Raw genomic sequence first — 57671 nt, 5'->3', positions numbered from 1 at the left:
ATGCTGCTCGGCATCTCGATGATCGGCGTGTCCGAAGCCATGGCGCTGGGCGTGAGCCTGGGCATGGACCCCAAGGCGCTGGCCGAGGTCATCAACACCTCGAGCGGGCGCTGCTGGAGCAGCGATACCTACAATCCCTGGCCGGGTGTGATGGACAACGTGCCGGCGGCACGCGGCTACACCGGCGGCTTCGGCACCCCGTTGATGCTCAAGGATCTCGGGCTCGCCACCGAGGCCGCACGCCAGGCCGGGCAGCCGGTCCATCTCGGCGCCCTCGCCCAGCAGCTCTACCAATGGTTCGCCGCCAACGGCCACGCCGCCGAAGACTTCTCTGCTATCGTCAAGCTCTACGAGCAAGGCTGACGCGGCCCGGGCGCGCCCGGGGCCCGCCAACGCAATGATCGCGGCCCTGGCAGACGCAGGGCCGCCTGCATTTCACGGAGAGCATGCATGAGCGATTCCACCGTTTTCGACACCGATGGCCACCTGGGCATCGTCACCCTGAACCGGCCGCAAGTGCTCAACGCCTTGTCTCACGACATGATCGTCGCCATCGCCCGCCAGCTCGCCGCCTGGGAGCATGACGACAGCGTGCGCGCCGTGCTGCTGCGCGGCTCCGGCGAGCGCGCCTTCTGCGCCGGCGGCGACATCCGCTCCATGTACGATGGCTACCACGACGGCAGCCGCAGCTACACCCGCTTCTTCCTTGATGAATATCGGCTGGACCACCAGCTCTGGCGCTACGCCAAGCCGGTCATCGCCCTCATGGACGGCATCACCATGGGCGGCGGCATGGGGCTGGCCCAGGCCGCTACGCTGCGCATCGCCACGGACAAGACGCGCATGGCCATGCCCGAGACGGGCATCGGCCTGATCCCGGACGTGGGCGGCACCTTCTTCCTGTCGCGCATGGCGCCGCACCTCGCCTTCTATCTCGGCCTCACCGGCAACAGCATCCACGCCGGCGACGCCCTGTACTGCGGGCTAGCCGACGTCCACGTCGGTGTGGAGAGCCTCGAAGACCTGCTCGCCACGCTCAACGACATCGACTGGAGCGGCAATCTGCACACCCGGGAAATGCGCCTGCGCGCCGCTGTCGCCCCGCTCGCCAAGCCGCTGGCGGAAACTCCGCCGCTGGCCAGGCTGGCCGCGCCGCTGATGCGCCACTTCGGCCAGCCGAGCGTACGCGCCATCACGGAGTCGCTCGCCGGCGAGTCCGGCGAGCACGCGCAGTGGGCAAGCGAGACGCTGGCCACGCTGGGCCACCGCTCTCCCTTGTCCATGCATCTCGTGTATCGGCAACTCACCGAGGGCCGCAAGCTCGACCTGGCCGACTGCTTTCGCCTCGAATACAACCTCGTCATCCGCGCCATCGAGGAAGGCGACCTCATCGAGGGCGTACGCGCCCTCATCGTGGACAAGGACAAGAACCCGCGCTGGGACCCGGCTCGGGTGGCCGACGTGGACGACGCACGCGTCGCCGCGTTCTTCGCCGAGGACGTGGCCAACCCGGCGCATCCGCTGGCGGACCTGGACGCCTGAGCGCTACGTCGAGCGGGGCGAGGGGCTACTACCCCCCCCCCCCGGGCCCTCCACTGCTGAGCGGTGTGGCTCGGTGCCAAACAGATACTGCAGCATCAGCAGGCGTCCCGCTACACGTTCACCCGCTTGATCACGCCCCCGGGCGCACCATAAAAAAAACGGACCGCTAGGGTCCGCCATCATCATCGACACCGCTCGATCGCATCGAGCCAACAGCCGGCAAAGGCCGCCAGCGCGGCAATTCAAAGGTCGAGTTCCAGATTCACCGCCACGTACTGGTACACCGTGCGGCGCTTGCGCGAGCGGGCCGGATCGACGTACACACGCCGCTCGATCAAGCGCCCATCGGCCTTCTGGGCCCGGATGTAGTCCCGCACAGCCTGCTGGTCAACCACGCCACTGGCGGGATTGTTCAGGTGCTCGGCGAGCGCAGAGCGGGCTAGGGGTTCCGAGAACATTGAGGCTATGACGGATAACGGCGACAAGGGCCGTGATCTTAACCCACCAAAGCGGCAAATACGAAATCCATCCCTTGCCTGGGCGCCCCGAAACCGCGAAAAAAGCCGGGTTCCGGGGTTTTTGCACAACGTTGGACGCAGGTTGACTGTATGTATATACAGCCAATCTAAAAGGTCAGGACAAATCAGGCGAAACGCGGATCGCGGCTGCGCGCGGGCGCACTCGCACCCTTGCCGCGAGGCGACGATTCGCTACGGCCGCCATCCTCGAAGCGACGCGGACGGCTGAACTCGCCGCGCGGCTTCCATTCGGTGGCGCGCTCGCCGCTACGCGGCGCGAGCGACGGCTTGCCTTCCGGCCGGCGCTGCCAGTTGCCTTCGCTGCGCTCGAAGCCACGGCTCTCGCCGTCGGCGCGACGCTCGCCGCCCGCGTAACCGCCTTCACGACGGCCAAAGCCGCCTTCGCTGCGCCCGCCCGCCGGCCTGCCGCCGAAGCCGCCGTCGCCCTGGCGCGGTGCGCCATGGCTCTTGTAGCCGCCCTGCCCACCCGGACGCGCGCCCGGCTTGCCGCGCCAGTTGGCGCCGCCCGGCCGACGTGCGCCCTCGGGACGCGGCGTGGAGCGCGGCTCCAGGCCTTCGACGACCTGGGGCGGAATGGGCTGGCCGGTGTACTTCTCGATGCGGCGAATCTTGTGCCGCTCGGCATGGGTGGCCAGCGTGAACGCCAGCCCGGAACGGCCCGCCCGGCCGGTACGGCCGATGCGGTGCACGTAGTCTTCCGCCTGCATGGGCAGGTCGAAGTTGACCACGTGGCTGATGCCCTGCACGTCGATGCCGCGGGCGGCCACGTCGGTGGCGACCAGCATGCGCACCTGCCCGCGCTGCACCTGCATGATCGTGCGGTTGCGCGCACGTTGCGTCATGTCGCCATGCAGCGCCGCGGCAGCGAACCCCTGCTCGTTCAGGCGGCCGGCCAGATCGTCGGCGGCACGCTTGGTCGACGTGAAGATGATGGCCTGCTCGAGATCGACGTCGCGCAGCACATGGTCGAGCAGGCGGGCCTTGTGGGCCGTGTCGTCCGCGTACATCAGGCTCTGCGTGATGTTCTTGTGGTTCTCGCGCGGCGAGGACAGCTCGATGCGCTGCGGGTCACGCATCATGCGCGAAGCCAGCCGAGCGACGTTGCCGTCCAGGGTGGCCGAGAACAGCAGCGTCTGGCGCTCGGCCGGCGTCTGCCCGACGATGGCCTCGATGTCGTCGATGAAGCCCATATCGAGCATGCGGTCGGCCTCGTCCAACACCAGCACCTGAAGCTGCGAGAGGTCCACGCGACGCGACTGGACGTGATCGAGCAGACGGCCCGGCGTGGCCACCAGCACATCCACCGGGCGCGACAGCGACTTCAGTTGGGCGCCGTAAGGCATGCCGCCGACGACCGTGGCAATGTGCAGGCGGCGCATGCCGGCGCCATAGGTACGCGCCGCGGCGCTCACTTGCTGAGCGAGTTCGCGCGTGGGCGTGAGCACCAGCACCTTGACGGCGCCGCGACGGGCCGCGCCTTGCAGCGGGCTCTCGCCCTCGGCCGCCAGACGATTCATCGACGGCAGCATGAAGGCTGCCGTCTTGCCGCTGCCGGTCTGCGACGAGACCATGAGGTCCATGCCCTTCAACGCGGCGGGAATGGCTGCGGCCTGGACGGGCGTCGGATCGGTATAGCCGGACTTGGTGACGGCCGAGATGAGGGCGGGGGCAAGCCCCAGGGATGCGAATGACATGGGATCCTTTCGTTACGAGCTGGCGCGCGCCGCCTGCCAAACAAGCGACGTGTCCGCGCAACGGCAGCAGACGCCGAATGCGCGAAGACCGCTGGGCGCACTATCGAATGGCGCTGCGGTGCCTGGTGAGTGACTCATCGGTGCCGACCGATGAACCAGACGCCGTGGCGAAAGGAGAAGGTCAGATACGATGCATGAAGGGCCGGATTCCGCCAGTCCTGCTGCGAGCGGGGCCTATGTTGCGGTGCAATATCAAGCGCAACGCAATTAGTGATTCTACCATGAATTGCGCGCGCGTGACCACCCACCCACGCAAGCCCGCCAACACCTCCCAGACTTGCCCGCCTCCCCACTTCGCTCGGGGTCTAGCGCGGCACCGCCCGGCCGCTCCGAAGGAGCCGCGCCGCCTCCCCCACGGGGGGAGGTGCCCGCGCAGCGGGCGGAGAGGGCCCACCCTACTTTCCAGTCGTCACCCGATTCACCCGGCGCGACTTGACCGCCGCCGCCAGGCGCTCGAGCACCTGCACCGACTCGTCCCAATCGATGCAGCCGTCCGTGATGCTCTGGCCATACTGCAGCGACACCCCGGGCAACAAGTCCTGGCGGCCCGCGACCAGATGGCTCTCGACCATCACGCCGACGAGGCGGTCCTCGCCCTTTTCGATCTGCCCGGCGATATCGTCCACCACGCGCGGCTGGTTCTCGAATTTCTTGGCGCTGTTGGCGTGGCTGACGTCGACCATCAGGCGCTGGGCCATGCCGGACTTGGCGATTTCCTGGCATGCCGCCTCGACGCTGACGGCATCGTAGTTCGGCGTCTTGCCGCCGCGCAGGATGACGTGACAGTCTTCATTGCCATTGGTCGACACGATGGCCGAGTGCCCGCCCTTGGTGACGGACAGGAAGTGATGCGGCTGCGAGGCGGCCTTGATGGCGTCGACGGCGATGCGCACGTTGCCGTCGGTGCCATTCTTGAAACCCACCGGGCAGGACAGCCCGGAGGCCAGCTCGCGGTGCACCTGGCTCTCGGTGGTGCGCGCGCCGATCGCGCCCCAGGACACCAGGTCGGCGATGTACTGCGGGGTGATCATGTCCAGGAATTCGCAGCCCGCCGGCATGCCCATGGCGTTGATGTCGAGCAGCAGCTCGCGCGCGATGCGCAGCCCCTTGTTGATGTTGAAGCTGCCGTCCAGGTCGGGGTCGTTGATGAGCCCCTTCCAGCCCACCGTGGTGCGCGGCTTCTCGAAGTACACGCGCATGATGATTTCCAGCTCGCCGGCGTGGCGCTCGCGCTGCTGTATGAGCCGACGGGCATATTCCAGTGCCGCCTCGGTGTCGTGTATGGAGCATGGCCCGATCACGACGGCCAGGCGGTCGTCCATGCCGTGCAGAATGCGGTGCAGCGCTTCGCGTGCGCCATACACCGTGCCGGAGATCTTCTCGTCGCAGCGAAACTCGCGCATCAGGTGCGCGGGCGGAGCAAGCTCCTTGATTTCTCGGATACGCAGATCGTCGGTATTGTGCGACACGATGGACTCCAGGCTTCAGTTGTGTGTTTTAACGCGGCATAAAAAAAAGCCGCCAGGTTCACTGGCGGCTTTCTCGGGATTCGGTTTGATTCATCAGGATCAGACTGAGCGCTTCCCTTCCTCCGCCAGTGGCTTAGGAAAACCGTAAAAATAAAAAAAGTACGGACGGGCAAAAGCGTTCATAGCGATAAATCCTATCATGCCACTTCGGAACTTTGCAACGAAAATCCAGTCATCGTGCGCCACGAACTGGAACATCCTTCCCGGCACCGCGACCGATGCGATTCAACAGCGCCGGGCCTGCGCTGCGCAGAACGCGCGACAGCACTCAATCCTCTTTGCCCTTGCGGACCCAGGCGGCGAGCTGGTGCGGCCGCAGGCTGTCGTAGTCCTCGAACGGCTGGTGGATCCAGGGATTCGTCGGCAGCTTGGCCATGTAGTAGTCGGGCGCGGCCTTGGCATGCCCCTTCCACCACAGCACCGCCGAGCGGATCTCGGTCACCGCGGGGAACTGGTGCTTGAGATGCTCGAGCACGCGGTTGAAGGTGAGGCCGGTATCGACCATGTCGTCGACCAGCAGCACGCGGCCGGACAGCGTGCCGCGCGTGATCGTGATGTACTGCGCGATGTCCAGATCGCCCTGCACCGTGCCGGCGGCCTCGCGATAGCTGCTGGTGGCGAGGATGCCCAGCGGCACATCGAAGATGCGCGAGAGCACGTCGCCCACGCGCACACCGCCGCGGGCGAGCGACAGGATCTGGTCGAACTTCCAGTCGGAGTCGTACACCTGCAGAGCGAGACGTTCGATCAGGCGGTGGTACTCGTCCCAAGACACCCAGAGATGCTTGTCGGAGTCGGGGGGTTGCGACATGGCGGCTCCTTTGCCATTCGGGACTGGCCCGGGATGAAACGCAAGACGGGCGGCTCGCGCCGCCCGTCCTTCCTGCCCGCTGGTGGACCGGAATCAGTTCTTGAAGGGGTGACGCAGGACGATGGTCTCGAGACGGTCGGGGCCGGTCGACACCAGGTCCACCGGCACGCCGGAGATCTCGGCCATGCGCTCCAGGTAGCGGCGCGCGTTCAGCGGCAGCTTATCGTACTCCGTAATGCCAACCGTGGATTCGCTCCAGCCCGGCAGTTCCTCGAGCACGGCTTCGGCCTTGCCGACAGCATGCGCGCCATACGGCAACACGTCGCGCCACTCGCCGTCCACACGGTAACCCACGCCCAGCTTGATCGTCTCCAGGCCGTCGAGCACGTCGAGCTTGGTGATGCACAGCCCCGAAATACCGTTCAGGCGCACCGAGCGCCTGAGCGCTGCGCCGTCGAACCAGCCACAGCGGCGCGCCCGGCCGGTCACCGAACCGAACTCGTTGCCCACGCGTGCGAGATGCTCGCCGGTGCTGTCGGTAAGCTCGGTCGGGAACGGCCCGGAGCCCACGCGCGTGGCGTAAGCCTTGGTGATGCCCAGCACGTACTCGAGGCTCTGCGGGCCCACGCCCGCGCCGGCCGCCGCCGCGCCTGCCACGCAGTTGCTGCTCGTGACATAGGGATAGGTGCCGTGATCCACATCGAGCAGCGCACCCTGCGCGCCTTCGAACAGCAGCTTGCCGCCGTTGGCTTGCACCTCGTAGAGCGAGGTGGAAACGTCGGCGACCATCGGCGCGATGCGCGGTGCGAGTTCCATGGCTTCGTCGAACACGGCGTCCAACGAGACGGCTTCGGCACCCAGGTACTGGGTCAGTACGAAATTGTGGTATTCCAGCGTCTCGGCCAGCTTCGCGCGGAAGGACTCGGGCTCGAACAGATCCTGCACGCGCAGCGCGCGGCGCGCCACCTTGTCTTCGTAGGCCGGACCGATGCCGCGCCCGGTGGTGCCGATCTTGGCATCGCCCTTGCGCGCTTCGCGCGCCTTGTCGACCGCGATGTGGTAGGAGAGGATCAGCGGGCAGGCTTCCGAGATGCGCAGACGTTCGCGCACGTTCAGGCCGGCCTGCTCGAGCTCGGCGATTTCCGAGAGCAGCGCCTGCGGCGAGAGCACCACGCCATTGCCGATGCAGCACATGACGCCGGGATGCATGATGCCCGAGGGAATCAGGCGCAGCACGGTTTTCTTGCCGCCGATCCACAGCGTGTGGCCGGCATTGTGGCCGCCCTGGAACCGGACCACGCCATCGACCGATTCGGCCAGCCAGTCGACGATCTTGCCTTTGCCTTCGTCGCCCCACTGGGTGCCGATGACGACTACGTTCTTAGCCATGTTGAACTTCCCAAAGCCGTAATGCGTGAAAAATGGACAGGGGGATGCCCCCCGGCGTCGTTCTGCGTGGATCGGGGGGCGCGCCTAGCGGCGCACCACCACCTGCCAACCGCGTTCGCCATGGATCAGTTCCCGGTCGAACGCATATTCCTGCTGGTCCGCCTCGCTGCCCGGCAGGCTTTGCACCACGATATGGCCGGCCGCCCGCAGCTCGGCCACGGCATGCATGAGATCGGACTGGTCGCCCCAGGGCGCGCGGATCGCGGGCACGCTGGTGGCAGGCGGCAGCAGCCCGGCTAGCACGCGCAGGTCCAGGCTGAAGCCGGTCGCCGGACGCGCCCGGCCGAACTCGCGGCCGACGTTGTCGTAGCGGCCGCCGCGCACCACGATGTCGGGCCAGCCGTCGACATACACCGCGAACACCGCACCGGTGTGATAGCTGTAGTCGCGGGCATCGCCCAGGTCCACCGAAACGGCACCCACGGGCAGCGATCGCGCCAGCGCTTCGAGGGTGTCCAGCGCCGCCGTCACGCCCGGCAGCCCGGGCAGCACCTTGCGCGCCTCGGCGAGCACCTCGATGCCGCCGTACAGACGCAGGAGCTCGCGCAAGGCGCGCGCGGTGTCGTCGCCGAACGCCGGCAGCACCGCCTCGAGCCCGGCCTCGTCCTTGGCCGCCAGCAGGTCGCACACCAGGTCGATCTGGCTCTGCGCGGCCGGGTCGTGAGCCAGGATCGCGCGCGCCAGCCCGGCGTGGCCGAGATCCAGGCGGGCATGATGGATGCCCGCGCGCTGCACGCTGGCCAGCGCCAGGCGCAGCATCTCGACATCGGCCTCGAGCCCGGCATGGCCGTAGAGCTCGGCACCGATCTGCAGCGGCTCGCGCGTGGCGGTGAAGCCGGCGGCGCGCGTGTGCAGCACACTGCCGCAATAGCACAGCCGGGTGACGCCGGACCGATTGAGCAGGTGCGCGTCGATGCGCGTGACCTGCGGCGTCATGTCGGCACGCACGCCCAGCGTGCGACCGGACATCTGGTCGACCAGCTTGAAGGTGCGTAGATTGAGATCGCTTCCGGTACCGGAGAGCAGCGAATCCAGGTATTCGACCAACGGCGGCATGACCAACTCATAGCCGTAGGTACGGTACAGGTCGAGCAGCGATCGGCGAAGTTCTTCGATGCGCCGAGCCTCGGCCGGCAGAATGTCGGCCAAGTCCTCAGGCAGCAACCACTTGCCCATGGGGTTCAATCCTGAAGCGAAATTACGCAGACAATGAATGAAAAACGCGGACGAAAAAAAACGGCCGGAGGGGTAAGCCCTACCAACCGCGTTTTGTGCCCAGCTTACACGCTATTGTACTACACACTTGCCGAAGCACCAACGGCCGGCGCCCCTCTTTCAGGCACCGGCCGCGGGCATCGTCAGGGCGTGGCGGGCAGCGGCGCGGGCGCCGCGGGTGCCCCGCCGTTGCCCGAGACATTGCCGAAATAACGGAAGAAATCGGAATCCGGGCTGACGACCAGCACGTCGCTGCGACTGCGGAACGACTCGCGATAGGCCTGCAGGCTGCGATAGAAGTTGAAGAACTCGGCGTCCTTGCCATAGGCCTGGGCAAAGATCCCGCCGGCTTCGGCGTCGCCCTCGCCCATCAAGGCCTGCGCGCGGGCATAGGCCTCGGCGACGATCTCGTCGCGTTGGCGCTCGGCGTTGGCACGAATGCGCTCGCTCTCGGCCGCACCGATCGATCGCTGCTCGTTGGCCGCGCGGGTACGCTCGGCTTCCATCCGGCGATACACGGACTCCGAGATCTCCGGCACGAAATCGATGCGCTTCAGGCGCACGTCGACCACTTCGACGCCCACGCTGGCCGCCGTCTTGGCGACGTTGTTGCGGATCTCGTCCATGATCATGTTGCGCTCGCGCGAGATCACGGCCGCCACGGTACGTCGGTTGACCGAGGCGTTGAGCGCGTCCCGGATGACCGCCTGCAGGCGGGCCTGCGCGCCGCGTTCGTCGCCGCCGAAGGTCACGTAGTACAGACGCGGATCGGCAATGCGCCACTTGGCATAGGCATCGATCAACAGGTTGATCTTCTCGGCGGTCTGGATGCGCTCGGGCTGGGAATCGTCGATGGTGAGCAGGCGCTTTTCCAGGTACACCACGTTCTGGAAAGGCGGCGGCAGCTTGAAGTAGAGACCGGGCTCGTCGATCACTTCGCGCACTTCACCCAGGGCGAAGACCAGCGCGTAGTCGCGCTCGCGCACGATGAAGGTGCACGAGAGGGCAATCACCACGAGGATGGCGACGAGGATGCCCAGCGGCATGAGGATGCGATTCATGGCGTGTCTCCTCAGCGGCTGTCGCGGTCAAGGGTACGCGAGGAGAACGCCCCGGCACGCGGCGCCGTCACGCGGCTGTCGGACTGCGCGGGAGAGTTGCCGCCCGCGAGCGAGGGGTTCGGCACGTTCACGTTGAACTGCGCGGACCCGGTGGCGCCCAGCGAACCGGTGCCCGTGCCTGCACCGGAGACCGGCCCGGGCGTGCTCGCCTGCTGCGCGATCTTGTCCAGCGGCAGGTACAGCATGTTGTTGCCGTTCGGCGTATCGACCAGCACCTTGGTGGCCTGCGAGAAGATCTGCTGCATGGTGTCGATGTACAAACGTTCGCGGGTGATCGCCGGCGCGTTGGCGTACGCCTGCTGGATCTGCGAGAAGCGTGCTGCATCACCCTTGGCGTCGTTCACGACGCGCACGCGATAACCCTCGGCCTGCTCGATCAGGCGCGAGGCGGTACCGCTGGCGAGCGGGATGACCTGGTTGGCATAGGCCTCGCCCTCGTTGATCTGGCGCTCGCGATCCTGGCCGGCGCGCACGGCGTCATCGAACGCGGCCTGCACCTGTTCGGGCGGCTGGGCGTTCAGGATGGCCACCGTGCTGATGAGGATGCCCGTCTGGTAGCGGTCCATGATGCCCTGCATCAGGGCGCTGGCGTCGGAGGCGATCTGCGTGCGGCCCTCGTAGAGCACAAAGTCCATGGGCGTGCGGCCGATCACCTCGCGCATGGCAGTCTCGGCTGCCTGGCGCACGGCCTGGTCGGGCTCGCGGTCGTTGAACAGATAGGCCCGGGCGCCGTCGGGGCGGATGCGGTACTGCACGACGAACTGCAGATCGACGATGTTCTGGTCGTCGGTGAGCATCAGCGACTCTTCGGCCACCGTGCTGCGCGCGTTGCCGCGAAAGCCGATCTCGAAGGTGCGCAGTTGCGACACGTCGACCACCTGGACCTGCTCGATGGGCGCGGGCATGTGCCACTGGAAACCGGCGGGCACGGTGGTGTTGTACTGGCCGAAGCGCGTGATGACGCCGACCTGGCCTTCCTGGATGATGAAGAAGCCGCTCGCCAGCCACAGCAGCACGGCGCCGCCGACCACGGCAATCGCGCCCACGCGCGCGCCGCGCGAGGACGGACGAAAACCGCCGCCGTTGCCGCCGCCGTTGTTGCCGCCGCCGCTGTCGAACGGGTTGCGCCGTTTGGGCTTGCGGCCAAACAAGGCGCCCAGGCGATTGTTGAAATCGCGCCAGAGTTCGTCCAGATCGGGGGGGCCGTCGTTGTCTCCGCGCTGCGGTTTGCGTGGCGGCTCATTGCCGCCGGACCCGCCTTGGTTTCCGCGCCCCCAGCCGGGGTCATTCAGGTTGAACAGTTTGAAAGGCAGGTGCATCGTTTTCTGATTTGTTCCGGCAAAAGTCGGCTATGGCCTGGCGCAATCCGTCGAGCCCGGCGCGCTCCAGCGCGCTTACAAATACACGCGTGATCGTACCATGGGCATCTCGCTGCACCTGGGGCTCGAGACCGAGCCTGTCGGCCTTGTTGAACACCAGGAGACGCGGCACGTCGGCGGCGCCGATCTCGGCCAGCACTTTGTCGACTTCGGCGATCTGTTCGTCGCGTTGCGGGCTGGCCGCGTCGACGACGTGCAGCAGCAGGTCGGCATGGACGGTCTCCTCGAGCGTGGCGCGGAAAGCCGCCACCAGCGTGTGCGGCAGATCGCGGATGAACCCGACCGTGTCGGACACCGTCACCGAACCGGCACCCTCGATCCAGATGCGGCGGGTCGTGGTGTCCAGCGTGGCGAACAACTGGTCGGCGGCGTAGGCGTCGGCACGGGTCAGCGCATTGAACAGCGTCGACTTGCCCGCGTTCGTGTACCCCACCAGCGACACCGACATCACCCCGCCGCGCGCACGGGCGCGCCGCTGGGTCTGGCGCTGGCGTTCGAGCTTGGCCAGGCGCTCGCGCAGCAGCCGGACCTTGTCGCCGATCATGCGGCGATCCATCTCGAGCTGGGACTCGCCCGGGCCCCGCATGCCGATACCGCCGCGCTGACGCTCCAAGTGGGACCACATCCGCGTGAGGCGGGTGACCAGATGCTGGAGCTGGGCCAGCTCGACCTGCAGCTTGCCCTCGTGGCTGCGCGCGCGCAGCGCGAAGATGTCGAGGATCAGGCTGACACGGTCGACCACGCGCAGCTTGAGCGAGCGCTCGAGGTTGCGTTGTTGCGCGGGCGAGAGCGCGTGATCGACCAGGATCAGTTCGGCCTGGTGGGCGGCGGCGGCGAGCGCGATTTCCTCGACCTTGCCGGAGCCGACGAAATAGGCCGCGTCGGGCCGTGCTCGGCGCGCGATGATGGTGTCGACGATATCGGCGCCCGCGCCCTGCGCGAGCATCTCGAACTCCTCGCACCGTGCATCGAAATCGGGTTCTCCGAAATCGACGCCGACGACGAGCGCCCTGACGGCGTGTTGGTTGGCTTGATTATTCAGCGGAATCATCCACCTGGAAATTGACTGCGCGCGCGGGCACGACCGTGGAGATGGCGTGCTTGTAGACCATCTGCGTCACGGTGTTGCGCAACAGGACCACGTACTGATCGAACGATTCGATCTGGCCTTGCAGCTTGATCCCGTTGACGAGGTACACGGACACGGGAATGTGTTCCTTGCGCAGGGTATTGAGAAAGGGGTCTTGTAGCATCAGCCCTTTGTTGCTCATCGGAGTAACTCCTGATTCGTTGTCTTTGATGGGGGAAATAAAAATCACCCGCGCCTAAGGCGCGGGCGTCCGCGTAATTTACAGGGTTTTCCCTAGGGGAACCAGCCAATTCCCGCAGCCCGAGTCCGTTGGACGGGAAAACCCTAGCAAGGTTCAATCCACGTACGGATTGCGCGAAGAACGGTATTCGATGCGCAGCGGCGTGCCCTGCAGTTTGAAGGCGGTGCGGAACCGCCCTTCCAGGTAGCGGCTGTAGGAACTCGACACGCCGTCCAGCCCGCTGCCGTGGACGATGATGAGCGGCGGATTCTGCCCGCCCTGGTGCGCATAGCGCATCTTGGGGCGGAATATGCCCTTGCGCGGCGGCGGCTGCTGCTCGACGGCGGCCTGCAGTTCGCGCGTGAGCTTGGGCGTGGACAGCTTGGCGAAGGCTGCCGCATGGGCGGCGTCCACCGCCTTCATCAACGGGCCGATGCCGCGCCTGTGCAGAGCCGAGGTGGTCAGCATGGTGGCGAACGACAGGAAGCGCAGCTTGCGGTCGAATTCGCGCTTGATGCGATCGCGCTGGTCTTCGTCCAGTCCATCCCATTTGTTGAGGGCGACCACCAGGGCGCGGCCGGTCTCGAGCACGAAACCGGCGATGTGCGCATCCTGGTCCGAAATTTCGCTGTGCGCATCGAGCATGAGCACGACCACGTTGGCCGCCTCGATCGCCTGCAGGGTCTTGATCACCGAGAACTTCTCGATGGCCTCGAACACCTTGCCGCGGCGGCGCAGGCCCGCGGTGTCGATCAGCAGGTACTTGCGCTCGCCGCGCTCGAATTCGATCTCGATGGCGTCGCGCGTGGTGCCCGGCTGGTCGAAGGCGATGACGCGCTGCTCGCCGAGCAAGGCGTTGACCAGGGTGGACTTGCCCACGTTCGGCCGGCCGACGATGGCCAGCCGCAGGCGGTGCTCGCGTGCGTCCTGGGCGACGAATTCGGTCTCTTCCTGCGCCTCGTCTTCCTCGTCGGGCGGCGTTTCCACCAGGCCCAGGCCCGCCAGCGCCGTATCGATCAACTCGACCACGCCGTCGCCGTGGGCCGAGGAGATCGCATGCGGCTCGCCCAGCCCGAGTTCATGGAACTCAGCGATGGCGGAGTCGTACCTCATGCCCTCGACCTTGTTGACCGCGAGCAGGGCCTTGCGTCCGGAGCGCCGCAGCAGCGTCGCGATCTCGCGATCGTGCGCCGTCAGCCCGGTGCGCCCGTCGGTGATGAAGATGACCGCATCCGCCTCGTCGATGGCCAGCCGCGTCTGGCGCGCCATCTCGGCAAGAATGCCTTCCTTCGCCACGGGCTCGAAACCGCCCGTGTCCACCACGATGTAGGGGAACGCCCCTACCCGCCCCTCGCCGTAGTGGCGATCGCGGGTGAGCCCCGGCATGTCGGCAACCAGCGCCGCGCGCGAGCGCGTCAAGCGGTTGAATAGCGTCGACTTGCCGACGTTCGGACGCCCAACGAGGGCAACGACCGGTTTGAACCGGACTTCTGATTCGGACACCTTATCCGCCTGTAGTCAGCAGACGCACCGAGCCGCCGGTCCCCTGGACCACCACGCCATACGGCGTGGCGACCAGCGGGGCAAGGATGGGATCGCCGTCGGTGGCCGTACGGGCCAGCAGGCGGCCATCCTCGCGCGCCAGAAAATGAACATAACCTTGGTAGTCGCCGACTGCGACCGCGCGGCCGTACGACGCCGGCGCGGACAGGCGCCGATTGGCGAGCGCGTCCTGGCGCCAGACGTTGGTGCCGCTGGACAGGAGAAAACCATTCATGATGCCGTGGCTGTCGGCGGCAAATGCCGAACTCGCGTCGACCGTCATGCCGGACGCGCCGGAGAAGTCGCGCGCCCAGACCACATCACCGCCAGCGGACACGTCGAAGCATGCGATCCGGCCCTGGTAGGCGGCCGCGCACAACAGGCGCTCCGACACCACCGGGGCGCCGACCACGTCGGCCACGCGCTCGAGCTCGCTGGCGCCGCGCGGCACGGCCACCGTACCTTCCCACAGCACGGCACCGTTGTTGGTGTCCATCGCCACCAGCTTGCCACCGGGCAGGCCGGAGAACACGAAGCCGCCGGCGATCAGCATCTGGTTGACGGCGCGCAGGGCCAGGGAGGGCCCGGGCCGCTGCATGCTCCAGCGGCGCTCGCCGGTCTGCGCATCGAACGCCTGGATCCGGTAGTCGCCGCTGCGCACCACCACCAACCCCTCGCCCACCGCCGGCGGAATGAGCACCTCGCTGGTCGCCTTGGCGCGCCACTTCTCGGTGCCCGTGTCGTCGAAGGCGACCACTTCGCCATCGGGCCTGACCACGGCGGTGGTCTGGCCGTCGCTGCCCACGCCGGCTTGCAAACGACCGTCGACCGACGCGCGCCACTGCACGTTGCCGGACGCGAGGTCCATCTTGACCACAGAACCGTCGGCAGCCGCAGCATACACCGCCGTGTCCGTCACCGCCGGCGCGAAGCCCACGCCGCCGCCGCGCCCGACCGACACCGTCCAGGCTGTGCCCACTTCCATTTCCTGGGTGAAATCGGTCAGCTTGGCCGGCCGGTAGCGGTCATCGGAACGCGAGAACAACGAGCAGCCGGCGAGTGCCGCCAGGCTGAGCACCAGCGCGCCGCGTACGGCAGTCTTGCGCAATCCTTTCGAGATGGTCATGCCTACTCCTGTGATCCTTACCGCCATCCTGGGCGGCGCTCATCGCCATGCCATGCGCCGGACGGCGCCGCTGGGCACGGCGGACAGATAGACCGGCCGCCTGACGGCCGGACACCGGCGGTCGTCAGGCGGCCGCTGCGCCAAGCGCGTCGATCTTGAGTTGCACCACGGGACGCAGCGGGCTGGCCGCCTCGAACGCGTCCAGCGCCTCCTGCCACGCGGCGCGCGCCTGTGCGCGCTCGCCCTTGGCGAACAGAATGTCGCCACGGCGGTCTGCGTACAAGGCTTCGTAGCCGGCCGGCACATTGCCGGACACCTGGGCCAGCGCCGCATCGTAGTCCCCGAGATCCAGCAGCACGCCCGCCAGGCGCACACGCGCCACGGCGGCGAGCGCCGCATCCTTGCCGTTGGCGACTACCCATGCAAGCTCGGTGCGGGCGCGCTCGGCGTCGCCAGCGTTGAGCAGGCCCTGGGCCGCAAGCAGCGCGCCGCGCGGGGCGTACACCGTGCCCGCATAGTTGTCGCGCAGCGTGGCGCTGGCCGCAACCGCCTGGTCGGGATTGTTCTGGCGCAGTGCGGTCTGCAGGGCCTCGAAGTAGCCGCCCGCCGTGGCGGCCTGGTTGCGCTGATACCAGTTCCAGCCTTGCCACGACAGGATGCCGACCAGCACGAGCGTCACGACGCCGAGCACGAGATTGCCGTATTTGGCCCACCACGCCTTCAACGCGTCGAGTTGTTCCTGTTCTTCAAGATCGTAGGCCATGCAAAACCCTAGTAGTCAGCGAAAGACCGGGCGCGCAACGCGCGGCGCCGGTTCGAGGACGGCAATTTTATACGGCGCGCCGCCGCCGTGCCCTATTCGCCCGCGGCCAGTGCGTCGACCAGCACATCAGCCAACCGCTCGAACGCGATTTTCTGCTGCTCGCCGTCGGCCAGGTTCTTCACCGTCGCAGTGCGCTCCGCGACTTCGGTGTCGCCCAGGATCACCGCGTAGGCCGCGCGGCAGGCGTCGGCGCGCTTCATCTGCGACTTGAAGCTGCCGGCGGCGCCATGGACCACCACGTCCAGGCCGGCATCGCGCAGCGACTCGCCCAGCAGCAGCGCCTGGCGCGCCGCGGCGTCGCCCAGGTGCGCCACGTAGACGTCGCAGACCTCTGCGACCGCGTCGTCCCCGGTCTGTTCCCACAGATCGAGCAGCCGCTCCATGCCGATGGCGAAACCGACGGCGGGCGCGGGCTTGCCGCCGACCAGCTCGAGCAGGCCATCGTAGCGGCCGCCGCCGCAGACCGTTCCCTGCGCGCCCAGGCGGTCGGTGACCCACTCGAACACCGTGAGGTTGTAGTAGTCCAGGCCGCGCACCAGGCGCGGATTGATGCGATAGGCGACGCCGGCGTCGTCCAGGCGCGCGCGCAGGCCATCGAAATGGGCGCGCGAGGACTCGCCAAGGAAGTCCAGCAGGCGCGGCGCCCCGGCCGCCATCTCCTGCAGCGCCGGATTCTTGGTATCGAGCACGCGCAGCGGGTTGGTGTACAGGCGCCGCCTGCCATCCTCATCGAGGATGTCCGCGTGCTGCTCCAGGTAGGCGATCAGCGCCTGCCGGTGGGCCAGCCTTTCCTCGCCCGCACCCAGGGAGTTGATCTCCAGGCGGATGTCGGCGAGGCCGAGGATGCGCCAGAGGCGCGCGAGCATCAGGATCTGTTCGGCGTCCACGTCGGGGCCGGCAAAACCGAGCGCCTCCACGTCGATCTGGTGGAACTGGCGATAGCGGCCACGCTGCGGGCGCTCGTGCCGGAACACGGGCCCCATCGCATAGACACGGCGCGGGCGATCGTACAGCAGGTTGTGCTCGATCGTCGCGCGCACCATGCCGGCCGTGAACTCCGGCCGCAGGGTGAGCGACTCGCCATTGAGCGAGTCGGTGAAGGTGTACATCTCCTTCTCGACGATATCGGTGACCTCGCCGATGCCGCGCGTGAACAGCCGCGTGTGCTCCAGCACCGGGGTGCGCAGGTTGGCATAACCGTAGCTGCGCAGCCAGTCGCGCACGAGCTGCTCGAGCCGCTCCCAGCGCCCCGAAGCATCGGGCAATACATCGTTCATGCCGCGGATCGCGGCCACCTTCTTGAAAGTTTCCATCGTGTATGCGGCGCGCCGTTCGAGCGGCGCGCATTCCGTTCAGTCGGAGAGGGCGGCAGCACCGTAGCGGCGCTTGACGTAGTTCTGGACGATGTCGACGAATTCCTCGGCGATGCGCTCGCCCTTGAGCGTCACCACGCGCTCGCCGTCGACGTATACCGGCGCGGTGGGCAGCTCGCCGGTTCCCGGCAGGCTGATGCCGATGTCGGCGTGGCGACTCTCGCCAGGGCCGTTGACCACGCAGCCCATCACCGCCACGTTCATGCTCTCGACGCCCGGATACTGGCCGCGCCAGATGGGCATCTGCTCGCGCAGGTAGGTCTGGATGCTGTCGGCCAGCTCCTGGAAGAAGGTGCTGCTGGTCCGGCCGCAGCCGGGGCAGGCCACCACCATCGGCGTGAAGGCGCGCAAGCCCATGGTCTGCAGGATCTCCTGGCCGACCACGACTTCGCGCGTCCGCGCGCCGCCCGGCTCGGGGGTCAGCGAAATCCGGATGGTGTCGCCGATGCCCTCCTGCAGCAGCACCGACAGCGCGGCGGTGGAGGCCACGATGCCCTTGCTGCCCATACCGGCTTCGGTCAGGCCCAGGTGCAGCGGATAGTCGCAGCGCGCCGACAGGTTGCGATACACCGCGATCAAGTCCTGCACGTGGCTCACCTTGCACGACAGCACGATGGCGTCGCCGGGCAGGCCCAGCGCCTCGGCCCGGCGCGCGTTGGAGATCGCGGACACGACCAGGGCCTCGCGCATCACGGCCTGCGCCGGCCATGGCTGCGCGCGCTGGTTGTTCTCGTCCATCATGCGGGCCATCAGGTCCTGGTCCAGGCTGCCCCAGTTGACGCCGATGCGCACCGGCTTGCCATGCCGGCAAGCCACTTCGATCATCTGCGCGAAGTTGTCCTCGCGCTTCTTGCCGCCGCCCATGTTGCCCGGATTGATGCGGTACTTCGAGAGCGCCTGCGCGCATTCCGGAAACTGGGTGAGCAGCTTGTGCCCGTTGTAGTGGAAGTCGCCGATCAAGGGCACGGCGATGCCCATGCGGTCGAGCTGCTCGCGGATAGCCGGCACCTCGCGCGCGGCCTCCGGCGTGTTCACGGTGATGCGCACGGCCTCGGAGCCGGCCAGGGCGAGTTCCTTCACCTGGATCGCCGTCGCCACGGCATCGGCGGTGTCGGTGTTGGTCATGGATTGCACCATGACGGGGGCGTCGCCGCCCACGCGCACTGCGTTCTGCGCCCAGCGCAGCGTCACTTGCCGCGTCTGGCGGCGCGCGCCCGGACCGACCGGCGCGCAAGCCCCTGACACGGACTCGGAGGAAAAAGCCATCGCGCTACTCGAGGGTGAGGCGGGCCACATTGCCGCGTTGGTGTGGCGCGAGATCGATCGGAGCGCCACGCCAGCTCAGCGTGACACCGTTGGCATTGCCGATCACCAGCCGCACCGGCGGATTCGCGGTGACCTCCTGCTGGTTGCCCGGCTGCAGCGTGGCGGACAGCACCACGGCGCCGCTGGCATCGCGCACTTCGACCCAGCTCGCGCTCGTCACGTTCAAGCCGACCTGATTGCCGAGCGCCACCGCCGGCGGCGTGGCATCGGCCGGTGCAGCGGCCTGCTCGGCCTGCGTGCCTGCCTCGGGCTCGGCCGGTGCGGGCGCGTCCGGCGCGGCGGGCGTGCCGCCCTGGGCGATGGCGCTCGCTGCGGGCGCCAGCGGATTGGCAGGCGTGGCGGGCACCGGCGGTGCCATGGGTGCTACTGGCGCTGCGGGCGGCGGCTCGACCGGCGGAACCTGCGTGGCCGGCGGCAGCACGATCTGGCCAGTGGACGCAGCGCCGTTCGCACCGTTGCTCATGCTGAGCGGCAGGCCGAGCTCGTTGCCGGCCGGCTCCGGACGGGCATCGCCCATGCGCGGCAGCCACCAGACGACGACCAGGTAGGCGGCGAGCGCCAGAACGCACACGACGATCAGCCAGAACAGCATCGCAAGCCAGCGGCGCGGACCGCCGCCCCGCGTACGCGGCAGCGGTTCACCCACCGCCATGCCCGTGAAGCTGCCGGCCGAGCGCGGCGGCTGGTGCTGCAGATGCGCCGGGATCGCACGCATCATGGTGTCCGGGTCCTGCTCGAGCAGGCGCGCGTAGTTGCGCACGAGGCCGCGCAGCGAGGGGCCCTGCGGCAGATTCTCCCACTGGTCCGCCTCGAGGGCCTCGATCTGGCGCGGCGCGAACTTGAGCCGGGCCGACACGTCGGCCACCGTCCAGTGGCGGGCCTCGCGCAAGGCGCGCAGCGACGCCCCGAAACTGGCGCCTCCCGTGGCCGACGCCGCCGCGCGCGCGGGCGGCTCACTGCCTGACGCGCTACCCGCCGCCATGAAATGTTCGATGCCCGACTGCGACTGCTGCGTCATGCACGCGCCTCAACGACGATGGGGATGGCCCGCTGCGCCGCGCGTTCGGTCAAACGCGTGCGGTCGCGGATGTCGCCTGCCAGTTGGCCGCACGCCGCATCGATGTCATCGCCGCGCGTCTTGCGCACCGTGGTCACGATGCCGGCGTCCATCAGCCGCTGCGCGAAAAGCCTCACGCGCGCCGGCGACGAACGTCGCAAGCCCGATTCCTTGAACGGATTGAACGGAATCAGGTTGAGCTTGCACGGGACCTGGCGAGCTATCCCGATGAGTTGTTCCGCATGCTCGTCGGTGTCGTTGACACCATCGAGCATGACATATTCGAAAGTGATGAAATCCCGCGGCGCGTGCTCCAGGTAACGCAGGCAAGCGTCGAGCAGCTCACGCAGAGGATACTTCTTGTTCAGCGGCACGAGCCGATCACGCAAGGCGTCGTTCGGCGCGTGCAGCGACACCGCCAGCGCGACCGGGCAATCGCGGCCCAGCCGGTCCATCATGGGCACCACGCCGGAAGTCGACACCGTGACGCGCCGGCGCGACAGGCCATAGGCGTTGTCGTCCAGCATCAGGCGCAGCGCCGGCAGCAGCGCACTGTAGTTCAGCAAGGGCTCGCCCATGCCCATCATGACCACGTTGCTGATGACGCGGCCATCGACCGGCACGGCCTCGCCCAGCCGGCCGTTGTCGCCGTCGGCGAGAATGGCGTGCCGGGCCCACCAGAGCTGGCCGATGATCTCGTCGGTGCGCAGGTTCCGGTTGAAGCCCTGGTGCCCCGTGGAGCAGAACGGACAGGCGACGGTGCAGCCGGCCTGGGACGACACGCACAGGGTGCCGCGGTCGTCTTCCGGGATGAACACGGTCTCCACCGCGTTGCCGGCGCCGACGTCGAACAGCCATTTGCGCGTGCCGTCGCGCGAGCGATGGTGCAGCGTCACGCCCGGCGCATGCACCTCGCACTCGGCGGCGAGCCGGGTGCGAAAATCACGCGCGAGGTCGGTCATGGCGTCGAAATCGGCCACGCCGCGCTGGTGCACCCAGCGCTGCAACTGCTTGGCCCGGAATGCCTTGCCGCCCCATCCCGCCACCAGGTCGGCAAAGCCGGCGCCGTCCAACCCGATCAGGTTGGTACGCGCCGCGTGCGTGGAGGTATGGGCTAGAGCGGACATGGCAGTGCCGGATCAGCGGCTGTGGATGTTGATTTCGGGGAAGAAGAATGCGATTTCGACGGCAGCCGTCTCGGGCGCGTCGGAACCGTGCACGGCGTTCGCGTCGATGCTGTCGGCGAAATCGGCGCGGATGGTGCCGGCGGCAGCCTTCTTGGGATCGGTGGCGCCCATCAGGTCACGGTTCTTTTGGATGGCGCTCTCGCCTTCCAGCACCTGCACGAAGACCGGGCCGGAAACCATGAAATCGACCAGATCCTTGAAGAAGGGGCGCTCCTTGTGCACGGCATAGAAACGCTCGGCATCGGCGCGCGAGAGCTGCGTCAGGCGGGCAGCCACGACCTTCAACCCTGCGCCTTCAAAACGGGCCACGATCTGGCCAATAACGTTCTTGGCCACGGCGTCGGGCTTGATGATCGACAGGGTACGTTCGACAGACATCGAAAACTCCAATAAAAACAGAGACTTTGAGGTTGAAATAGCGACGTTCGATTGTATCATGCGAGGGTGGCGCCCGGCTTTGCGCTCGACGCAGCCCGCTGGCGACCACGGGCGCCGCCGTGCCTGGCGCCGCCCTCGCCCACCACCGCACACGGCAACCTCGCCGCACAGGCTCCCGACGGGAACCTTTGCCGGCGGCCGAGGTCACAAGCGCCAGGGGCCTCGCGCGCGTGCGTGAGCCTTGCCATTTGGCCGACTCTCAACGTTGCACCTACGGAGCCTGCACAACAATGAACGACTTTCGTACTTCCACCATTGCCCACCCGGGCGCCGGCAGCGCCGTCGGCCGCAACCAGGTGCTGCGCAATACCTACTGGCTGCTCGCGCTCTCGCTGATACCCACCGTCATCGGCGCCGCGGTCGGCCTGAACACGGGCATCGCGCAGGTCATGGGCGGCAGCCCGGGCCTGTCGGCCATCGTATTCCTGGCCGGCGCGTTCGGCCTGATGTTCGCCATCGAGAAGAACAAGAACAACGGTCTGGGCGTCGCCCTGCTGCTGGGCTTCACCTTCTTCATGGGCATCATGCTCTCGCGCCTGATCGGCTTCGTGCTCGGCATGAACAACGGCGCCACGCTGATCATGACCGCGTTCGGCGGCACCGCGGCCGTGTTCGCCACCATGGCCACGCTCGCCAGCACCATCAAGCGCGATCTGTCCAATCTGCAGAAGTGGCTGTTCACCGGCGCCGTGATCATCCTGGTGGCCGCGCTCGCCAACATCTTCTTCCAGATCCCGGCCCTGATGCTGACGATCTCGGTGCTGGCGATCGGCATCTTCTCGGCCTTCATGCTGGTCGACCTGCAGCGCGTCATCAACGGCGGCGAAACCAACTACGTCTCGGCTACGCTCGCCATCTATCTCGACGTGTACAACGTCTTCGCCAACCTGCTGATGCTGCTCGGCATCTTTGGCGGCGACCGCGACTGACGCCGGTCCGGGCCGCGCCCCGGGCGTGCGAATTGCTGAGCCCCGGGGCCTAGTCCCGGGGCTTTTTCATCGCCGGGCCGCTCCCAAGATGAAAAGCGCCCCCCTTGGGGGGCAGCAAGCCGAAGGCGCAGCATGGGGGCCCTTTTTCATCGCCGGGCCGCTCCCAAGATGAAAAGCGCCCCCCTTGGGGGCAGCAAGCCGAAGGCGCAGCGTGGGGGGCCCTTTTTCATCGCCGGGCCGCTCCCAAGATGAAAAGCGCCCCCTTGGGGGGCAGCAAGCCGAAGGCGCAGCGTGGGGGCCCTTTCCCATTCCCCATTCGCGCCCATCCACTGACAGACCATCGACACCATGCCAGACCAGCCGACTCTACAGCGCATCGTGATTGCCGGCGGCGGTGCGGGCGGGCTCGAACTGGCCGCCCGCCTGGGGCGCCGCTTCGGCCCTGCCCGCGTCTTCCTGATCGACCGCTCACCCTTCCATATCTGGAAGCCCTCGCTGCACGAAGTGGCGGCCGGCACCCTGGACATCCACCAGGAAGGGCTGTCGTACCGCATGCTGGGGCACATCAACGGCTTCAGCTTCGTGCCGGGCAGCATCGCGTCGATCGACCGGCAGGCCAAGCGCGTTCAACTGGCGCCGCTGCTCGACGAGCAGGGCGTCCTGGTGCTGCCCGAGCGCAGCATTCCCTACGATGGGCTGGTGCTCGCGCTGGGCAGCCTGGGCAATTTCTTCGGCACGCCCGGCGCCGAGGAACACGCGATCGCCCTGGACACCACGGCCTCGGCCGAACACTTTCGCGCCACGCTGCTGCGCGCGGTCGTGCGCGCGGACGACCGCCGCGCCACCGGCGAAGGGGCCCCGCTGGTGCATCTGGTGATCGTCGGCGGCGGCGCCACCGGCGTGGAACTCGCGGCTGAACTGCGCGATGCCGGCAATCTGGCGTCCGACTACACCCAGGGCGACTTCGACCCTATGCGCGACATCTCGATCACGGTGGTCGAGGTCGGGCCACGGCTGCTCGGCCCGTTGCCCGAGCGCGTCTCGACCTCCGCCCTTGCCGCCTTGCAGCGTCGCCGCATCCGGGTGGAGACCGACACCCGGATCGCCGAGGTACGTGCCGACAGCGTACTCACCGCCGACGGCCGCGTCCTGCCCGCCGATCTGTGCGTCTGGGCGGCGGGGATCAGTGCGCCGACGGTCCTGCGCGCGCTCGAGCTGCCCCTGAACCGTGTCGGCCAGATCGTCGTCGACGCGCACCTGGCCACGCCCGATCCCGCGGTGTTCGCGCTGGGCGACTGCGCCGCCGCCCCTCGCGTGGACGCAGAAGGCACGGTGCCGGCCCGCGCCCAGGCCGCGCACCAGCAGGCCGCGTATCTGGCCAAACGGCTGGGCATGCTGATGCGCGGCGGCACGCCGGACAACACGCCGTTTCGTTATACCGAGCACGGTTCGCTGGTATCGCTCGGCACGCAAAGCAGCGTGGGCAGCCTGATGGGCGGGCTCATGGACCGCGGCTTCTTCGTGAGCGGGCTGGTCGCCCGCCTGATGTACATGAGCCTGCACCTGATGCACCACTACACGGTGCTCGGGCTCGGGCGAACGATCAGCCTGGCCTTCGGCCGCCTGCTGCTGCGCCGGACCCATCCCCGCGTCAAGCTGCACTGAGCACCGTCCTGAACTCGAGCGCCGGGAGGCGGTTCATTCGAGAGGCGCTTCGTCCCCGTGCCTGCCGGCTCTGGCCATGGGTTCGGCGGGGCTCGCCGGATCTCTCGCGGCCTCGAATATGGCAATCGATTCGACGTGTCCCGTGTGTGGAAACATGTTGACCACGCCGGCCCCGCGCAGCACATAGCCGCCCTCGTGGACCAGGATGGCGGCGTCGCGCGCCAGCGACGCCGGGTTACAGGACACATAGACGATGCGCCGGGGCCGTTCGCGCGGCTCCAGCGCGGCCAGCGCCTGCGACACCGCATGCGCGCCCTCGCGCGGCGGGTCGATCAGCATGCGGTCGAAACGCCCCTGTGCGCGCAGCCAGTCGGCATCGACTTCGAACAGGTTGACGGTGGCAAAGCGGGTGTGCGCGTCCAGCCCATGCGCGCGCGCCGCCTGCAGCGCGCGGTCGGTCAGCGCGGCGCTGCCCTCCACGCCCAGCACTTCGCGGCAGCGCGTGGCGAGCGGCAGACTGAAATTGCCCAGCCCGCAGAACAAGTCGGCCACGCGCTCGTGCGCCTGCGGCGCGAGCAGCGCCAACGCGCGCGAGACGAGCACGCGGTTGATCGCATGATTCACCTGGGTGAAGTCGGTCGGGCGAAACGGCATGCGCAACCCGAACTCGGGCATGGCATAGGCCAGCAGCGCCTCGTGCTCCGGCACCAGGGCGTGCACCGTGTCCGGCCCCTTGGGCTGCAGCCACCAATGCACGCCATGGCGTTCGCCGAACGCCAGCAAGCGGGCCTTGTCGTCGTCCGTGAGCGGCATCAGGTGGCGCAGCACCAGCGCGGTGGATACGTCGCCCACCGCGACTTCGATCTGTGGCAGCCGGTCCGGCGCGGACATGCCCGCCAGCAGCTCGCGCAAGGGCATGAGCAAGGCCGCGACGTGGGGCGGCAGCACATGGCATTCACGCATGTCCGCCACGTAGCTGCTCTTTCTCTCGTGAAAGCCGACCAGCATCCCGCCCTTCTTGGGCACCAGCCGCGCCGTCAGGCGCGCGCGGTAGCGATAGCCCCAGGTCGGGCCATGGATGGGCGCGAACAACTGCTGCGGGACGAGCTTGCCGACGTGCCAGAGCGCGTCTTCCAGCACACGCTGCTTGACCGCGACCTGCGCCGACGGCTGCAGGTGCTGCATGGCACAGCCGCCGCACACGCCGAAGTGCGCGCAGCGCGGCGCGACACGCTGCGAGGACTCGCGCAGCACGGTGTCCACGCGCGCGATTTCGTAGGAAGGCTTGCGCTTGATGGGCTTGGTCGTCACCCGCTCCTGCGGCAGCGCGCCTTCGACAAACACGACCTTGCCGTCACGGCGCGCGATGCCGCGCGCCTCGAGGTCGAGCGATTCGATATCCAGATAGTCTTGCATGATGGGTCGTGACCGGCGCATGGCGCGTCCGGTCGATGGGAGTCACGCCGGCGGCGCCGGCCAGGCCGCAATGTATTCCCGCCAGTGCGGCGCATCGATCGAGGCCAGCGTGTCGCGCACCAGGGCGACTTCCGCCTCGTAGTGTTCCGGCGCCAGCTCGCCGCGCATCAGGCGAAAGCGGCAATACAGCAGCCAGGTGTTGACGACGTCGGTCTCGCAATAGGCGCGCACTTCGTCCTGGCGGCCGGCCTGCCAGGCGGGCCATACCTGGCTGCCGTCCATGCCGAGCTTGCCCGGGAACCCGCAGAGCCGCGCCAACTGGTCCATGGGCGCATTGGCCCGGCCGTTGTACTTGGCGAGCACGTCCATCAGGTCCACATGCCGCATGTGGTAGCGGCTGATGTAGTTGCTGAAGCGGAAATCGCGATCGTCGTTGCCGGTGTCCCAGTAGCGCGCCGCCTGCACGCCGTGCATCAAGGCGCGATAGTGCAGCACCGGCAGATCGAAGCCCGAACCGTTCCAGCTCACCAGGGTCGGCGTGTAGTAGTCGATCGTCTTGAAGAACTGCTGGATCAGCGTGGCTTCGCTGTCGCCCGGCTGGCCCAGCGTACGTACCCGGAAGCCCTGGTCGTCGCGAAAGACGCAGCCCACGACGGCGATGCGCTGCAGGTGCAAGGGCAGAAAATCATGCCCCACCGCCTCGCGTCGCTCGGCACAGGCGCGCTCGACGACGGCGGCGTCATCCAGCCCCTGCGCCCAGTCGTTCAGGGCCCTGAGGCCCTGGACGTCGGGGATGGTTTCGAGATCGAAGACCAGCGTGGGCGTCATCGATCAACGCTGCGGCAGATACTGCATGGGATCCTCGGGCGTGCCGTTGCGCCGGATCTCGAAATGCAGCCGTGGCGAGGGCGCGTCGGTCTGGCCCATCTCGGCGATCTTCTCGCCGCGACGCACCTGCTGGCCTTCCTTGGCGAGCAGCACGCTGTTGTGGGCATAGGCCGACAGGTAGGTCGGGTTGTGGCGCACGATGAGCAGGTTGCCGTAGCCGCGCAGGCCGCTGCCGCTGTAGACCACGATGCCGTCAGCCGCCGCCACCACCGGATCGCCCACCGCGCCCTCGATATCCACGCCCTTGTTCAGGGAAGCGTTGAACTGGGCGACGATCTTGCCGTTGGCGGGCCACAGCCAGTCGATCCCGCTGGTGTTGGCAGGCGCGGGCTTTTGCGTATCGGTGGGCGCAGGCGTGGCGGGGGTAGCGTCCGGCGCGCCGCCGATGCCCGGCACGGGACGCGTCTGCACGCCCGAACCGCCGATGGGCTCGACCTGGGCCACCCCGGTGGGCGGCTGGACCTGCGTCGGCGCGGACGCGCCGCCCTCGATGCGCAGGCTCTGGCCCACGCGAAGCTGCGACGGATCGGTGATGTTGTTCCAGCGAGCGAGATCCTGCCAGGGGACGTTATGCGCCCGCGATATGGAGTACAGGGTGTCGCCAGGCCGGATCACGTAGCTCGACGCGCCGGCGCCGCCAGCTTCTGGCGATGTGGCCTCGACCGGCGGCTGTTGCGCCGACATGTCGGTGATCGGCGCGCGCGTGGGTGCCGTGCACGCCGCCAACAGCCAGGCGCCCGCCAACATCACGCCGGACAGGCGCAGCATGCCGCGCGCGTGGATCGGGCCTAACCCTGTGCTCAACATCAAACTCTCCTTGCTCAGACTACTCGACTGCGTTGTTCTGTGAATTCGCGGCCCGCGAGGTTGGCGCTCGGGCCCGAGGTCATAACTGTACCCCGGTTTGCAGGGGCACAAAACGAACCGCCTCCAGCTCGGTGCGCACGAAGCGTTCGGCGGCCACGCGTTCGACGACCACCAGACGCTGCTCGGCACCGCCCTCGGGTGCGACCAGCCTGCCGCTCAAGGCGAGCTGCGCGAGCAGCGCCTGGGGAACATGCAGGCCGGCGGCAGCGACGATGATCGCATCGAAGGGCGCGAAGGCCGGCAGCCCGCGCGTGCCGTCGCCCAGAATGAGACGCACCTGGGGCAGACGCAGCATGCGCAGCCGCGCCGACGCCTGTTCATGCAGCGGGCGCACGCGCTCGATGCTGTACACCTCGCGCGCCACCCCGGCAAGCACCGCCGCCTGATAGCCGCATCCGGTTCCGACCTCCAGCACGCGGCCGAGTTCACGGCCGTTGCGCGCCGTGGCGATCATGCGCGCGACGATGCGCGGCTGCGAAATGGTCTGTCCGTAGCCGATCGGCAGCGCCGCGTTCTCGTAGGCGCGGCTGGCCAGCGCTTCGTCGACGAACATGTGCCGCGGCATGCGCAGCATCGCCGCCAGCACGCGCTTGTCGCGTATGCCCTCGGCATGCAGGCGTTCGACCATGCGCTCGCGCATGCGGCTCTCCGCGATCGCCGGTGTGCGGCTGGCCAGCGGCCAGGGCGCGGCACCGGACTCCGCGAGCGGCCGGCCCAGGCCGAGACTCATGCGGGTATTGCTGTTGGTGGGCGTGGGCGCCGGCGTCGGTGCCAGGCGCGCGGGCGCGCGCTGCACCAGTCCGGTCGAGAGCCGAGTATTGCTGTTGGCGGGCGTCGCCCCCCCTTTTTGCCGTCTTGCGTCGTGCATGCCTGGGTTGCGCCTCGCCTTGGTTGTATTCAGCCCAGCCCCATCCAGGCGCGCAGGGAAGGAATCTGCTCGCCATGGGTCAGATCGAGCCGCAACGGCGTGATCGACACCGCGCCTTGGGCGACGGCGTGGAAATCGGTACCGGGCGTATCGTCCGCCACCTTGCCTGCGGGGCCGATCCAGAAGATTTCGTCGCCGAAAGGAGACGTCGAGCGGGCTACGGGCTCCGACGCATGCCGCCGGCCGAGCCGGGTCACCTGCACGCCGGCCATGTCCTCGTAGGGACGGCTCGGGATGTTCACATTGAGCAGCGAGGGCGCGGGCAGCGGATGGGCGATGGCGCGCTCGACCACGTCGCGCGCGACGCGGGCGGCGCTGTCCAGGTGCGCCCAGCCCTTTTGCTCGAGCGAGAAGGCGATCGCCGGAATGCCGAACAGATAACCCTCGGCGGCCGCCGCGACCGTACCGGAATACAGCGTGTCCTCGCCCATGTTCTGGCCGTTGTTGATGCCGGACACGATCAGGTCGGGCCGCCGGTCGAGCAGCCCGGTGAGCGCCACGTGCACGCAATCGGACGGCGTGCCGTTGATGTAGCGAAAGCCGTTGGCCGCCTGGTGCACGGAGAGCGGCCGGTTGAGCGTGAGCGAATTCGACGCGCCGCTGTGGTTCACCTCGGGCGCCACCACCATGAGCTCGGCAAGCGGGTTCAGCGCCTCGACCAGCGCCTGCAGCCCTGGCGCGGCGTAGCCATCGTCGTTGGCAACCAGAATGAACACGTACTTACCTCGCCGAAAAGTAAGAATTTTATTCCAAAGTGCCGATCGCATCCGGATCGCCCCGCATTCCGTTGCGTTCACGCAGCGGTGTATTCTTGGCGCCTTCTCGTTGCGTCCGCTTACCATGACCGCCATCGCCGCCCTGCCCTTTCTGCCGTATCTCGTCCTGGCCGTGGTGGCGGCCTACCTGCTCGGCTCGGTACCGTTCGCCGTGCTCGTGAGCCGGCTCATGCGCCTGCAGGACCCGCGCAGCTACGGCTCCGGCAATCCCGGCGCCACCAATGTGTTGCGCTCAGGCAACAAGGTGGCGGCCGCGCTCACGCTGCTCGGCGATGCCGCCAAGGGCTGGCTGGCCGTGTGGGTCGCCCTGCGCTGGGGCCAGCACCCGGGCGGCAGCGTCGTGCCCTTCGTCATGCTGGCGGTGTTCCTCGGGCATCTCTACCCGGTCTTCCTGCGTTTCAAGGGCGGCAAGGGCGTCGCCACGGCACTGGGCGTGCTCCTCGCCGTCCAGCCGCTGCTCGCGCTCGCAACGGTGGCCACCTGGCTGATCGTCGCCGTCTTCCTGCGCATCTCGTCGCTGGCCGCCCTGTGCGCCGCGGTCTTCGCACCGTTGTTCTATCTCTTCGGGGCAGGCGTCGCATGGCCGGGCAACGCCCCCATCGGGGTGGCGATCGGTCTCATCAGCCTGCTGCTGATCTACCGCCACCGGGCCAACATCGAACGCCTGCTGGCAGGCACCGAGCCGCGCATCGGCGCCGGCAAGAAGGCTCGTGCGGCGGGCAACGCCGGGCACAGCAAGCGCTGAACACAGGACAAGGAGGCGCCGCGCGGGAGGCCGGCTGGTGCCCTCCCGCCGCTGCGCGACATCCTCCGCGAGGGGGCGCTAGCCTATTTCGGACAAGGCCCAGCGCGGATGGACGTCGAAGGCGGGCTTGGTGTCGGTCAGGTCGGCCAGGCCAGCCTGGACGCGCATGGCGGCGGCAAAGGCGATCATGGCGCCGTTGTCGGTGCACAGGGCCAGCGGCGGAAAATAGGCCTGGCCCTTCAATCGGGCGAGCCCGGCAACGAGCCGCTCGCGCAGGCGGCGGTTGGCGCCGACGCCGCCCGCCACCACGATCCGCTTCAGGCCGGTCTCCTTCAGCGCACGCAGCGACTTGGCCACGAGCACGTCGACGATGGCCGCCTGCGTCGCCGCCGCCAGCGCGGCGCGATCGGATTCGGCCACACGGCCTTCGGGCGCATCGCGCTCGAGCTGGCGCAGGCGCGTCAGCACCGCTGTCTTGAGGCCGCTGAAGCTGAAGTCCAGATCCTGGCTGTGCAGCTTGGGCCGCGGCAGCTCGAAGCGGGTCTCGTCCGCCCCTTCCGCCAGCGCGGCCAGCGCCGGCCCGCCGGGGTAGCCCAGGCCGAGCAGCTTGGCGGTCTTGTCGAAGGCCTCGCCGGCCGCATCGTCCAGGGTCTCGCCCAGCAGAGTGTACTGGCCGACCCCATCCACCCGCATGAGCTGGGTGTGCCCGCCGGACACGAGCAGCGCCACGAAGGGAAATTCGGGCCGGGGGTCGGCGAGCAGGGGCGACAGCAGATGCCCCTCCAGATGGTGAATGGGAATCGCGGGCAGGTCGCGCGCCCAGGCGATCGAGCGGGCCACGCTCGCGCCCACCAGCAGCGCCCCGGCCAACCCCGGGCCGGCGGTGTAGGCCACGGCATCGACGTCATCCAGGCCCAGTCCGGCCTGCGCCAGCGCCTCGCGCGTGAGCGGCAGCACGCGCCGGATGTGGTCGCGCGAGGCGAGTTCCGGCACCACGCCGCCATAGTCTTCGTGCATGGCGACCTGGCTGTGCAGCGCGTGCGCCAGCAAACCGCGTTGCGTATCCACCACGGCAACGCCGGTTTCGTCGCACGAGCTTTCGAATCCGAGAATAATCATGCCGAAAGTTTACAACTCCCATGCCGTCATGGCCCCGTGCGGGCTCCGACGGCCTTCGACCATTCCGGGCACTCATGCTTGAACGACTCTTCAAACTGCGCGAGCACGGCACGACCGTGCGCACCGAAATCGTGGCGGGTCTCACGACCTTTCTCACGATGTCGTACATCATCTTCGTCAACCCGGACATCCTGTCGAACACCGGCATCGATCGCAACGCCGTGTTCGTGGCGACCTGCCTGGCCGCCGCCCTCGGTTCGCTGATGATGGCGTTCGTCGCCAACTGGCCGATCGGCATGGCCCCCGGCATGGGCCTGAACGCGTTCTTCGCCTTCACCGTGGTCGAGACGCTGGGCTACACCTGGCAGGAAGCCCTGGGCGCCGTGTTCATCTCCGGCATCATCTTCCTCATCCTGACCATCACCGGCATCCGGCGCTGGTTGATCCAAGGCATCCCGCGCTCGCTGCGCTCCGGCATCGTGGCCGGGATCGGCCTCTTTCTGGCCATCATCGCCCTGAGCAGCAGCGGCATCGTGGTGTCGCACCCAGCCACCAAGGTCACGCTGGGCGATCTCACCAGCGCGCCGGTATTGCTCACCATCGTGGGCTTTTTCGTGATCGCCACGCTCGATGCCCTGCGCGTCAAGGGCGCGATCCTGATCGGCATCCTGTTCGTCACCGTGGCCAGCATGATGCTCGGCCTGAACCAGTTCCAGGGCGTGTTCTCCTCGCCCCCCAGCCTGGCGCCCACCTTCCTGCAACTGGACATCATCAACGTGATGAAGGGCGGCCTGCTGCACGTCGTGCTGGTGTTCGTGCTGGTCGAAGTGTTCGACGCCACCGGCACGCTGATGGGCGTGGCCAAGAGAGCCAAGCTGGCGGTGGACGGCCCCGACAGCCGCCTGGGCCGCGCCCTGCTCGCCGACAGCACGGCGATCGTCGGCGGCTCGCTGCTCGGCACCAGCAGCACCACCGCTTACGTCGAGAGCGCCTCCGGCGTGCAGGCGGGCGGGCGCACCGGCCTCACCGCCCTGGTCATCGCCATCCTGTTTCTCGCCGCCCTGTTCATCTCGCCGCTGGCAGGCTCCGTGCCCGCCTATGCCACCGCGCCCGCGCTGCTGTTCGTCGCCGGCCTGATGATGCGTGATCTGGTCGAGATCGATTGGGACGACGTGGCCGAGGCGGTGCCCGCCGCGTTGACCGCGCTGGCCATGCCTTTCACCTATTCGATCGCCACCGGCCTGGCCTTCGGTTTCATCAGCTACACGGTGCTCAAGGTCACGACCGGCCGCGCGCGCGACGTGCATCCCGCCATGTGGGCGGTGTCAGCGCTGTTCATCGCCCGCTACGTGTTCTTTCCGTCCTGATCGTCGGACGCCGCGCCGGCGAGCTCGCCCGGCGCGAACACATCCACCCGCACCGCGGCCGCCACGGCCGCGTGCGCCGCGCGCAGCAACCCCGCCTCTTGCGCCGTGACGACACCGCTGGCAAGCGCGGCTTCGACATCCTCCTGCCTGGCCTCGCGCAACCGCGCTTGGGCGCCTTCGGCCGCGATCACTGCGGCGAACGCCCGCTCCAGCTCGGCCAGCCCGGGCCCGTGCGACGGATGGTACAGCCCGCTGACCAGACGGTCGCGACTGGCCGACGGTGCCAGCAGGATCTGCGAGCAGCGACGCACCAGGGCGTCCGACGGGCCACGCTGCGGGCCCCAGGGCATGAGCATCACGCGCAAGGTCCAGGCCAATGGCCGCGCGGGAAGGTTCGCAAGCACACCGTCCAGCGCAGCGTCGAAGCGCGCCATGCAGGCCGTCACGGCCATGGCCGCGAGCGGCACGTCCTCGTGATGGCGGCCTTCGTCGTGCCAGCGCTTGAGCACGGCGCTCGCCAGGTACAGCTCGGACAGCATGTCGCCCAGGCGGGCCGAGAGCATCTCCTTGCGCTTGAGCGCACCGCCCAGCGCAGCCAGGCAGGCGTCGGCGATTACCGCGAACGCGGCCGAACGGCGTGCGATCTCGCGGAAGTACGGCCGCACATCGGCCAGCGCCGGCGCCGGAGCGAAGACCCCACCGGTCCAGGCATGGCCGATGGCGCGCAGCGCATTGCCGGCGGTGTGCAGTGCGTGGCGCCAGAACACGCTGTCGAAGCGGCGCAGCCCGCGCGCCTTGTCGGGGTCGGCCAGGGCCGCCATTTCGTCACGCAGAAACGGGTGGCAGCGGATGGCTCCCTGGCCGAAGATGATGAGGTTGCGCGTGAGGATGTTCGCACCCTCCACCGTAATGCCGACCGGGACCGCCCGGTACAGCACGCCCAGGTAGTTCGCCGGCCCGTCGATGACCGCCTTGCCGCCGTGGATGTCCATGGCGTCGTTGACCGAAGCCCGCATGTGCTCGGTGGCGTGGTATTTCATGATGGCCGACATCACCGACGGCCGGTGGCCCGCATCGATGGCCGCGCAGGTCATGCGGCGCGCTGCATCGAGCATGTAGGCGCGCGCCGCCAGCATGCCGAGCTTTTCCTGCACGCCTTCGAAGCGCCCGATCGGCAGGCCGAACTGCTCGCGAATGCGTGCGTAGGCGCCGCTCACGTGCGCGGTATAGGCGCCGGCGGCGGCCGACAGCGAAGGCAGCGAGATCCCCCGCCCGGCCGCCAGCGCCGTCATCAGCATGCGCCAGCCGTCGCCGATGTGCTCCTCGCCGCCGATCACCGCATCCATCGGGACGAAGACGTCCTTGCCCTCGATCGGGCCGTTCTGGAACATCTGCATCGCCGGCAGGTGGCGCGCTCCGGTGCGCACCCCCGGCGTGTCCGCCGGCACGAGCACCAGGGTGATGCCGCGCTCGCTCGCACCGCCCAGCAGGCCCTGCGGATCGGACAGGCGCACGGCCACGCCCAGCACGCTCGCCACCGGACCGAGGGTGATGTAGCGCTTGCGAAAGTTCAGCCGCAGGCCGAGCGTGTCCCTTCCGTCGCGGTGCTCGCGGCAAACGACTGCCGTATCGGTCATGCCGGCCGCGTCGGACCCGGCGGTTTCGCTGGTCAGCCCGAAGCACGGGATCGCCCGCCCGTCGGCCAGGCGCGGCAGCCAGTCGTCGCGCTGCGCCTCGGTGCCGAAGAGCATCAGCAGCTCGCCCGGGCCCAGGGAGTTCGGCACCATCACCGTCACCGCCGTGGGCCCCGACCGGCTCGAGACGCGGCGCACGACCTCGGAATGCGCATACGCGGAAAAGCCGAGCCCGCCATACGCCTTGGGGATGATCATGCCGAAGAAGCGGTGCTCGCGCAGGAAGCGCCAGACCGCCTCGGGCAGGTCGCGCCGCCGCCACTGGACATCCCAGTCATCCAGCATGGCGCACAGATGGTTCACCGGCCCCTCCAGGAAAGCGCGCTCCTCGGCGCTCAACTGCGCGCTGGGCAGGGACAGGAGCGTCGCCCAGTGCGGCCGGCCGCTGAACAGCACGGCGTCCCACCAGGTGTCGCCGGCCTCGATGGCTTCGCGCTCCGTAGCCGACATGCGCGGCATCACCGCCGCCATGCGCTCGTACAACGGCTTGCTCAGCCGCCTCTGGCGCCAGGTCATTTCCGCCATGGACTCGTCTCCTCTGCGATACGCCGCGTTACAGCAGCTTTCGTGCCGCGTCGCGCGGCTCGACATCGAGGGCGGGCACGATAGACGCTACAGTGGCAACTCCCCTTCCTCACCCGCCTGGAGAGCCTCCATGCCCAAGATCCTCGTCCTCTACTACTCCACCTACGGTCACGTGGAAAGTCTGGCCCATGCCGTTGCCGAAGGCGCTCGCGGGGTCGACGGCGTCGAGGTGGCGATCAAGCGCGTCCCCGAGCTGGTGCCCGAGGAAGTCGCCAAAGCCTCGCACTACAAGCTCGATCAGCCCGCGCCCATCGCCGCGCCGGCAGAACTGGCCGACTACGACGCCATCGTGTTCGGCACGCCCACGCGCTACGGCAACATGGCCTCGCAGATGAAGAACTTCCTCGACCAGACCGGCGGGCTCTGGGCCAAGGGAGCCCTGGTCGGCAAGGTCGGTAGCGTCTTCACCTCCACGGCCACCCAGCACGGCGGCCAGGAATCGACCATCCTCAGCTTCCATACCGTGCTGCTGCATCACGGCATGGTGCTGGTCGGGCTGCCGTACAGCTTCCAGGGCCAGACCCGGGTCGACGAAATCACCGGCGGCTCGCCCTATGGCGCCTCGACCATCGCGGGCGGCGACGGCTCGCGCAAGCCGACGGCCAACGAACTGGACGGCGCGCGCTACCAGGGCCGCCACGTCGCCGAGATCACCGCTGCGCTCGAGCGCGGCCGCGCCGCGGCCTGACGCCCACGGCGCGTCAGCCGCCGAGGTAGGCGCGGCGCACGGCCTCGTTGCCGAGCAGCGCCGCGCCCGTGTCGGCAAGCACCACCTTGCCGCTCTCGAGCACGTAACCGCGATCGGCCACCTGCAGCGCCTTGTTGGCGTTCTGCTCGACCAGGAACACCGTGATGCCCTCGTCGCGGATGGTCTTCACGATCTCGAAGATCTGCGCAATGATCATCGGCGCCAGGCCCAGGGTGGGCTCGTCCAGCAGCAGCAGGCGCGGGCGGCTCATCAGCGCGCGCCCGATGGCCAGCATCTGCTGCTCACCGCCCGACATGGTGCCGGCCCGCTGGTTGGCGCGCTCCTTCAGGCGCGGAAACAGGGAGTAGACGTGCTCCAGCCCCCGCGAAACTTCGCGCCCCTGCAGGAAGAACGCGCCCATCATCAGATTCTCGGCGACGGTCAGGTCGGGAAACACGCGGCGGCCTTCCGGCGAGACGGCGATACCGTGCCGCATGATCCGATGGGTCGGCCACCCGGTGATGTCCTCATCCTCGAAGAGCACGGCGCCCGAGCTTGCTCGCGGCGAGCCGCACACGGTCATGAGCAGCGTCGTCTTGCCGGCCCCGTTGGAGCCGATCAGGCTGACGATCTCGCCCTGGCGCACCTCGATCGACACGCCGCCCAGGGCCTCGATCGCGCCGTAGTGCGTATGGACATCGCGCAGCGCCAGCATCACGCTTCCCCCAGATAGGCCTTGATCACCCGCGGGTCGTTGCGTACCGCGCCGGGCGAGCCGGTCATGATGGGCTCGCCGTGCTCCATCACCAGGATGCGGTCGGAGATGCCCATGACCAGGCTCATGTCGTGTTCGATGAGCAGCACCGCCACGCCGTGCTCCCGGCGCAGGCGGTCGATGAGCTGGCGCAACTCGACCTTCTCATGCGGGTTCAGGCCCGCCGCCGGCTCGTCGAGCATGAGCAGGCGCGGCTCGGTGACCATGCAGCGCGCGATCTCCAGGCGTCGCTGGTGCCCGTAGGCGAGCGTGCCGGCCTCGCGGTTGGCGAAGGCGAGCAGCCCCAGCCGCTCCAGCCAGGCCGCGGCGCGCTCCAGGGCCTCGGCCTCAGCGCATCGATAGCGCCGGGTCGCCAGCAGCCCGGACCAGAGCCGCGTATCGACCTTGCGGTGCTGCGCGACCAACAGGTTCTCGAGCACGGTGAGCTGCTTGAAGAGCCGCACGTTCTGGAAGGTGCGCACCAGCCCGTAGTGCGCCACCTTGTGGCTGGGCAGGCCGGCGATCGGCTTGCCGTCCATGAGGATGCGGCCGCTGCTCGGCTTGTAGAAGCCGCCCACGCAGTTGAACACCGTGGTCTTGCCGGCGCCGTTCGGCCCGATGATCGCGAACACCTCGTGCTCGCGCACGTCGAAGCCCACGCCGTTGACCGCAAGCAGGCCGCCGAAGCGCATGCTGAGCTCGGCCACCGACAGCAGCACCGCGCCATCGGCGTGCGCGGCCGGCGGATTCTGCACGGCGGCGCTCATCGCTTGAGCTCCACCTGCGGCCGGCGCATGGGCAGCAGGCCCTGCGGCCGCCAGGCCATCATCAGCACCATCACCAGGCCGAACAGCAGCATGCGGTATTCGGCGAACTGGCGCGCCAGCTCCGGCAGCAGCGTGAGGAACACCGCGGCCAGGATCACGCCGAGCTGCGAGCCCATGCCGCCCAGCACCACGATGGCGAGGATCAGGGCAGACTCGATGAAGGTGAAGGACTCCGGATTGACCAGCCCCTGGCGCGCCGCGAAGAAGGCGCCGCCGAAACCGGCGAACATGGCGCCCAGCGTGAACGCCGACAGCTTGATGCGAGTGGGGTTCAAGCCCAGCGAGCGCGCGGCGATCTCATCCTCGCGCAGCGCCTCCCAGGCGCGTCCCACGGGCATGCGGATGAGGCGGTTCGACACGTAGAGCGTCGCCAGCGCCAGCAGCAGGGCCATCAGGTACAGGAAGATCACCATGTGGATGCTGCTGAACTCCCAGCCCATGAACTGGTGAAAGCTCACCTGGTCTTCGGCCGGCCGGCGCGTCATCTCCAGGCCGAATACCGTGGGCTTGGGAATGCCGGGCACCCCGTCGGGTCCGCCCGTCAGGCTGGTCAGGTTGACGAGCAGCAGGCGGATGATCTCGCCGAAGCCCAGGGTGACGATGGCCAGGTAGTCGCCGCGCAGGCGCAGCACGGGGAAACCAAGCAGAAAGCCGAACAGCGCGGCCATCGCCCCGGCCACCGGCAAGGCCTCCCAGAAGCCGAAGCCGAAGAACTTGAAGAGCAGCGCGTAGGTATAGGCGCCCACGGCATAGAAGCCGACGAAGCCCAGGTCGAGCAGGCCGGCGAAGCCGACCACGATGTTCAGCCCCAGGCCGAGCATGACGTAGATCAGCACCAGCGTGGCCAGGTCGACCGCGCCGCGCGTGCCGAAGAACGGCCAGACCAGCAACACCGCGAGCAGCAGCCCCACGGCCACCTTGTGGTGGGCGGGCTGCAGCGCCGGCAGCACCGGCAGGCGCACGTGCGCCCCGACCTTGGCGAAGGACGGGCGCACCAGTTGGAAGACGAAGACGATGGCCGCGGCGCCGAACACCAGCGCCCAGTGCGGCTGCAGCGTGTTGAGTGCGCCTTGGCGCACGATCTGCAGGCCGAAGATCGGCGTGACCAGCACGATGGTGGCCAGCGCGGCGATCACGGCACTCTTGAGCTGCGCGCGCATCAGACTTTTTCCACTTCAGGTTTGCCGAGCAGGCCGGTCGGGCGGAACAGCAGGATCAGCACCAGCAGCAGGAAGGCCACGATGTCCTTGTACTGCGAGGAGATATAGCCCGCTGCGAAGGTCTCGGCCAGGCCGAGCAGCACGCCGCCCAGCATGGCGCCCGGGACGCTGCCGATGCCGCCCAGAACCGCCGCGGTGAAGGCCTTGATGCCCGCGATGAAGCCGATGAAGGGGTTGAGCTTGCCGACCGACAGCGCGATCAGCACCCCGCCCACCGCCGCCAGCATCGCGCCCAGCACGAAGGTGAACGAGATCACCCGGTTGGTGTCGATGCCCAGCAGGTTGGCCATGCGCAGGTCTTGCGCGCACGCCCGGCAAGCCCGCCCCATGCGCGAATACTTGATGAACAGCGTGAGCGCGATCATCAGCACCACGGTAACGACGATGATGAGGATGCGCGAATACGGCGCGGTCACCACGAAGCCGGAAGCGAGCTCCATGCTCACGCCGCCGCCGATCAGGTAGGGCACGGCCACGTCGCGCGCGCCCTGGCCCAGGGCCACCCAGTTCTGCAGGAAGATCGACATCCCGATGGCCGAGATCAGCGCAACCAGGCGCGGCCCGCCGCGCACCGGCCGGTAGGCCACCCGCTCGACCGAGAAGCCATAGACGCCGGTCACCGCCACCGCGGCGACCAGCATCACCGCCAGCAGCAGCGGCAAAGGCAGGCCGCCGCCCACGCCGACGGCCGTCAGCGCGACCAGCCCGGTATAGGCGCCGATCATGTAGATTTCGCCGTGGGCGAAGTTGATCATGCCGATGATCCCGTAGACCATCGTGTAGCCGATGGCGATCAGCGCGTAGATCGCCCCCAGGCTCAAGCCGTTGAACACCTGCTGGATGAAGAAGTCCATGCTCGCTCGCTTAGGAAGCACACTGGCGGCGGCTTCGTGGGCCGCCGGACTGGCCGCGCCTGAATCTTGGGGACAGGCGCGGGACTTCGTCAAGCGTTGCGCGCTGGCGCGCACGGGCCGGGCCCAGTCCTCAGGCGCCGAACTCCTGCCCCATCTCTCGCGCGCGCTCGGCGGCGGCACGCATGGCTCGCGCGATCGTGGCTTCCAGGCCCTGGGCCTGCATGACGCCAATGGCCGCGGCCGTCGTGCCGCCCTTGGAGGTGACGCGCTGGCGCAACACCTCGGGGCTCTCGTCGGATTCAGCCGCCAGGCGCGTGGCGCCGGCCAGCGTCGCCAGGGCGAGCTGGCGCGCCTGTTCGGCGCTCAGCCCGAGCGACACGCCGCCGTCGATCAAGGCCTGGATCACGAGAAAGACGTAGGCCGGGCCGCTGCCCGAGAGCGCCGTCACGGCATCCAGCGCGGCGTCGTCCGCCACCCAGGTCACTTCGCCGACGGCCGACAGCAAGGTGGTGGCCAACTTGCGGTCGGCGGCGCCCACGCCCGCCTGCGCCGCCAGGCCGCTCGCGCCCGCGCCGATCAGCGCGGGCGTGTTGGGCATGCAGCGGATGACGCGCCCGTGCGGCTGGCCGCCCTCGCCCAGCCAGCCGGCCAGCGTGTCCCCGCGCAGCCCGGCGGCCACGCTGATCACCAGCGTGTCGCGCAGCCAGGGACGCGTCTGCGCGACGACCTCCTTCATGATCTGCGGCTTGACCGCGTACACCCAGACGGCCGCGCGCGCGAGCGCCTCGTCCGGCTGCGCGGCGACGCTCGCGCCGCGTGCCCGCCAGGCGTCGTGGCTCTGGACGTTGGGGTCCAGCACGTGGATGCGCTCCGCGCTGACGACCTTGCCGGCGAGGCCGCCAGCCAGTGCAGCGGCCATGTTGCCGCCGCCGATGAAGGCAATCGAAGTATCGATCATATGTGGATGCAGAAATGTTGGGTTGACGACGGTGGGCCGCCTGCGCCTGGACGCGGAACCGCTCGCCGCCAACGGGGCGCCTTGGACGCCGTGGCAGGCTCGCCGCGCCAGGCCTCGTCCCGAAGGACGAGATTTGCGCATCGGCCCGGGATCAGCGCATCAGCGTGGCTGCCAGCACGCCGGCAAAGACGGCGAAGCCGAACCAGGTGTTGTTCAGGAAAGCCCGGAAGCACGGCCCGCGCTCGCGGTGCCGTATCCAGACCAGATGGCGCACAGCAATGCCGGCGGCCGCCAGCAGCCCGGCATAGTACGGCCAAGCCAGATGCAGCATGCCGCCGACCACGGCGAGCAGCACGAGCGTGACGGCATAGCAGATGCCCACGGCCACCACGTCCCAGCGGCCGAAGGTGACCGCCGAGGTTTTCAGGCCGAGCTTGAGGTCGTCGTCGCGATCGACCATCGCATACTCGGTATCGTAGGCCACGGCCCAGAACACGTTGGCGAGCAGCATCAGCCACGCGGCCGCAGGCACCGTCCCCTGGATGGCCGCGAACCCCATCGGAATGCCGAAGCCGAAGGCGATGCCCAGATAGGCCTGGGGAATCGCGAAGAACCGCTTCATCAGCGGATAGGTGAAGGCCACCACCAGCGCCACGCAGGCGAGCGCCCAGGTCAGGCCGTTGAGCGGGATCACCAGCAGAAAGGACACGAAGGCGAGCACGCCCGCGACCGCGAGCGCTTCCTTACCGGAGATCAGCCCGGAAGTCAGGACGCGATCGTGGGTACGCTCGACGTGCAGGTCGAAATCGCGGTCGAAATAGTCGTTGATGGCGCAGCCCGCCGATCGCATCAGCGCCGTGCCCAGCGTGAAGATCACCAGGATGTGCAGCGGCGGCGCGCCGTCGGCTGCCAGCCAGAGCGCCCACAGCGTGGGCCAGAGCAGCAGCAGAATGCCAATCGGCTTGTCCAGGCGAACCAGACGCACATAGAGCGGAAGACGGGCGGCGACGGATGTCATGGCACGGACTCGGTAAAGGGTTCGCCACCGGATCGCGCCAGGACCGTGCCGCCGCGACCGTGGGAACCGGCGCCGGGTGCAGCGTCCCGGCGCCATCGAAAATGAAAAAAGGCGGGCTCGCGCCCGCCGGGGCCTGCCAACGCGGCGTTCTGCCGCTGTGTTCTTGCCTGGCGAGCCCTGTCGCGCCGGTTATTTCACGGACTTCTTGGTGCCGTCCGAGGACCACTCGAACACGTCGAACTCGAACTTCTCCAGGTCGCCCTGCTCGTTGAAGCTCACCGGCCCGATGGGGGTGTCGAAGGTGTTGGCGTGCAGGTACTTCGCCACCTCCTCCGGATCCTTGCTCTTGGCGCCCTTCATGGCGTCGACCAGCACCTGGGCGGCGGTATAGGCAGTCATCTGGAACGCACCGCCCGGATCGCGCCCCTTGTCCTTGAACGCCTTGACGATCTCGGCGTTCTTGGGGTCCTGGGTGAAGTCGGCCGGCAGCGTCACGAGCATACCATCGGCGGCCTTGCCGGCGATGGCGTTGATGTCGTTGTTGCCCACGCCTTCCGGGCCCATGAAGCGGGCCTTGAGCCCCTGCTCGTTGGCCTGGCGCAGCAGCAGGCCCATTTCAGGGTGATAGCCGCCGTAGTAGACGAAGTCCACGCCCGCCGAGCGCAGCTTGGTGATGATCGCCGAGTAATCGCTGTCGCCCGCGTTGATGCCTTCGAACAGGGCGATCTCGATGCCGGCCTTCTTCAGGTCGTCGCGCACCGCAGTGGCGATGCCCTGACCGTACGACTGCTTGTCGTGCAGCACGGCGACCTTGGTCGGCTTGACGCTGGCGATGATGAACTCGGCAGCCGCCGGGCCCTGCTGGTCGTCGCGGCCGATGGTCCGGAAAATGGTGTGGTAGCTCTTGCCGTCGGTCAGCGCCGGCGAGGTCGCCGAGGGCGACACCATGACCACGCCTTCGTCGTCGTAGATGTCGGCCGCGGCGATCGTCGCGCCGGAGCACACGTGCCCGACCACGAAGCCGATCTTATCGTTGACCACGCGGTTGGCCACCACGGGCGCCTGCTTGGGCTCGCAGCCATCGTCCAGCGTGACGACACGCAGTTGCTCGCCGTCCACGCCACCGGCGGCATTGACCTGCTCGACCAGGGTGTTGACGCCTTCCTTGACCATGTCGCCGTACTGGGTGACCGGGCCCGTCATCGGGCCGGCGATGGCGATGGTGATGTCGGCGCGCGCGGCGGCGGAAGTCCCGAGCGCCAGGGCGCCCAGGGCCAGGGCCAGGGCCAGGGCCAGGGCCAGCGGCAGTTGGCGGAACCGGATGTTCATGGATTTGCTCCTCGTGTCGTGCTCTGGGTTCGATGGACAGCGAATGGCAGGGATTACTGCAGCAGGCTGCGCAACATCCAGGCGGCCTTCTCGTGCACGTCCAGGCGTTGGGTCAGGAGATCGGCGGTGGGCTGGTCATTCGCGCCGTCGGCGGCGCCGAATGCGGCGCGCGCGGTCTTGGCGACCGACTCGTTGCCCTTGGTGAGCAGGCGCACCATCTCCAGGGCCTCCGGCACGTCCTTGGGCTCGCTGATCGACGAGAGCTTGGCGTACTCGCGATAGGTGCCGGGCGCGAAGTGGCCGAGGGCGCGAATGCGCTCGGCGATGACGTCCAGCGAATTCCACAGCTCGGTGTACTGCTCCATGAACATGTTATGGAGCGTGTTGAACATCGGGCCGGTCACGTTCCAATGGAAGTTGTGAGTCATCAGATAGAGCGTGTAGGTATCCGCCAGGACCTTGGACAGCGCCTCCGCGACCTTGGCGCGATCCTTTTCGGAGATGCCGATGTCGATGGCAGGAACGCTCGCTTTCTGGGAATTGCCCATCAAAGACTCCTTCTGTGAAAAACGGTGACGTGAAGATAGTAGATCGCTCGCGGCGCGCGCGGTCAAGCGCCGCCATAGCCATCGGGATTGGCCGACTGCCAGCGCCAGCCGTCGGCGCACATCTGCTCGATGGTGTACTGCGCGCGCCAGCCCAGCAATTCGTGCGCCAGGCCGGGGTCGGCCCAGGCCTCGGCAATGTCGCCGGGACGGCGTGGCGCGATCCGGTACGGCACGCGCCGCCCGCTCGCCCGCTCGAAAGCGCGCACCAGTTCCAGCACGGTCGTGCCCTGCCCGGTGCCCAGGTTGACCACGGTGAAGCCCGGCGCGCGCTCGGCGTGCTCGACCGCGTGCACGTGGCCGCGCGCCAGATCGACGATGTGCAGGTAGTCGCGCACACCGGTACCGTCCGGCGTGGGATAGTCGTCGCCGAACACGGCAAGCTCGGGCAGCTTGCCCACCGCGACCTGGGTGATGTAGGGAAAGATATTGTCCGGCGTGCCGCGCGGGTCCTCGCCGATCAAGCCGGACGGATGCGCGCCGATCGGATTGAAGTAGCGCAGCGTGACGGCGCTGAAACCCGGATCGGACACGCAGACGTCGCGCAGCACCTGCTCGATCATCGCCTTGGACTGGCCGTAGGGCGTGGCCGGCGAAATACGATGCGTTTCCGTATAGGGCTGGAATTCGGGCTCGCCGTACACGTTCGCAGACGAGCTGAAGACGAAGCGCCGGATGCCGGCCCGCTGCATCGCCTGCAGCAGCACCAGCGTACCGTGGACGTTGTTGTCGTAGTAGCGCAGCGGGTCGGCGACCGACTCGTTCACGACCTTGCGCGCGGCCAGGTGCAGCACACAGCCCACCGGCTCGCCGCTCGCGGCGGCCTCGGCGAAGACACGGTCGAGCATGGCGGCATCGCGCACGTCGCCTTCGATGCAGGGCACCTCGACGCCGGTGATGCCCGCCACGCGCTGCAGCGCGGCACGGCTGCCGGTGGAGAAATCGTCGAACACGACAGGGCGCACGCCGGCCCCGATCAGTTCGACCAGCGTATGTGTACCGATGTAACCGGCACCGCCGGTGACAAGTAGCGTCTCAGCCATGTATTGCCAGGGTTGCACAAAACCCCATTATCGTCGCAAGCGCAAAGCATGGTGGCTTAATCATCCCATCTGCAGGCCCGAGTCGCCATACAATCCCTCAGTCCGCGGACTGCCGCGGGGCCCCGACCGACGCTACAACCCGCCTCACATGCATCGCCCCTTGACCCGACGCCACCGGCGCCTTCACGAACAACTACTTCTGTCCTGGTTGTTCACCATGCTCGTGGGCGCGCTGATCGCGGTGCTGCTGCCGGCCTGGGGGCTGTGGGGCACGGCCGGTCTGCGCTGGCCGGACGACGGGCAGCGCAACGCCATGGTCGCCGCCTTTCTCGCTTACGCGCTGTCGCACCGCTCGCTGCACGTGCTGTTTCGCTACCCGGGCTCGCGCTCGCCGATCCATATCGCGCCGTACGTGCTGCTCACCTTCGCCGCCGCGGCGCTGATCATGCTCGCCCTGCGCCTGGACATGTCGCGCGCGCTCATGGCCAGCAGTTGCGTGCTGAGCATGCTCTGGTGCTACATCGACTTTCGCCTGCGCGAGCGGTACCAGCGGCCCAAGCTCGCCGTCGTGCCGTCGGGCAGCGCACTCGAGCTTTTCGGGCTGCCCAACGTCGACGCGCGCCGGCTGACCGGGCCCACGCTGGGCGAGTCGCGCTACGACGCGGTGGTGGCCGACCTCGATCACCTGCCCGGCCCGGAATGGGAACGCTTTCTCGCCCATTGCGCCCTGTCGCGGGTGCCGGTGTACCACGCACGCCAGATGTTCGAATCGCTGACCGGGCGGGTGCGGGTCACGCACATGTCGGAGAACCCGATGGGCGCCCTACTGCCCTCGCCCGGCTACGAGCTGCTGAAATACGTCTTCGACGTGGCGTTCATCCTCGCCACGCTGCCGATCACGCTGCCCCTGGTGCTGCTGACCGCGCTCGCCATCCGCCTGGAGTCGCGCGGGCCGGTGATCTTCACCCAGGAGCGCATCGGCCAGGGCAACCGGCCCTTCCAGATCTACAAGTTCCGCAGCATGGCGGGTGCCTCGGACGACGTCGCCCGCTTCGCCGGCGAGAACGACGTGCGCATCACGCGGGTGGGCGCCATCATCCGCAAGCTGCGCATCGACGAGATCCCGCAGTTCATCAACATCCTGAAGGGCGAGATGAGCCTGATCGGGCCGCGCCCCGAACAGCTCGCCTTCGTCGAACGGTTCGATCGCGAGATCCCGTTCTACACCTACCGCCACGTGGTGCGCCCCGGCATCACCGGCTGGGCCCAGGTCACCCAGGGCTACGTCGCGAGCGCGGACGCCACGCGCACCAAGATCGAACTCGACTTCTACTACATCAAGCACTGTTCGCTCGCGCTCGACCTGCTGATCGTGCTGCGCACGATCCAGACCGTGCTGACGGGGTTCGGCGCCCGCTGAGGCACGGGACGCGGCCGCAGCCTGCGGTTTACTTCAGTTATCCATGGCGCTGCGCGCCACCCCGACGTATGAAACAGCGGTGATGCGATCCGGGGCACAGCGGAGCCGGCTCCGCCGGTCCGCCAGTACCGCCCCTTGGGGGGCGCGCGTAAGCGCCTAGAGGGGGAGCCTTCACGCGTAGAGGGGGAGCCTCTACTTCAATTCGCTCAGGCGGTATTGCTTGACCTCGCCCTGCTCGACCATCCCCACCGGCGTATCGCCCACGGTGCCGCCATCCGCGTCGATGTCGGTGATCTCGTGCGGGTTGTGTGCGATGTCCAGGCTCTTCAGCGCCTCGCCGAGCTTGGCGCGGATCGCTTCCGGATCGTCGACCGTGCCCGCCAACTGCATGGCCTTGGCGATCGCGTGCACCATGGTGTAGTTCAACGACATTTCCGAGGTCGGCTCACGCTCGCCATTGGCCGCCTTGTACGCCTTCACGAATTCCTCGGCTCCCGGCCGGTTGTCGCTCACCAGCGGCATGGTGCCGATCGCGCCCTCGAGCATGGCGTAGCCGTCGGTCACCCGCGCCATCTCGTCGAGCTTGGCCTGGTCCATCAGGATGAACCCGCCCTTGAAGCCCAGTTCGCGCGCCTGCTTGACCACCAGCGCCGTGGGCTCGGAAGCGCCGCCGACGAACATCACGTCGGGCTTGGCGGCCAGCACGCGGCTCACGCCGCTGTAGAAGTCGGTCGCCTTGTTGTAGGACATGGGATTGTTCGCCACCACTTCGCCTCCGGCCTTCTCCCAGGCAGGCACGAAATCCTTGACCCAGGCCTTGGCGTAGTCGTGGTCGGCCGGCGCCAGCGCCACCTTCTTGCCGAAGCGCTGCATCTGGGCATTGATGAAAGGATCGATGTAGCCGGTGTATGCCGGCGGAATGCGGATGGTCAGCTTGTTATTCGACGCGGTGATCGCCGGCACGCTCGAATAGGCCATCAGGAGGAAGTTCTCCTGCTGGTTGAAGGCCTGCAGCGCGAAGATGCCGCCCGAGTGCGGCACGAAGATGGCGGGGGCCTTGTACTGCTGCACGAGACGCCGGGCATTGATGGCAGCTTCGGCCGGCGAATACTTGTCGTCCAGCGCCACGAACTCGAGCTTGTACTGCTTGCCGTTCACCTCCAGGCCAGCCTTGTTGATCTCATCGGCTGCCATCTGCAGGCCCGACATCACGTTCTTGCCGTAGAGTGCGGCGCCGCCGCTCAGCGGCCCGGTGAAGCCGAGATTGATGGTTTCCTGCGCCCATGCCGCGCCGCTCGCCGTCAACGCCCCGGCGAGCGCAAGCGCACGCGCCAACTGATTGAGCATTCCTGTGAACTTCATTGAGTCTTCTCCTTGTCGTGGCGGCTTCAGCCGCCGATATAGGCCTTGCGTACACCCTCGTTGCCGAGCAATGCGTCGCGATCGCCCTCCAGCACGATGCGTCCGCCTTCGATGACATAGCCGCGGTCGGCGATGGCCAGCGCGGAATATGCGTTCTGCTCGGCCAGCAGTACCGTGGTCCCCGCCCGGTTGATCCGCTGTATGACCTCGAACACCTGGCGCACCACCAGCGGTGCGAGCCCGAGCGATGGTTCGTCGAGCAACAGCGCGCGCGGGCGCCCCATCAATGCGCGCCCGATCGCCACCATCTGCTGCTGGCCGCCGCTAAGCGAACCGGCCGGATCGTCCTTCTTCTCGCGCAGGATCGGGAACAGATCGAACACCTCCTCGAGCGAGCGCCGAACACCCTCGCGATCCTTGCGGTGCACATACGCGCCCAGCGTGAGATTCTTCTGTACCGACATTCCGGGAAAGAGCTTGCGTCCCTCGGGGCAGTGCACCAGGCCGCCCTCGACGATCTGGGACGGCTTCATGCCCGACAGCTCCATGCCGTCGAACTGTATGCTGCCCGAGGCGGGGCGGTGGATGCCGCTCATGGTAAGGAAGATGGAGCTCTTGCCCGCTCCGTTGGCACCCAGCAGCACCACCAGTTCGCCGGGTGCCGCGTGCAGGCTGATGTCGTCCAGCGCACGGAAGCTGCCGTAGGACATCGACAGCCGGTCAAGCTTGAGCATAGTCGGCTCCCAGGTAGGCTTCGATGACGAGCGGGTTGGCGCGCACCTTGTCGGGCGGGCCGTCGGCGATCTTCGCGCCATAGTTCAGCACGACGATGTGATCGGCCAGGCTCATGATCATGTCCATCTTGTGCTCGATCAGGCAGACCGTCTTGCCGTGCTCGGCGAGCTTGCGGATCAGGCGTGCCAGCGAGACGGTCTCCTCCGGGTTGATGCCGCCGGCCGGCTCGTCCAGCAACAGGAGCTGGGGGTCGGTCGCCAGCGCCAGCGCGACGGCCACGCGCTTGCGCTCCTCCTGCGAGATGTCGCCCGCGAGCCGGTCGGCGATGTGCGACAGGCCGACGAACTCGAGCGATTCTTCGGCCTTGCGCCGGCACAGGGTCTCTTCCGTGCGCAGCCGAGCCGATCCGAGGATGACGTCCCACAGACCCGAGCGCGTGCGCAGGCGGTGGCCGACGATCAGGTTGTCCATGACCGTGGCGCTGTCAAAGAGGTGCGTGCTCTGGAACGTGCGCGCCACGCCGCGCACAGCCACTTGATCGGCGCGCATGCCGGTGATGTCCTCGCCGTTGAGCAGGATGCGCCCCTGCGTGGGCGCCACCGCGCCGGCGATCAGGTTGAAGAACGTGGTCTTGCCGGCGCCGTTCGGCCCGATGATGGCGCTGATGTGCCCCTTGCGGAACTGGGCCGAGACATCGTTGACCGCGGTCAGGCCGCCATAGCGCTTGGTGAGATTGACGACCTCAAGCATGGTTCTGCGCCTCCTTCACGCCGACCTGCGACGACTGTCTGTTTTTTGCGGCGGCCTGCGCGGCCAGCTTGCGCGCGCGCCGCTTCCGGTAGGTGCCGACGATGCCGTCGGGCACGAAGATGAGCAGCAGAATCAGCAAGGGGCCGAAGACCACCATGCGGTAGTCCTGCAGGAACTGCAGATACTGCGTGATCCACGGGACGATCAGCGCACCGAGCACCGGCCCGAGCACGGTGCCGATGCCGCCGATCAGCATGAACATCACCATGTCGAAGGTATGCGTCACGTAGGCCATGTCGGGCCCGAGAAAGCGCACGTGGCCCGCATAGAGCCCGCCTGCGAAGCCGGCGTAGAACACCGACAGCACGAAGGACAGGATCTTGGTGCGCATCAGATTGATGCCCAGCGCCTCGGCCAGGGCATCACTGTTGCGCACCGCCGTGAAGCTGCGGCCAATGATCGACGCCACCAGACGACGCATCAACCAGACGCCCACGACCAGGAAGGCCAGCGCCAGGTAATACATCGACATGGGCGTATCGAAGTCGAAGGAGCCGATGCCCGGAGGCGCCGGAATCCCCATGATGCCCACGGTGCCATGGGTGATGCTGTCGCTCTTCTCGATGAAGAGAAAGATGATGTAGCCCACGCACAGCGTGAAGATCGAGAAGTAGTGCCCCTTCAGGCGCAGGCAGAGCACGCCGATCAACAGGCCGATCACCGCGCTCACCACCCCGGATAGCAGGAACGCGATCCAGAAGGGAACGCCGTAGTCCACCGTGAGGATGCCCACGGTATAGGCGCCGATCGCCATGAAGCCCGCATGCGCCAGATTGAACTGCCCGGTGCAGCCTGTGATGAGGTTCAGGCCCAGCGTGGCGATGGCGAGGATGAACGCCATCGTCATCACCGTCAGGTGGTACGAATTGCCCGCGACGAACGGGTAGACGACGGCCAGCAGCAACAGCAGCAGCCAGCCGTAGGTGCCTTCGATGCGTGCCATGTCAGTGCGCTCCTTTCGCCGGAAACAGCCCCTGCGGCCGCAAGGACAGGATGATCACCAACAGAAGAAAGGCGATGATGTCCTTGTAGTCGGTGGAGAAGTAGAAACCGCCGAAGCTCTCGGCCATGCCGATGATGAGCCCGCCGATGATGGCGCCGGGCACGCTGCCCATGCCGCCCAGGATGATGATCACGAACGCCTTGGTGATGACCAGGTTCCCCATGGCCGGATAGACCAGGTTGATCGGTGCGTACAAGGTGGCCGCGACCGCGGCGAGCGCGCCGGAGATGGCGAACACGAGCAGGGTCACGCGCGTGGCGTCGATGCCGACCAGCGCCGCGCCCTCGCGATCCTGCGCCATGGCGATGATGGTCGAGCCCGTCACCGTGCGGGTCAGGAACAGGTGCAGCGCGATCATGAGCGCGAAGGCCGCACCCACGATCAAGGCGCGCTGCCCTTGCATAGTCATGCCCAGGAACTCGATCAGCCCGCCGTAGGGCGTCTGCATGCGGTGGAAATCCGCGCCCCAGATCACCTGGGCGCCCGCCTCGAGAAAGAGCAGGATGCCGATGGCCGCGATCATGTCGTGCAGCGGGGGCGCGTTGCGCAGCGGGTGAAAGACCAGCCGTTCGGCCAGCATCGCCAGAACGGCAACGGCCAGCGCCGCGCCCAGCATCGCCAACCAGTAGTTGAGCCCCCAGGCGTTCATGAGATGGAAGGCAACATAGGCGCCTGCCATGTAGAACGCCCCGTGGGCAAAGTTAGGCACATGCAATATGCCGTAGACCAATGTCAGACCCAGCGCGACCAGGCTGTACACCCCGCCGATGGTCAAGCCGTTCAGCAACTGCTGAAAGAACAACTCCATTACCTCGCTCCTCATGTATCCCGGCGCTCGCCGGACAGCTCGCACGCCGTGCGGCGTCTGCTGCTTGCCATGAAGATTCTCTGAAGGAGGCTGGCGCGCGGCAAGCGGGCACCTTGAAAGGTTCCACTGTGCAGCACGTTTTCGGGAAAACCCGAAGGCCGATACGGTGGACAGAAGCCCATCGCGTGACAGCAAGGGTTGGGTCGATGAGGCGGGATTGCGCGTGCTGAGCTGTCTGCCATGCACCATTGCGCGGGTTCGCGGGTTCGAAACCGCTTGAGATACCAAGCCCATTGCGGGCTTAACAGGTGCGAGACGTCAGCCCCTACGACGACACCGTCCACGGCGTCACATCAAGCCGCTGCGAGCCCGGGACGTCAAGCCGAGCGCGCCCGCGCCGAGGGTGGCGGGCCCGACGGGAGAGGCACGCTCAACGCAGCATGGTGTGCAGCCGCGCCGACAACTCGAGCAGCCGGGGACGCACGACGCTCAGCAGATAGTTCTGCGACATCTCCGACACCGGACCGCCGCAGTTGATCGCCACCACCGGCCGGTTCATCCCCGACGCCACCGGCACGGCGATCGCGTTGACGCCGCGCTGCCAGGCGCCGAACGAGCAGGTGCAGCCCAGCCTGCGGTATTCGCGCAGCGCCTGCTCGACCATCTCGCGCGAGGTTTCCCAGCATTCCGGCTTGCGCTCACGTACCTTGACCATGATCTCGGCACGATCGGCGTCGTCGATACCCGCCAGATAGGCACGCCCGATGGCCGAAGTCACCATCGGCAGCCGCGTGCCTACGCCCATCATCGATCCCACCGCGGGTCCGCTGCGACACACTTCCAGATAAAGCATGGAAGTACGGTTCGGAATGGCCAACGACACCATGCCGCGCGACTCGTCGGCGAGAGCCTGCATCATGGGACGCGCAATCTGCGCCATGTCGAGCCGTGCCAGGGCCGCGCCGCCCAACGCCATGGTCGCGTCGCCCAAGCGGAATTTTCCCGTGTCGCGGTCATGAGACAGATAGCCCTGCCGCAACAGCGTCTGTGTCAGGCGCGAGACCGTGGACTTGGGCAGCCCGCAACGGCGGGCCAGCTCCTGATTGCTCAGCGAACTCTCGCCCGAGCGAAAGCACGCAAGAATGTCCAGACCCCGAGCCAGCGCGGTGACGAAATGACGATCAGCGGGGGAACGGCTCTCTGCCGGGGCGGCATCTTTCTGAGAGCGGGGAGGCAGAGCGAGAACCTGAGCATGCATGATGAACGTGCCAGATGAATTACCGTCGCAGCACGGAATACGCAGATATTCTACGCTTTCCTTCCATACCCACCCCCGGCCAGCGCACGCGGAACCTGACTAGAGTGTTCCGCAGAGCGAAAGGACAGCCGAGTGAGGAGCTTTCTGTACCAAGCTTGCCCCCCGGCGCTCGTCCCGCCTGCTCGGCGCTGAGCGCTGGAGTTTTAGGGGGCGGTAAAAGACAAAGCCCCGTATCCTTTTGGATACGGGGCTTTGTGGTGTAAGAGCCTGACGATGACCTACTTTCACAGACGTACGTCCACTATCATCGGCGCAAAGGCGTTTCACGGTCCTGTTCGGGATGGGAAGGAGTGGGGCCACCTTGCTATGGTCGTCAAGCGTAACGGGTTGCGCTGCGGTCGGTTGGACAGCAGCGCCAATTCGGAAGAAGCGTTGGCCGTCGCGTTGGCGACGACACCAGTATTCGTGTGTTCTGCGTTGCGGGTGTTGTGGATTGCACGGCACGCGCTACAACCATCAGGGTTATAGGATCAAGCCGCACGGGCAATTAGTACTGGTTAGCTCAACGCATTACTGCGCTTACACACCCAGCCTATCAACGTCCTGGTCTCGAACGACCCTTCAGGGGGCTCAAGGCCCCGGGATACCTTATCTTTAGACGAGTTTCCCGCTTAGATGCCTTCAGCGGTTATCTCTTCCGTACATAGCTACCCGGCAATGCCATTGGCATGACAACCGGTACACCAGAGGTACGTCCACTCCGGTCCTCTCGTACTAGGAGCAGGCTCCATCAAGTATCCAACGCCCACGGCAGATAGGGACCAAACTGTCTCACGACGTTTTAAACCCAGCTCACGTACCACTTTAAATGGCGAACAGCCATACCCTTGGGACCGGCTACAGCCCCAGGATGTGATGAGCCGACATCGAGGTGCCAAACACCGCCGTCGATATGAACTCTTGGGCGGTATCAGCCTGTTATCCCCAGAGTACCTTTTATCCGTTGAGCGATGGCCCTTCCATTCAGAACCACCGGATCACTATGTCCTGCTTTCGCACCTGTTCGACTTGTCAGTCTCACAGTTAAGCACGCTTATGCCATTGCACTATCAGCACGATTTCCGACCGTACCTAGCGTACCTTCGAACTCCTCCGTTACACTTTGGGAGGAGACCGCCCCAGTCAAACTGCCCACCATACACTGTCCCCGATCCGGATAACGGACCTAGGTTAGAACCGCAAACAAGCCAGGGTGGTATTTCAAGGTTGGCTCCACGCGATCTGGCGACCACGCTTCAACGCCTCCCACCTATCCTACACAAGCCGATTCACAATCCAATGTAAAGCTACAGTAAAGGTTCATGGGGTCTTTCCGTCTAGCCGCGGGTAGATTGCATCATCACAAACATTTCAACTTCGCTGAGTCTCGGGAGGAGACAGTGTGGCCATCGTTACGCCATTCGTGCAGGTCGGAACTTACCCGACAAGGAATTTCGCTACCTTAGGACCGTTATAGTTACGGCCGCCGTTTACCGGGGCTTCGATCAAGAGCTTGCACCCCATCACTTAACCTTCCGGCACCGGGCAGGCGTCACACCCTATACGTCCACTTTCGTGTTTGCAGAGTGCTGTGTTTTTATTAAACAGTCGCAGCCACCGATTCTCTGAGACCCCTTCACGCTAAGCACGCAGGTGCTTCACGCTACAAGGGCATACCTTATCCCGAAGTTACGGTATCAATTTGCCGAGTTCCTTCTCCCGAGTTCTCTCAAGCGCCTTAGAATACTCATCCCGTCCACCTGTGTCGGTTTGCGGTACGGTCTCGTACAGCTGAAGCTTAGAGGCTTTTCTTGGAACCACTTCCAGTCACTTCGCGAGACATGCTCGCTCGATCCATACCCTTGAATTACGCGCCCGGATTTGCCTGAAGCGCCATCTTCGATACAGAAACAGGGACATCCAACACCCTGATGACATTCCGCGATCCGTCCCCCCATCGCACTGTACGACGGTGCTGGAATATTAACCAGCTTCCCATCAGCTACGCATCTCTGCCTCGCCTTAGGGGCCGACTCACCCTGCGCCGATGAACGTTGCGCAGGAAACCTTGGACTTACGGCGAGAGGGCTTTTCACCCTCTTTATCGCTACTCATGTCAGCATTCGCACTTCTGATACCTCCAGCAGCCTTTACAAGCCACCTTCGCAGGCTTACAGAACGCTCCCCTACCGCGTGCACAAAGTGCACACCCGCAGCTTCGGTATATTGCTTAGCCCCGTTACATCTTCCGCGCAGGACGACTCGATCAGTGAGCTATTACGCTTTCTTTAAAAGATGGCTGCTTCTAAGCCAACTTCCTGACTGTCTGTGCCTTCCCACTTCGTTTCCCACTTAGCAATATTTGGGGACCTTAGCTGGCGGTCTGGGTTGTTTCCCTCTTGAGTCCGGACGTTAGCACCCGGTGCTCTGTCTCCCAAGCTGGACTTGCAGGTATTCGGAGTTTGCCATGGTTTGGTAAGTCGCCATGACCCCCTAGCCATAACAGTGCTCTACCCCCTGCAGTCATACTTGAGGCACTACCTAAATAGTTTTCGGGGAGAACCAGCTATTTCCAGGCTTGTTTAGCCTTTCACCCCTATCCACAGCTCATCCCCTAACTTTTCAACGTTAGTGGGTTCGGTCCTCCAGCACGTGTTACCGTGCCTTCAACCTGGCCATGGATAGATCGCCTGGTTTCGGGTCTACACCCAGCGACTGAACGCCCTATTCGGACTCGCTTTCGCTACGCCTTCCCTATCCGGTTAAGCTTGCCACTGAATGTAAGTCGCTGACCCATTATACAAAAGGTACGCAGTCACCCCACAAGGAGGCTCCTACTGTTTGTATGCATACGGTTTCAGGATCTATTTCACTCCCCTTCCGGGGTTCTTTTCGCCTTTCCCTCACGGTACTGGTTCACTATCGGTCGATCACGAGTATTTAGCCTTGGAGGATGGTCCCCCCATCTTCAGACAGGATTTCACGTGTCCCGCCCTACTTGTCGCATGCCTAGTTCCACCTCGATGATTTCGTCTACAGGGCTATCACCTGCTATGGCCGGAGTTTCCAATCCGTTCGACTATCAAAGAAGCTAAATCATGCAGGCTGTTCCGATTTCGCTCGCCACTACTTTCGGAATCTCGGTTGATTTCTTTTCCTCGGGGTACTTAGATGTTTCAGTTCTCCCGGTTCGCCTCCGCTGGCCTATGTATTCAGCCAGGGATACACCCGAAGGTGTGGGTTTCCCCATTCGGACATCTGCGGATCAAAGCTTGTTTGCCAGCTCCCCGCAGCTTTTCGCAGGCTACAACGTCCTTCATCGCCTGTGATCGCCAAGGCATCCACCGTATGCACTTAGTCGCTTGATCCTATAACCATGATGGCTATAGTGACCTGAGTATTCGCGCTTGTGCCGTTCGTCGGTCTGAGTAAACATGCCTTTCGACATGCCTTGAGACTTCTCGAACTATGTATGCAATCACAACCCGTCATATTCAACGCTGCGCAAGATCGAACTTGCCGCGTGAACACACGTTACTTGTTGTTGCTTCTTCCAAATTGTTAAAGAACAGCCGTCGGGCACTAACCCAACCGTCAATGCACCAGGTCTTACCCCATGCACTCACGCTTGGACTCTGCCGTCGCGTTGTCATATTCAGGTTGCAGAATCACCAGTCAATGGTGGAGGTGAACGGGATCGAACCGATGACCCCCTGCTTGCAAAGCAGGTGCTCTCCCAGCTGAGCTACACCCCCAGATCACGCCATCATCGCCATGAACCGCTTGGGTACTTCGTGGTGGGTCTGGTTGGATTCGAACCAACGACCCCCGCCTTATCAAGACGGTGCTCTAACCGACTGAGCTACAGACCCGTCGTACCGCCAGGATCTGCGCCATCCAGGCCACCGGAGTAAGGATAAACTCCATGCACCCGATGCCTCGATCCTACAACCTGATAACTAACAACCGATAAGAGTGGACGCTTGCGCGATTTGGCGCTTGCTCTGAAAGGAGGTGATCCAGCCGCACCTTCCGATACGGCTACCTTGTTACGACTTCACCCCAGTCATGAATCTCACCGTGGTAAGCGCCCTCCTTGCGGTTAGGCTACCTACTTCTGGTGAAACCCACTCCCATGGTGTGACGGGCGGTGTGTACAAGACCCGGGAACGTATTCACCGCGACATGCTGATCCGCGATTACTAGCGATTCCGACTTCATGCAGTCGAGTTGCAGACTGCAATCCGGACTACGATCGGGTTTCTGGGATTGGCTCCCCCTCGCGGGTTGGCGACCCTCTGTCCCGACCATTGTATGACGTGTGAAGCCCTACGCATAAGGGCCATGAGGACTTGACGTCATCCCCACCTTCCTCCGGTTTGTCACCGGCAGTCTCATTAGAGTGCCCTTTCGTAGCAACTAATGACAAGGGTTGCGCTCGTTGCGGGACTTAACCCAACATCTCACGACACGAGCTGACGACAGCCATGCAGCACCTGTGTTCCGGTTCTCTTTCGAGCACTCCCAGATCTCTCTAGGATTCCAGACATGTCAAGCGTAGGTAAGGTTTTTCGCGTTGCATCGAATTAATCCACATCATCCACCGCTTGTGCGGGTCCCCGTCAATTCCTTTGAGTTTTAATCTTGCGACCGTACTCCCCAGGCGGTCAACTTCACGCGTTAGCTGCGCTACTAAGTCCCGAAGAACCCAACAGCTAGTTGACATCGTTTAGGGCGTGGACTACCAGGGTATCTAATCCTGTTTGCTCCCCACGCTTTCGTGCCTGAGCGTCAGTGTTATCCCAGGAGGCTGCCTTCGCCATCGGTGTTCCTCCGCATATCTACGCATTTCACTGCTACACGCGGAATTCCACCTCCCTCTGACACACTCTAGCCCGGTAGTTAAAAATGCAGTTCCAAAGTTGAGCTCTGGGATTTCACATCTTTCTTTCCGAACCGCCTGCGCACGCTTTACGCCCAGTAATTCCGATTAACGCTTGCACCCTACGTATTACCGCGGCTGCTGGCACGTAGTTAGCCGGTGCTTATTCTGCAGGTACCGTCATCCGGTCAGGGTATTAATCCGACCGATTTCTTTCCTGCCAAAAGTGCTTTACAACCCGAAGGCCTTCATCGCACACGCGGAATGGCTGGATCAGGGTTTCCCCCATTGTCCAAAATTCCCCACTGCTGCCTCCCGTAGGAGTCTGGGCCGTGTCTCAGTCCCAGTGTGGCTGGTCGTCCTCTCAAACCAGCTACGGATCGTCGCCTTGGTAGGCCTTTACCCTACCAACTAGCTAATCCGACATCGGCCGCTCCAATAGTGAGAGGTCTTGCGATCCCCCCCTTTCCCCCGTAGGGCGTATGCGGTATTAGCTACGCTTTCGCGTAGTTATCCCCCGCTACTGGGCACGTTCCGATGCATTACTCACCCGTTCGCCACTCGCCACCAGACCGAAGTCCGTGCTGCCGTTCGACTTGCATGTGTAAGGCATTCCGCTAGCGTTCAATCTGAGCCAGGATCAAACTCTTCAGTTCAATCTCTGATAAATTTCCGTACTGTTTAGGTACGTCGCTCGCTCAAAGGAAGACAAGTTGGATTCGAAAATCCGTCCTGACTTCTTTCGGTATGAGCACTTGATTCGTTCGCATCACTTCCCGTCCGAAGACCAGAAGTGAATCGCGCCGCTTCACCAAGCGCCCACACTTATCGGCTGTTATATTGTTAAAGAGCGGTACCGCCAAAATTCTGTACTGCGCACTGCTTTGCTGCTATTCTCTACCCTGATTCGCTGCATCGCTGCGGCGTCGTCATCAGCAGAGAAACGAGATTATGAAGAAGTTTTTTTCGTTTGTCAAGCCAGCGTTTCGTCAGACTCAATCGCTCACTCGACAACTTCTTCACGCCTCGGTTTGCTGAACACTCTCTCGCGAGAACCCTCACCAAACCGCTCGCCGCGCCCTTCCGGGCACTTGCCTCACCCGCCGTTTCGCGTCGCATTCAGCGATCAACGTGTCAGCAGCGAAGCCCTGAACTATAACACAGCTTTTAACGCTGTGTGCAAGAAGTTTTTTACCGGAAGATTCTCATCCCACCGCGCTCGCCCCAACCCGCAGAACCAGCAAACTTCCCGCCCCGCCCCTCACTCCGGCTGTCTACCAGCGCCGCGCCGCTCTTTCGAACAACGCCTGAGAAGCGAAGCCTTGAACTATAACACAACGGTCATCGTCGTGTGCAAGCTGTTTTTCAACACCCCGCCTCAGGACACCCAGCCCGGAAAAACCCCGCCCAGCGCCTAAGCACCCGACCAAGACCCTTCCCAAACCGCCTCGCCGCCTTGAACCCGGCTGTCTACCGGGCCGCCCACCGCATCTACCGGCAAACCCGATCGATGTAACGTTGCGTGAGCAGCGAAGACAGAAACTATAGCACGGAAAAA

48 protein-coding genes, 2 tRNA genes and 3 rRNA genes (1 of these 53 running past the window's edge) are annotated in these 57671 nt (G+C 66.2%); 8 read left to right on the top strand and 45 right to left on the bottom strand.

Annotated features, from left to right (window positions below; all coding sequences use genetic code 11):
* A protein-coding gene (gene mmsB, locus FOZ76_RS19395) for a 3-hydroxyisobutyrate dehydrogenase (protein ID WP_143949937.1) crosses the window boundary here: on the top strand, positions 1-363 show its final stretch. It extends 525 nt beyond the left edge of the window; the window shows 363 of its 888 coding nt (coding positions 526-888); its start codon lies beyond the left edge, outside the window; it ends in the stop codon at positions 361-363.
* Between the two features lie 87 nt (positions 364-450).
* Entirely contained in the window at positions 451-1542 is a 1092-nt protein-coding gene (locus FOZ76_RS19390) for an enoyl-CoA hydratase/isomerase family protein (protein WP_143949936.1), read from the top strand.
* 242 nt (positions 1543-1784) lie between these two features.
* On the opposite strand, the gene FOZ76_RS19385 is transcribed toward FOZ76_RS19390, so the two are convergent.
* The 18 genes from FOZ76_RS19385 to ndk all read right to left on the bottom strand — a co-directional run bounded on the left by FOZ76_RS19385 (position 1785) and on the right by ndk (position 21461).
* Positions 1785-2000 carry a hypothetical protein gene (locus FOZ76_RS19385; RefSeq protein ID WP_143949935.1) on the bottom strand — a complete coding sequence of 72 codons (216 nt, stop codon included), beginning with the start codon at positions 1998-2000 and terminating at the stop codon, positions 1785-1787.
* Between the two features lie 185 nt (positions 2001-2185).
* The gene (locus FOZ76_RS19380) at positions 2186-3775 is read right to left on the bottom strand and encodes a DEAD/DEAH box helicase (protein ID WP_143949934.1); all 1590 of its coding nucleotides are present in this window, start codon (positions 3773-3775) and stop codon (positions 2186-2188) included.
* A gap of 455 nt (positions 3776-4230) precedes the next feature.
* On the bottom strand, positions 4231-5304 hold the full coding sequence (aroG, locus tag FOZ76_RS19375) for a 3-deoxy-7-phosphoheptulonate synthase AroG (RefSeq protein WP_143949933.1): 1074 nt from the start codon (positions 5302-5304) through the stop codon (positions 4231-4233).
* A gap of 328 nt (positions 5305-5632) precedes the next feature.
* Positions 5633-6175, bottom strand: a complete 543-nt coding sequence (locus FOZ76_RS19370) for a phosphoribosyltransferase (protein WP_143949932.1) — start codon at positions 6173-6175, stop codon at positions 5633-5635.
* Between the two features lie 93 nt (positions 6176-6268).
* Positions 6269-7564, bottom strand: coding sequence for an adenylosuccinate synthase (locus FOZ76_RS19365; RefSeq protein WP_143949931.1), 1296 nt, complete (start codon positions 7562-7564; stop codon positions 6269-6271).
* Between the two features lie 84 nt (positions 7565-7648).
* On the bottom strand, positions 7649-8800 hold the full coding sequence (locus FOZ76_RS19360; RefSeq protein ID WP_143949930.1) for an ATP phosphoribosyltransferase regulatory subunit: 1152 nt from the start codon (positions 8798-8800) through the stop codon (positions 7649-7651).
* 182 nt (positions 8801-8982) lie between these two features.
* A complete protein-coding gene (hflC, locus tag FOZ76_RS19355; RefSeq protein ID WP_143949929.1) occupies positions 8983-9900 on the bottom strand; it encodes a protease modulator HflC in 918 nt (305 codons plus the stop codon).
* Between the two features lie 11 nt (positions 9901-9911).
* Positions 9912-11279, bottom strand: a complete 1368-nt coding sequence (gene hflK, locus FOZ76_RS19350; RefSeq protein WP_143949928.1) for an FtsH protease activity modulator HflK — start codon at positions 11277-11279, stop codon at positions 9912-9914.
* The gene (hflX, locus tag FOZ76_RS19345) at positions 11245-12390 is read right to left on the bottom strand and encodes a GTPase HflX (protein WP_143949927.1); all 1146 of its coding nucleotides are present in this window, start codon (positions 12388-12390) and stop codon (positions 11245-11247) included. Before hflX ends, hflK begins: the two co-directional genes overlap by 35 nt.
* Positions 12374-12610: an RNA chaperone Hfq gene (gene hfq, locus FOZ76_RS19340; protein ID WP_143949926.1), complete on the bottom strand. Its 237-nt coding sequence runs from the start codon at positions 12608-12610 to the stop codon at positions 12374-12376. The genes hflX and hfq overlap by 17 nt, the downstream gene beginning before the upstream one ends.
* A 153-nt stretch (positions 12611-12763) precedes the next feature.
* Positions 12764-14152 carry a ribosome biogenesis GTPase Der gene (der, locus tag FOZ76_RS19335; RefSeq protein ID WP_143949925.1) on the bottom strand — a complete coding sequence of 463 codons (1389 nt, stop codon included), beginning with the start codon at positions 14150-14152 and terminating at the stop codon, positions 12764-12766.
* A 1-nt stretch (position 14153) separates the two neighbouring features.
* On the bottom strand, positions 14154-15317 hold the full coding sequence (bamB, locus tag FOZ76_RS19330; protein ID WP_143949924.1) for an outer membrane protein assembly factor BamB: 1164 nt from the start codon (positions 15315-15317) through the stop codon (positions 14154-14156).
* Between the two features lie 124 nt (positions 15318-15441).
* Entirely contained in the window at positions 15442-16080 is a 639-nt protein-coding gene (locus tag FOZ76_RS19325) for a YfgM family protein (RefSeq protein WP_143949923.1), read from the bottom strand.
* A gap of 92 nt (positions 16081-16172) precedes the next feature.
* Positions 16173-17453, bottom strand: coding sequence for a histidine--tRNA ligase (gene hisS, locus FOZ76_RS19320; protein ID WP_143949922.1), 1281 nt, complete (start codon positions 17451-17453; stop codon positions 16173-16175).
* 39 nt (positions 17454-17492) lie between these two features.
* Entirely contained in the window at positions 17493-18779 is a 1287-nt protein-coding gene (gene ispG, locus FOZ76_RS19315; RefSeq protein WP_143949921.1) for a flavodoxin-dependent (E)-4-hydroxy-3-methylbut-2-enyl-diphosphate synthase, read from the bottom strand.
* A 4-nt stretch (positions 18780-18783) separates the two neighbouring features.
* Positions 18784-19857, bottom strand: a complete 1074-nt coding sequence (locus tag FOZ76_RS19310; protein WP_143949920.1) for a helix-turn-helix domain-containing protein — start codon at positions 19855-19857, stop codon at positions 18784-18786.
* Positions 19854-21023 carry a dual-specificity RNA methyltransferase RlmN gene (gene rlmN / locus FOZ76_RS19305; protein WP_143949919.1) on the bottom strand — a complete coding sequence of 390 codons (1170 nt, stop codon included), beginning with the start codon at positions 21021-21023 and terminating at the stop codon, positions 19854-19856. The genes FOZ76_RS19310 and rlmN overlap by 4 nt, the downstream gene beginning before the upstream one ends.
* A gap of 12 nt (positions 21024-21035) precedes the next feature.
* Positions 21036-21461 (bottom strand): nucleoside-diphosphate kinase, encoded by a 426-nt coding sequence (gene ndk, locus FOZ76_RS19300; RefSeq protein WP_143949948.1) that lies wholly within the window; start codon positions 21459-21461, stop codon positions 21036-21038.
* Between the two features lie 290 nt (positions 21462-21751).
* Between ndk and FOZ76_RS19295 the strand changes: the two genes are divergently transcribed.
* Complete coding sequence (locus FOZ76_RS19295) at positions 21752-22450, top strand: Bax inhibitor-1/YccA family protein (protein ID WP_143949918.1); 699 nt, start codon at positions 21752-21754, stop codon at positions 22448-22450.
* A gap of 339 nt (positions 22451-22789) precedes the next feature.
* The gene (locus FOZ76_RS19290; protein WP_425473316.1) at positions 22790-24115 is read left to right on the top strand and encodes an NAD(P)/FAD-dependent oxidoreductase; all 1326 of its coding nucleotides are present in this window, start codon (positions 22790-22792) and stop codon (positions 24113-24115) included.
* 33 nt (positions 24116-24148) lie between these two features.
* Here FOZ76_RS19290 and rlmD read toward each other — a convergent pair whose 3' ends face one another.
* The 5 genes from rlmD to surE form a co-directional block, all read right to left on the bottom strand.
* Positions 24149-25552: a 23S rRNA (uracil(1939)-C(5))-methyltransferase RlmD gene (gene rlmD / locus FOZ76_RS19285; RefSeq protein ID WP_281283020.1), complete on the bottom strand. Its 1404-nt coding sequence runs from the start codon at positions 25550-25552 to the stop codon at positions 24149-24151.
* 21 nt (positions 25553-25573) lie between these two features.
* Positions 25574-26359: a 3'-5' exonuclease gene (locus FOZ76_RS19280; RefSeq protein WP_143949915.1), complete on the bottom strand. Its 786-nt coding sequence runs from the start codon at positions 26357-26359 to the stop codon at positions 25574-25576.
* Positions 26360-26362: 3 nt separating this feature from the next.
* A complete protein-coding gene (locus tag FOZ76_RS19275) occupies positions 26363-27226 on the bottom strand; it encodes a peptidoglycan DD-metalloendopeptidase family protein (protein WP_246129641.1) in 864 nt (287 codons plus the stop codon).
* 79 nt (positions 27227-27305) lie between these two features.
* Positions 27306-28154, bottom strand: coding sequence for a protein-L-isoaspartate(D-aspartate) O-methyltransferase (locus FOZ76_RS19270; protein ID WP_143949913.1), 849 nt, complete (start codon positions 28152-28154; stop codon positions 27306-27308).
* Positions 28155-28183: 29 nt separating this feature from the next.
* The gene (gene surE / locus FOZ76_RS19265; RefSeq protein WP_143949912.1) at positions 28184-28930 is read right to left on the bottom strand and encodes a 5'/3'-nucleotidase SurE; all 747 of its coding nucleotides are present in this window, start codon (positions 28928-28930) and stop codon (positions 28184-28186) included.
* 124 nt (positions 28931-29054) lie between these two features.
* Here surE and plsY point away from each other — a divergent pair, with 124 nt between their 5' ends.
* Positions 29055-29735, top strand: coding sequence for a glycerol-3-phosphate 1-O-acyltransferase PlsY (plsY, locus tag FOZ76_RS19260; RefSeq protein ID WP_143949911.1), 681 nt, complete (start codon positions 29055-29057; stop codon positions 29733-29735).
* Positions 29736-29813: 78 nt separating this feature from the next.
* Here the strand turns inward: plsY and tsaD are convergent, their stop codons facing one another.
* The gene (tsaD, locus tag FOZ76_RS19255) at positions 29814-30854 is read right to left on the bottom strand and encodes a tRNA (adenosine(37)-N6)-threonylcarbamoyltransferase complex transferase subunit TsaD (protein ID WP_143949910.1); all 1041 of its coding nucleotides are present in this window, start codon (positions 30852-30854) and stop codon (positions 29814-29816) included.
* A gap of 74 nt (positions 30855-30928) precedes the next feature.
* Between tsaD and FOZ76_RS19250 the strand changes: the two genes are divergently transcribed.
* On the top strand, positions 30929-32221 hold the full coding sequence (locus FOZ76_RS19250) for an NCS2 family permease (protein ID WP_143949909.1): 1293 nt from the start codon (positions 30929-30931) through the stop codon (positions 32219-32221).
* On the opposite strand, the gene FOZ76_RS19245 is transcribed toward FOZ76_RS19250, so the two are convergent.
* Positions 32200-34431, bottom strand: coding sequence for an acyl-CoA dehydrogenase (locus tag FOZ76_RS19245; RefSeq protein ID WP_246129642.1), 2232 nt, complete (start codon positions 34429-34431; stop codon positions 32200-32202). The genes FOZ76_RS19250 and FOZ76_RS19245 overlap by 22 nt on opposite strands.
* 139 nt (positions 34432-34570) lie before the next feature.
* On the opposite strand from FOZ76_RS19245, the gene wrbA reads away from it, so the two are divergent.
* Entirely contained in the window at positions 34571-35188 is a 618-nt protein-coding gene (gene wrbA / locus FOZ76_RS19240; RefSeq protein WP_143949907.1) for an NAD(P)H:quinone oxidoreductase, read from the top strand.
* 13 nt (positions 35189-35201) lie between these two features.
* Here the strand turns inward: wrbA and FOZ76_RS19235 are convergent, their stop codons facing one another.
* The 9 genes from FOZ76_RS19235 to galE all read right to left on the bottom strand — a co-directional run bounded on the left by FOZ76_RS19235 (position 35202) and on the right by galE (position 43796).
* On the bottom strand, positions 35202-35903 hold the full coding sequence (locus FOZ76_RS19235) for an ABC transporter ATP-binding protein (protein WP_143949906.1): 702 nt from the start codon (positions 35901-35903) through the stop codon (positions 35202-35204).
* Complete coding sequence (livG, locus tag FOZ76_RS19230; RefSeq protein WP_143949905.1) at positions 35903-36709, bottom strand: high-affinity branched-chain amino acid ABC transporter ATP-binding protein LivG; 807 nt, start codon at positions 36707-36709, stop codon at positions 35903-35905. Before livG ends, FOZ76_RS19235 begins: the two co-directional genes overlap by 1 nt.
* On the bottom strand, positions 36706-37929 hold the full coding sequence (gene livM / locus FOZ76_RS19225; RefSeq protein ID WP_143949904.1) for a high-affinity branched-chain amino acid ABC transporter permease LivM: 1224 nt from the start codon (positions 37927-37929) through the stop codon (positions 36706-36708). Before livM ends, livG begins: the two co-directional genes overlap by 4 nt.
* Entirely contained in the window at positions 37929-38843 is a 915-nt protein-coding gene (livH, locus tag FOZ76_RS19220) for a high-affinity branched-chain amino acid ABC transporter permease LivH (protein ID WP_143949903.1), read from the bottom strand. Before livH ends, livM begins: the two co-directional genes overlap by 1 nt.
* A 130-nt stretch (positions 38844-38973) precedes the next feature.
* Complete coding sequence (proC, locus tag FOZ76_RS19215) at positions 38974-39801, bottom strand: pyrroline-5-carboxylate reductase (protein ID WP_143949902.1); 828 nt, start codon at positions 39799-39801, stop codon at positions 38974-38976.
* A 151-nt stretch (positions 39802-39952) separates the two neighbouring features.
* Entirely contained in the window at positions 39953-40819 is an 867-nt protein-coding gene (gene ubiA / locus FOZ76_RS19210; protein ID WP_143949901.1) for a 4-hydroxybenzoate octaprenyltransferase, read from the bottom strand.
* A 189-nt stretch (positions 40820-41008) separates the two neighbouring features.
* On the bottom strand, positions 41009-42148 hold the full coding sequence (locus FOZ76_RS19205) for a branched-chain amino acid ABC transporter substrate-binding protein (protein ID WP_143949900.1): 1140 nt from the start codon (positions 42146-42148) through the stop codon (positions 41009-41011).
* Between the two features lie 53 nt (positions 42149-42201).
* Entirely contained in the window at positions 42202-42696 is a 495-nt protein-coding gene (locus tag FOZ76_RS19200; protein WP_143949899.1) for a Dps family protein, read from the bottom strand.
* 62 nt (positions 42697-42758) lie between these two features.
* Complete coding sequence (gene galE / locus FOZ76_RS19195; protein ID WP_143949898.1) at positions 42759-43796, bottom strand: UDP-glucose 4-epimerase GalE; 1038 nt, start codon at positions 43794-43796, stop codon at positions 42759-42761.
* A 160-nt stretch (positions 43797-43956) separates the two neighbouring features.
* Here galE and FOZ76_RS19190 point away from each other — a divergent pair, with 160 nt between their 5' ends.
* Positions 43957-45216 carry a sugar transferase gene (locus FOZ76_RS19190; RefSeq protein WP_211366328.1) on the top strand — a complete coding sequence of 420 codons (1260 nt, stop codon included), beginning with the start codon at positions 43957-43959 and terminating at the stop codon, positions 45214-45216.
* A 192-nt stretch (positions 45217-45408) separates the two neighbouring features.
* Here the strand turns inward: FOZ76_RS19190 and FOZ76_RS19185 are convergent, their stop codons facing one another.
* From FOZ76_RS19185 to FOZ76_RS19135, 11 genes are all read right to left on the bottom strand, one after another.
* Positions 45409-46578 carry an ABC transporter substrate-binding protein gene (locus FOZ76_RS19185; RefSeq protein WP_143949897.1) on the bottom strand — a complete coding sequence of 390 codons (1170 nt, stop codon included), beginning with the start codon at positions 46576-46578 and terminating at the stop codon, positions 45409-45411.
* 26 nt (positions 46579-46604) lie between these two features.
* Positions 46605-47312, bottom strand: a complete 708-nt coding sequence (locus FOZ76_RS19180) for an ABC transporter ATP-binding protein (protein WP_143949896.1) — start codon at positions 47310-47312, stop codon at positions 46605-46607.
* Positions 47299-48063 carry an ABC transporter ATP-binding protein gene (locus FOZ76_RS19175; RefSeq protein WP_143949895.1) on the bottom strand — a complete coding sequence of 255 codons (765 nt, stop codon included), beginning with the start codon at positions 48061-48063 and terminating at the stop codon, positions 47299-47301. Before FOZ76_RS19175 ends, FOZ76_RS19180 begins: the two co-directional genes overlap by 14 nt.
* The gene (locus FOZ76_RS19170) at positions 48056-49066 is read right to left on the bottom strand and encodes a branched-chain amino acid ABC transporter permease (protein WP_143949894.1); all 1011 of its coding nucleotides are present in this window, start codon (positions 49064-49066) and stop codon (positions 48056-48058) included. The genes FOZ76_RS19175 and FOZ76_RS19170 overlap by 8 nt, the downstream gene beginning before the upstream one ends.
* 1 nt (position 49067) lies before the next feature.
* On the bottom strand, positions 49068-49934 hold the full coding sequence (locus FOZ76_RS19165; RefSeq protein WP_143949893.1) for a branched-chain amino acid ABC transporter permease: 867 nt from the start codon (positions 49932-49934) through the stop codon (positions 49068-49070).
* A gap of 430 nt (positions 49935-50364) precedes the next feature.
* Positions 50365-51192 carry an IclR family transcriptional regulator gene (locus tag FOZ76_RS19160; protein ID WP_143949892.1) on the bottom strand — a complete coding sequence of 276 codons (828 nt, stop codon included), beginning with the start codon at positions 51190-51192 and terminating at the stop codon, positions 50365-50367.
* A 265-nt stretch (positions 51193-51457) separates the two neighbouring features.
* Positions 51458-51570, bottom strand: a 5S ribosomal RNA gene (rrf, locus tag FOZ76_RS19155).
* Between the two features lie 148 nt (positions 51571-51718).
* Positions 51719-54599, bottom strand: a 23S ribosomal RNA gene (locus FOZ76_RS19150).
* 311 nt (positions 54600-54910) lie between these two features.
* Positions 54911-54986, bottom strand: a tRNA-Ala gene (locus tag FOZ76_RS19145).
* Between the two features lie 40 nt (positions 54987-55026).
* Positions 55027-55103, bottom strand: a tRNA-Ile gene (locus FOZ76_RS19140).
* Positions 55104-55238: 135 nt separating this feature from the next.
* A 16S ribosomal RNA gene (locus FOZ76_RS19135) occupies positions 55239-56769 on the bottom strand.
* Together the 16S, 23S and 5S rRNA genes with 2 tRNA genes alongside form the textbook arrangement of a ribosomal RNA operon.
* Positions 56770-57671 lie beyond the last annotated feature (902 nt).

Source organism: Verticiella sediminum (assembly GCF_007558815.1).
Taxonomy (GTDB): domain Bacteria; phylum Pseudomonadota; class Gammaproteobacteria; order Burkholderiales; family Burkholderiaceae_B; genus Verticiella; species Verticiella sediminum.
This window is presented reverse-complemented; position numbering and strand designations above follow the sequence as displayed.

Excerpts from the sequence above, each read along its gene's own strand:
- galE (WP_143949898.1), bottom strand. The coding sequence starts at position 43,796 with ATGGCTGAGACGCTACTTGTCACCGGCGGTGCCGGTTACATCGGTACA.
- FOZ76_RS19200 (WP_143949899.1), bottom strand. The coding sequence starts at position 42,696 with ATGGGCAATTCCCAGAAAGCGAGCGTTCCTGCCATCGACATCGGCATC.
- FOZ76_RS19380 (WP_143949934.1), bottom strand. The coding sequence starts at position 3,775 with ATGTCATTCGCATCCCTGGGGCTTGCCCCCGCCCTCATCTCGGCCGTC.
- ndk (WP_143949948.1), bottom strand. The coding sequence starts at position 21,461 with ATGTCTGTCGAACGTACCCTGTCGATCATCAAGCCCGACGCCGTGGCC.
- FOZ76_RS19165 (WP_143949893.1), bottom strand. The coding sequence starts at position 49,934 with ATGGAGTTGTTCTTTCAGCAGTTGCTGAACGGCTTGACCATCGGCGGG.
- FOZ76_RS19270 (WP_143949913.1), bottom strand. The coding sequence starts at position 28,154 with ATGCACGACGCAAGACGGCAAAAAGGGGGGGCGACGCCCGCCAACAGC.
- wrbA (WP_143949907.1), top strand. The coding sequence starts at position 34,571 with ATGCCCAAGATCCTCGTCCTCTACTACTCCACCTACGGTCACGTGGAA.
- FOZ76_RS19205 (WP_143949900.1), bottom strand. The coding sequence starts at position 42,148 with ATGAACATCCGGTTCCGCCAACTGCCGCTGGCCCTGGCCCTGGCCCTG.
- FOZ76_RS19170 (WP_143949894.1), bottom strand. The coding sequence starts at position 49,066 with ATGGCACGCATCGAAGGCACCTACGGCTGGCTGCTGCTGTTGCTGCTG.
- livG (WP_143949905.1), bottom strand. The coding sequence starts at position 36,709 with ATGAGCGCCGCCGTGCAGAATCCGCCGGCCGCGCACGCCGATGGCGCG.
- hflX (WP_143949927.1), bottom strand. The coding sequence starts at position 12,390 with ATGATTCCGCTGAATAATCAAGCCAACCAACACGCCGTCAGGGCGCTC.
- hflK (WP_143949928.1), bottom strand. The coding sequence starts at position 11,279 with ATGCACCTGCCTTTCAAACTGTTCAACCTGAATGACCCCGGCTGGGGG.
- hisS (WP_143949922.1), bottom strand. The coding sequence starts at position 17,453 with ATGGAAACTTTCAAGAAGGTGGCCGCGATCCGCGGCATGAACGATGTA.
- FOZ76_RS19385 (WP_143949935.1), bottom strand. The coding sequence starts at position 2,000 with ATGTTCTCGGAACCCCTAGCCCGCTCTGCGCTCGCCGAGCACCTGAAC.
- FOZ76_RS19365 (WP_143949931.1), bottom strand. The coding sequence starts at position 7,564 with ATGGCTAAGAACGTAGTCGTCATCGGCACCCAGTGGGGCGACGAAGGC.
- FOZ76_RS19275 (WP_246129641.1), bottom strand. The coding sequence starts at position 27,226 with ATGTTGAGCACAGGGTTAGGCCCGATCCACGCGCGCGGCATGCTGCGC.
- FOZ76_RS19250 (WP_143949909.1), top strand. The coding sequence starts at position 30,929 with ATGCTTGAACGACTCTTCAAACTGCGCGAGCACGGCACGACCGTGCGC.
- ispG (WP_143949921.1), bottom strand. The coding sequence starts at position 18,779 with ATGGCTTTTTCCTCCGAGTCCGTGTCAGGGGCTTGCGCGCCGGTCGGT.
- FOZ76_RS19390 (WP_143949936.1), top strand. The coding sequence starts at position 451 with ATGAGCGATTCCACCGTTTTCGACACCGATGGCCACCTGGGCATCGTC.
- rlmN (WP_143949919.1), bottom strand. The coding sequence starts at position 21,023 with ATGTCCGCTCTAGCCCATACCTCCACGCACGCGGCGCGTACCAACCTG.
- tsaD (WP_143949910.1), bottom strand. The coding sequence starts at position 30,854 with ATGATTATTCTCGGATTCGAAAGCTCGTGCGACGAAACCGGCGTTGCC.
- rlmD (WP_281283020.1), bottom strand. The coding sequence starts at position 25,552 with ATGCGCCGGTCACGACCCATCATGCAAGACTATCTGGATATCGAATCG.
- FOZ76_RS19325 (WP_143949923.1), bottom strand. The coding sequence starts at position 16,080 with ATGGCCTACGATCTTGAAGAACAGGAACAACTCGACGCGTTGAAGGCG.
- FOZ76_RS19295 (WP_143949918.1), top strand. The coding sequence starts at position 21,752 with ATGAACGACTTTCGTACTTCCACCATTGCCCACCCGGGCGCCGGCAGC.
- FOZ76_RS19175 (WP_143949895.1), bottom strand. The coding sequence starts at position 48,063 with ATGCTTGAGGTCGTCAATCTCACCAAGCGCTATGGCGGCCTGACCGCG.
- FOZ76_RS19360 (WP_143949930.1), bottom strand. The coding sequence starts at position 8,800 with ATGGGCAAGTGGTTGCTGCCTGAGGACTTGGCCGACATTCTGCCGGCC.
- FOZ76_RS19245 (WP_246129642.1), bottom strand. The coding sequence starts at position 34,431 with ATGACCTGGCGCCAGAGGCGGCTGAGCAAGCCGTTGTACGAGCGCATG.
- FOZ76_RS19370 (WP_143949932.1), bottom strand. The coding sequence starts at position 6,175 with ATGTCGCAACCCCCCGACTCCGACAAGCATCTCTGGGTGTCTTGGGAC.
- ubiA (WP_143949901.1), bottom strand. The coding sequence starts at position 40,819 with ATGACATCCGTCGCCGCCCGTCTTCCGCTCTATGTGCGTCTGGTTCGC.
- FOZ76_RS19180 (WP_143949896.1), bottom strand. The coding sequence starts at position 47,312 with ATGCTCAAGCTTGACCGGCTGTCGATGTCCTACGGCAGCTTCCGTGCG.
- FOZ76_RS19235 (WP_143949906.1), bottom strand. The coding sequence starts at position 35,903 with ATGCTGGCGCTGCGCGATGTCCATACGCACTACGGCGCGATCGAGGCC.
- livH (WP_143949903.1), bottom strand. The coding sequence starts at position 38,843 with ATGGACTTCTTCATCCAGCAGGTGTTCAACGGCTTGAGCCTGGGGGCG.
- FOZ76_RS19280 (WP_143949915.1), bottom strand. The coding sequence starts at position 26,359 with ATGACGCCCACGCTGGTCTTCGATCTCGAAACCATCCCCGACGTCCAG.
- livM (WP_143949904.1), bottom strand. The coding sequence starts at position 37,929 with ATGCGCGCGCAGCTCAAGAGTGCCGTGATCGCCGCGCTGGCCACCATC.
- hflC (WP_143949929.1), bottom strand. The coding sequence starts at position 9,900 with ATGAATCGCATCCTCATGCCGCTGGGCATCCTCGTCGCCATCCTCGTG.
- FOZ76_RS19310 (WP_143949920.1), bottom strand. The coding sequence starts at position 19,857 with ATGACGCAGCAGTCGCAGTCGGGCATCGAACATTTCATGGCGGCGGGT.
- plsY (WP_143949911.1), top strand. The coding sequence starts at position 29,055 with ATGACCGCCATCGCCGCCCTGCCCTTTCTGCCGTATCTCGTCCTGGCC.
- hfq (WP_143949926.1), bottom strand. The coding sequence starts at position 12,610 with ATGAGCAACAAAGGGCTGATGCTACAAGACCCCTTTCTCAATACCCTG.
- FOZ76_RS19160 (WP_143949892.1), bottom strand. The coding sequence starts at position 51,192 with ATGCATGCTCAGGTTCTCGCTCTGCCTCCCCGCTCTCAGAAAGATGCC.
- FOZ76_RS19185 (WP_143949897.1), bottom strand. The coding sequence starts at position 46,578 with ATGAAGTTCACAGGAATGCTCAATCAGTTGGCGCGTGCGCTTGCGCTC.
- bamB (WP_143949924.1), bottom strand. The coding sequence starts at position 15,317 with ATGACCATCTCGAAAGGATTGCGCAAGACTGCCGTACGCGGCGCGCTG.
- proC (WP_143949902.1), bottom strand. The coding sequence starts at position 39,801 with ATGATCGATACTTCGATTGCCTTCATCGGCGGCGGCAACATGGCCGCT.